This window comes from Nocardiopsis alborubida, from assembly GCF_012396365.1.
In the GTDB taxonomy this organism is placed as follows: Bacteria; Actinomycetota; Actinomycetes; order Streptosporangiales; family Streptosporangiaceae; genus Nocardiopsis; species Nocardiopsis alborubida.
The window spans coordinates 226,867-284,537 of sequence record NZ_JAAXPG010000004.1 but is presented as its reverse complement, the minus strand read 5'-3'; the positions used below and the strand labels follow the sequence as shown (position 1 = coordinate 284,537).

General features: G+C 73.6%; 44 protein-coding genes and 1 CRISPR repeat array (1 of these 45 running past the window's edge). Of the genes, 18 read left to right on the top strand and 26 right to left on the bottom strand.

What is annotated here, in order from left to right:
• Positions 1 to 78 precede the first annotated feature (78 nt).
• Positions 79 to 1,083: a CRISPR direct-repeat array (repeat unit 29 nt; unit sequence GGGACCATCCCCGCGTGCGCGGGGAGCAG).
• A gap of 171 nt (positions 1,084 to 1,254) precedes the next feature.
• Positions 1,255 to 2,796, bottom strand: a complete 1,542-nt coding sequence (locus tag HGB44_RS06385; RefSeq protein ID WP_061082158.1) for a type 1 periplasmic-binding domain-containing protein — start codon at positions 2,794 to 2,796, stop codon at positions 1,255 to 1,257.
• Positions 2,797 to 2,824: 28 nt separating this feature from the next.
• Entirely contained in the window at positions 2,825 to 4,879 is a 2,055-nt protein-coding gene (locus tag HGB44_RS06380; RefSeq protein ID WP_231972545.1) for a hypothetical protein, read from the bottom strand.
• Positions 4,880 to 5,183: 304 nt separating this feature from the next.
• Here HGB44_RS06380 and HGB44_RS06375 point away from each other — a divergent pair, with 304 nt between their 5' ends.
• Together HGB44_RS06375 and HGB44_RS06370 are read left to right on the top strand one after the other, a co-directional pair.
• Positions 5,184 to 6,941 (top strand): ABC transporter ATP-binding protein, encoded by a 1,758-nt coding sequence (locus HGB44_RS06375; protein ID WP_231972544.1) that lies wholly within the window; start codon positions 5,184 to 5,186, stop codon positions 6,939 to 6,941.
• A 167-nt stretch (positions 6,942 to 7,108) separates the two neighbouring features.
• Complete coding sequence (locus HGB44_RS06370; RefSeq protein ID WP_325096939.1) at positions 7,109 to 8,830, top strand: ABC transporter ATP-binding protein; 1,722 nt, start codon at positions 7,109 to 7,111, stop codon at positions 8,828 to 8,830.
• A 61-nt stretch (positions 8,831 to 8,891) separates the two neighbouring features.
• Here the strand turns inward: HGB44_RS06370 and HGB44_RS06365 are convergent, their stop codons facing one another.
• From HGB44_RS06365 to HGB44_RS06345, 5 genes are all read right to left on the bottom strand, one after another.
• Positions 8,892 to 9,290, bottom strand: coding sequence for a type II toxin-antitoxin system VapC family toxin (locus HGB44_RS06365; RefSeq protein WP_061082156.1), 399 nt, complete (start codon positions 9,288 to 9,290; stop codon positions 8,892 to 8,894).
• Complete coding sequence (locus HGB44_RS06360) at positions 9,287 to 9,562, bottom strand: hypothetical protein (RefSeq protein WP_061082166.1); 276 nt, start codon at positions 9,560 to 9,562, stop codon at positions 9,287 to 9,289. The genes HGB44_RS06365 and HGB44_RS06360 overlap by 4 nt, the downstream gene beginning before the upstream one ends.
• A gap of 209 nt (positions 9,563 to 9,771) precedes the next feature.
• Positions 9,772 to 10,563, bottom strand: a complete 792-nt coding sequence (locus HGB44_RS06355) for an ABC transporter permease (RefSeq protein WP_061082155.1) — start codon at positions 10,561 to 10,563, stop codon at positions 9,772 to 9,774.
• A gap of 10 nt (positions 10,564 to 10,573) precedes the next feature.
• Positions 10,574 to 11,353, bottom strand: a complete 780-nt coding sequence (locus HGB44_RS06350; protein WP_082768503.1) for an ABC transporter permease — start codon at positions 11,351 to 11,353, stop codon at positions 10,574 to 10,576.
• Entirely contained in the window at positions 11,350 to 12,300 is a 951-nt protein-coding gene (locus HGB44_RS06345; protein ID WP_061082154.1) for an ABC transporter ATP-binding protein, read from the bottom strand. The genes HGB44_RS06350 and HGB44_RS06345 overlap by 4 nt, the downstream gene beginning before the upstream one ends.
• 239 nt (positions 12,301 to 12,539) lie before the next feature.
• Here HGB44_RS06345 and HGB44_RS06340 point away from each other — a divergent pair, with 239 nt between their 5' ends.
• Complete coding sequence (locus tag HGB44_RS06340; protein WP_061082153.1) at positions 12,540 to 13,103, top strand: DNA-3-methyladenine glycosylase I; 564 nt, start codon at positions 12,540 to 12,542, stop codon at positions 13,101 to 13,103.
• 115 nt (positions 13,104 to 13,218) lie between these two features.
• Here the strand turns inward: HGB44_RS06340 and HGB44_RS06335 are convergent, their stop codons facing one another.
• Positions 13,219 to 14,829 carry an ABC-F family ATP-binding cassette domain-containing protein gene (locus tag HGB44_RS06335; RefSeq protein WP_061082152.1) on the bottom strand — a complete coding sequence of 537 codons (1,611 nt, stop codon included), beginning with the start codon at positions 14,827 to 14,829 and terminating at the stop codon, positions 13,219 to 13,221.
• Between the two features lie 154 nt (positions 14,830 to 14,983).
• On the opposite strand from HGB44_RS06335, the gene HGB44_RS06330 reads away from it, so the two are divergent.
• The 3 genes from HGB44_RS06330 to HGB44_RS06320 all read left to right on the top strand — a co-directional run bounded on the left by HGB44_RS06330 (position 14,984) and on the right by HGB44_RS06320 (position 17,781).
• Complete coding sequence (locus HGB44_RS06330; protein ID WP_061082151.1) at positions 14,984 to 15,601, top strand: TetR/AcrR family transcriptional regulator; 618 nt, start codon at positions 14,984 to 14,986, stop codon at positions 15,599 to 15,601.
• A gap of 268 nt (positions 15,602 to 15,869) precedes the next feature.
• Entirely contained in the window at positions 15,870 to 16,694 is an 825-nt protein-coding gene (locus HGB44_RS06325) for an SDR family oxidoreductase (RefSeq protein ID WP_061082150.1), read from the top strand.
• A gap of 307 nt (positions 16,695 to 17,001) precedes the next feature.
• The gene (locus tag HGB44_RS06320) at positions 17,002 to 17,781 is read left to right on the top strand and encodes a TetR/AcrR family transcriptional regulator (protein WP_061082149.1); all 780 of its coding nucleotides are present in this window, start codon (positions 17,002 to 17,004) and stop codon (positions 17,779 to 17,781) included.
• 97 nt (positions 17,782 to 17,878) lie between these two features.
• Here HGB44_RS06320 and HGB44_RS06315 read toward each other — a convergent pair whose 3' ends face one another.
• The 3 genes from HGB44_RS06315 to HGB44_RS06305 form a co-directional block, all read right to left on the bottom strand.
• Positions 17,879 to 18,685, bottom strand: coding sequence for a LuxR C-terminal-related transcriptional regulator (locus HGB44_RS06315; protein WP_394327819.1), 807 nt, complete (start codon positions 18,683 to 18,685; stop codon positions 17,879 to 17,881).
• 245 nt (positions 18,686 to 18,930) lie between these two features.
• Entirely contained in the window at positions 18,931 to 20,154 is a 1,224-nt protein-coding gene (locus tag HGB44_RS06310; protein WP_061082147.1) for a cytochrome P450, read from the bottom strand.
• 33 nt (positions 20,155 to 20,187) lie between these two features.
• The gene (locus HGB44_RS06305) at positions 20,188 to 21,129 is read right to left on the bottom strand and encodes a DUF6895 family protein (protein WP_061082146.1); all 942 of its coding nucleotides are present in this window, start codon (positions 21,127 to 21,129) and stop codon (positions 20,188 to 20,190) included.
• Between the two features lie 306 nt (positions 21,130 to 21,435).
• Between HGB44_RS06305 and HGB44_RS06300 the strand changes: the two genes are divergently transcribed.
• Complete coding sequence (locus tag HGB44_RS06300; RefSeq protein WP_061082145.1) at positions 21,436 to 22,161, top strand: class I SAM-dependent methyltransferase; 726 nt, start codon at positions 21,436 to 21,438, stop codon at positions 22,159 to 22,161.
• A gap of 92 nt (positions 22,162 to 22,253) precedes the next feature.
• Here the strand turns inward: HGB44_RS06300 and HGB44_RS06295 are convergent, their stop codons facing one another.
• From HGB44_RS06295 to zwf, 8 genes are all read right to left on the bottom strand, one after another.
• Positions 22,254 to 25,907 (bottom strand): ABC transporter ATP-binding protein, encoded by a 3,654-nt coding sequence (locus HGB44_RS06295; RefSeq protein ID WP_061082144.1) that lies wholly within the window; start codon positions 25,905 to 25,907, stop codon positions 22,254 to 22,256.
• Positions 25,907 to 27,064 (bottom strand): lanthionine synthetase C family protein, encoded by a 1,158-nt coding sequence (locus tag HGB44_RS06290; RefSeq protein ID WP_061082143.1) that lies wholly within the window; start codon positions 27,062 to 27,064, stop codon positions 25,907 to 25,909. Before HGB44_RS06290 ends, HGB44_RS06295 begins: the two co-directional genes overlap by 1 nt.
• Entirely contained in the window at positions 27,061 to 30,024 is a 2,964-nt protein-coding gene (locus tag HGB44_RS06285) for a lantibiotic dehydratase (RefSeq protein ID WP_061082142.1), read from the bottom strand. The genes HGB44_RS06290 and HGB44_RS06285 overlap by 4 nt, the downstream gene beginning before the upstream one ends.
• Entirely contained in the window at positions 30,021 to 30,998 is a 978-nt protein-coding gene (locus HGB44_RS06280; RefSeq protein ID WP_061082141.1) for an LLM class flavin-dependent oxidoreductase, read from the bottom strand. Before HGB44_RS06280 ends, HGB44_RS06285 begins: the two co-directional genes overlap by 4 nt.
• 222 nt (positions 30,999 to 31,220) lie before the next feature.
• Positions 31,221 to 31,400 carry a hypothetical protein gene (locus HGB44_RS06275; protein ID WP_061082140.1) on the bottom strand — a complete coding sequence of 60 codons (180 nt, stop codon included), beginning with the start codon at positions 31,398 to 31,400 and terminating at the stop codon, positions 31,221 to 31,223.
• 454 nt (positions 31,401 to 31,854) lie between these two features.
• Positions 31,855 to 32,487, bottom strand: a complete 633-nt coding sequence (eda, locus tag HGB44_RS06270; protein WP_061082139.1) for a bifunctional 4-hydroxy-2-oxoglutarate aldolase/2-dehydro-3-deoxy-phosphogluconate aldolase — start codon at positions 32,485 to 32,487, stop codon at positions 31,855 to 31,857.
• A 124-nt stretch (positions 32,488 to 32,611) separates the two neighbouring features.
• A complete protein-coding gene (gene edd / locus HGB44_RS06265) occupies positions 32,612 to 34,462 on the bottom strand; it encodes a phosphogluconate dehydratase (RefSeq protein WP_061082138.1) in 1,851 nt (616 codons plus the stop codon).
• The gene (zwf, locus tag HGB44_RS06260) at positions 34,459 to 35,937 is read right to left on the bottom strand and encodes a glucose-6-phosphate dehydrogenase (protein ID WP_061082137.1); all 1,479 of its coding nucleotides are present in this window, start codon (positions 35,935 to 35,937) and stop codon (positions 34,459 to 34,461) included. The genes edd and zwf overlap by 4 nt, the downstream gene beginning before the upstream one ends.
• Positions 35,938 to 36,147: 210 nt before the next feature.
• Here zwf and HGB44_RS06255 point away from each other — a divergent pair, with 210 nt between their 5' ends.
• The 3 genes from HGB44_RS06255 (at position 36,148) to HGB44_RS06245 (ending at position 40,464) form a co-directional block, all read left to right on the top strand.
• Positions 36,148 to 37,335 carry an ROK family protein gene (locus tag HGB44_RS06255; protein WP_017562794.1) on the top strand — a complete coding sequence of 396 codons (1,188 nt, stop codon included), beginning with the start codon at positions 36,148 to 36,150 and terminating at the stop codon, positions 37,333 to 37,335.
• Positions 37,336 to 37,744: 409 nt separating this feature from the next.
• Positions 37,745 to 38,419: a hypothetical protein gene (locus HGB44_RS06250; RefSeq protein ID WP_061082136.1), complete on the top strand. Its 675-nt coding sequence runs from the start codon at positions 37,745 to 37,747 to the stop codon at positions 38,417 to 38,419.
• A gap of 461 nt (positions 38,420 to 38,880) precedes the next feature.
• A complete protein-coding gene (locus tag HGB44_RS06245) occupies positions 38,881 to 40,464 on the top strand; it encodes an LCP family protein (protein ID WP_061082135.1) in 1,584 nt (527 codons plus the stop codon).
• 369 nt (positions 40,465 to 40,833) lie between these two features.
• On the opposite strand, the gene HGB44_RS06240 is transcribed toward HGB44_RS06245, so the two are convergent.
• Both HGB44_RS06240 and HGB44_RS06235 read right to left on the bottom strand, forming a co-directional pair.
• Positions 40,834 to 42,147 (bottom strand): hypothetical protein, encoded by a 1,314-nt coding sequence (locus HGB44_RS06240; protein ID WP_168443971.1) that lies wholly within the window; start codon positions 42,145 to 42,147, stop codon positions 40,834 to 40,836.
• A gap of 352 nt (positions 42,148 to 42,499) precedes the next feature.
• Positions 42,500 to 43,495, bottom strand: a complete 996-nt coding sequence (locus HGB44_RS06235) for a hypothetical protein (RefSeq protein WP_061083449.1) — start codon at positions 43,493 to 43,495, stop codon at positions 42,500 to 42,502.
• Positions 43,496 to 43,810: 315 nt separating this feature from the next.
• Between HGB44_RS06235 and HGB44_RS06230 the strand changes: the two genes are divergently transcribed.
• Positions 43,811 to 45,556, top strand: a complete 1,746-nt coding sequence (locus HGB44_RS06230; protein ID WP_061083450.1) for a sensor histidine kinase — start codon at positions 43,811 to 43,813, stop codon at positions 45,554 to 45,556.
• 157 nt (positions 45,557 to 45,713) lie between these two features.
• Here HGB44_RS06230 and HGB44_RS06225 read toward each other — a convergent pair whose 3' ends face one another.
• The 3 genes from HGB44_RS06225 to HGB44_RS06215 all read right to left on the bottom strand — a co-directional run bounded on the left by HGB44_RS06225 (position 45,714) and on the right by HGB44_RS06215 (position 49,157).
• On the bottom strand, positions 45,714 to 46,385 hold the full coding sequence (locus tag HGB44_RS06225; RefSeq protein ID WP_017562800.1) for a response regulator: 672 nt from the start codon (positions 46,383 to 46,385) through the stop codon (positions 45,714 to 45,716).
• A gap of 208 nt (positions 46,386 to 46,593) precedes the next feature.
• Positions 46,594 to 48,108, bottom strand: coding sequence for an amidase (locus tag HGB44_RS06220; protein ID WP_061083451.1), 1,515 nt, complete (start codon positions 48,106 to 48,108; stop codon positions 46,594 to 46,596).
• Positions 48,109 to 48,137: 29 nt separating this feature from the next.
• Positions 48,138 to 49,157 carry a D-2-hydroxyacid dehydrogenase gene (locus HGB44_RS06215; RefSeq protein WP_061083452.1) on the bottom strand — a complete coding sequence of 340 codons (1,020 nt, stop codon included), beginning with the start codon at positions 49,155 to 49,157 and terminating at the stop codon, positions 48,138 to 48,140.
• Positions 49,158 to 49,459: 302 nt separating this feature from the next.
• On the opposite strand from HGB44_RS06215, the gene HGB44_RS06210 reads away from it, so the two are divergent.
• From HGB44_RS06210 to HGB44_RS06195, 4 genes are all read left to right on the top strand, one after another.
• Positions 49,460 to 49,942, top strand: coding sequence for a DUF3830 family protein (locus HGB44_RS06210; RefSeq protein ID WP_061083453.1), 483 nt, complete (start codon positions 49,460 to 49,462; stop codon positions 49,940 to 49,942).
• Positions 49,943 to 50,057: 115 nt separating this feature from the next.
• Positions 50,058 to 50,858: a maleate cis-trans isomerase family protein gene (locus tag HGB44_RS06205; protein ID WP_061083454.1), complete on the top strand. Its 801-nt coding sequence runs from the start codon at positions 50,058 to 50,060 to the stop codon at positions 50,856 to 50,858.
• Between the two features lie 30 nt (positions 50,859 to 50,888).
• Positions 50,889 to 51,641: a maleate cis-trans isomerase family protein gene (locus HGB44_RS06200; RefSeq protein ID WP_061083455.1), complete on the top strand. Its 753-nt coding sequence runs from the start codon at positions 50,889 to 50,891 to the stop codon at positions 51,639 to 51,641.
• 54 nt (positions 51,642 to 51,695) lie between these two features.
• Complete coding sequence (locus tag HGB44_RS06195; protein WP_061083456.1) at positions 51,696 to 52,379, top strand: GntR family transcriptional regulator; 684 nt, start codon at positions 51,696 to 51,698, stop codon at positions 52,377 to 52,379.
• 217 nt (positions 52,380 to 52,596) lie between these two features.
• Here HGB44_RS06195 and HGB44_RS06190 read toward each other — a convergent pair whose 3' ends face one another.
• Complete coding sequence (locus tag HGB44_RS06190; protein WP_168443970.1) at positions 52,597 to 52,773, bottom strand: antitoxin VbhA family protein; 177 nt, start codon at positions 52,771 to 52,773, stop codon at positions 52,597 to 52,599.
• A 65-nt stretch (positions 52,774 to 52,838) separates the two neighbouring features.
• A complete protein-coding gene (locus HGB44_RS06185; RefSeq protein WP_061083457.1) occupies positions 52,839 to 54,302 on the bottom strand; it encodes an NAD-dependent succinate-semialdehyde dehydrogenase in 1,464 nt (487 codons plus the stop codon).
• Positions 54,303 to 54,448: 146 nt separating this feature from the next.
• Here HGB44_RS06185 and HGB44_RS06180 point away from each other — a divergent pair, with 146 nt between their 5' ends.
• The 3 genes from HGB44_RS06180 to HGB44_RS06170 all read left to right on the top strand — a co-directional run.
• On the top strand, positions 54,449 to 55,705 hold the full coding sequence (locus HGB44_RS06180) for an aspartate aminotransferase family protein (protein ID WP_061083458.1): 1,257 nt from the start codon (positions 54,449 to 54,451) through the stop codon (positions 55,703 to 55,705).
• Between the two features lie 152 nt (positions 55,706 to 55,857).
• Positions 55,858 to 57,021 carry a hypothetical protein gene (locus tag HGB44_RS06175; protein WP_061083459.1) on the top strand — a complete coding sequence of 388 codons (1,164 nt, stop codon included), beginning with the start codon at positions 55,858 to 55,860 and terminating at the stop codon, positions 57,019 to 57,021.
• 362 nt (positions 57,022 to 57,383) lie between these two features.
• On the top strand, positions 57,384 to 57,671 hold the 5' portion of the coding sequence (locus tag HGB44_RS06170) for a glycoside hydrolase family 64 protein (RefSeq protein ID WP_061083460.1). It continues 894 nt past the right edge of the window; the window shows 288 of its 1,182 coding nt (coding positions 1-288); it begins with the start codon at positions 57,384 to 57,386; the stop codon falls past the right edge of the window.

Sequence of the window (57,671 nt, the reverse complement as noted above, 5' to 3'; positions counted from 1 at the left end):
GGGTAGCGCTGGCTCTCAGCCGTTCGTGTCTGCCGCCCACCCTGTGGCGACCGCAGCCTGGCCGTCGAAAATCTCCACGGGACCATCCCCGCATACGCGGGGAGCACGGACCTGGTCGTAGGTGGTGCGGGGGATGTCGAGGACCATCCCCGCGTGCGCGGGGAGCAGTCCTGGTGGACAGCGATGGCGCGGAGGCTGCCGGGACCATCCCCGCGTGCGCGGGGAGCAGGGGCACGGTGGGGCGGAGGTCCTCGGGGTGGTGGGACCATCCCCGCGTGCGCGGGGAGCAGCCCGCTGAACGGGTCCGGGGGCAGGGGCGGCTGGGACCATCCCCGCGTGCGCGGGGAGCAGATGGACGTAGTCAGCGCACCCAGCTCGACACCGGGACCATCCCCGCGTGCGCGGGGAGCAGTCAGCCTCGGGGAGGGTCACGGTCGGGTCGTCGGGACCATCCCCGCGTGCGCGGGGAGCAGAGCTTGGGCAACCTGGCTTCGGGTGTGGCTGGGGGACCATCCCCGCGTGCGCGGGGAGCAGTCCGCGACCAGCGTCCCGCCGTCCACCTGGTCGGGACCATCCCCGCGTGCGCGGGGAGCAGCCGTGACCTCTACCGTCAGCTCCTGACCGACCGGGACCATCCCCGCGTGCGCGGGGAGCAGGGGTGATCGGCGCGGTAAAGGCGATCTCGCTCGGGACCATCCCCGCGTGCGCGGGGAGCAGGGCCGCGCTCGTGTCCGGATCGACGATGCTGAGGGACCATCCCCGCGTGCGCGGGGAGCAGGACCTCGGCGACCCACGCGGCCCACACACGGCGGGACCATCCCCGCGTGCGCGGGGAGCAGTGAGCGCAACCCCGATGATCGGCGGGGTCACCGGGACCATCCCCGCGTGCGCGGGGAGCAGGCGGAAGCACCCAGGTATCTACGATCCGGCGTGGGACCATCCCCGCGTGCGCGGGGAGCAGTGCTCCTGGGGGAAGTCGTCGCCCTGGTCCTCGGGACCATCCCCGCGTGCGCGGGGAGCAGCGGTCAGGCGGGTCCGGGACCAGCGGCGCGCCGGGACCATCCCCGCGTGCGCGGGGAGCAGACTCGCTGAACTGGGAACTTACCAGCGGCAAGCAGCCGAATTTCCAACTTCCCGAGAAACAGACATTCCACCCACAAAGCCGAGTCCGATCCAACCGATGATTCCACACAGGCCCACGCGTTCACCGTGCCGAACGGGCACACGATCAGCGAGCCGCCCGGAACCAGGAAGTCACACCCCTGCGACACCACCGATGACGTGCGGGTGGCCCCTGGGCTCCTCCCCCTCCAACGGCAACTCCACCACGGGCACGTACCGGCCGACCGCCTCCCCGCCGTACTCGTCGCTGTAGCCGAGGACCCCGCCGCCCGCCCGGACCTCGTGGGCGCTGTTGAGCAGCATCAGCTGGGAGGCCACCTCCTCCGCGGTGGGCGGGCCGCCGTCCAGGTCCATCCCGTTGGTCATCCGCACGGCGCTGGCCGCCACGGCGAACGCGTCGTGGTTGACCAGGGCGTATCCGTTGTTGAGGGCGTCGGGGTCATCGTCCCCGACGTACTCGTGGAAGGCGTTCACGAAGGACGCGTAGTGCGGCGGCGCGTCCTCGGGGGCCTGTCCCGCGCTCCAGCGCGGGTCGACGGCCGAGGCGTAGACCAGCGTGATGTCCCCGTCGCGCAGGTACCCCATCACCTCCTCGTCGTCCATGGCGGTCAGGCCGACCACGGAGAACAGCACCCGGAAGGGCTGGTCGGAGCAGGCCCGGCTGGCCAGGGAGGCGAGGAACTCCTTGAGGTCCGGGGCGCGGCCCGCGAAGAGCACCGTGTCGGTGCCCGAGGCGCACACGTTGAGGGTCACCGTGTGGAACAGGCCCGCCCGGGGAGGGTCGCCCACGGTCGTGCCGATGTACTCCTGGGGGTGCCCGGTGATGTACACGCCGAGCTGGTTCTCGTAGGCCTCCCTCAGGGAGGAGACGAACAGGTCGGGCTCGTTGGCGTCGTAGACCAGGCTCGCCCGGGGCGTCTCCTCCAGGTCGTCGAGGTAGGCGCGCAGCGCCCGCACGTACTCGGTGTTGCTGGGCGCGGCGCGCATCAGGCCCGGCGTCTCGGGGTGGGCCAGGCCGTCGGCGGTGACCGCGGCGGAGACCATGGGGATACCGTGCGCGTCGAGGCGGGCGGCCACGTCCCGTGTGGAGCTGACGCTCACCCCCATGCCGATGACCGCGACGAGGGGGTTCTCCTCGTCCTCGGCCATGGCGACGAGTTCGTCCACCACCGGATCCCAGCTCTCCTGCTGCCCGCCCATGTTGGCGAGGTGGAGCTGGATCGCCGGGCTCTGGTCACCGAAGTGGGGGGTGTGGTTGGCCCGCATCTGGGCGGTGTGGGCACCCTCCAGGGACCTGACCATGCGGACGGGGTCCATGGGACTGACGTCGCCGAAGGTGAGCGTGCCCAGGAGGGCGATCCGGACGACGTGCCCGTCGGACTCCTCCGCCACCCGGGCGTTCTCCGCGGTGATGGCGGCCTGCACCTCGGCGTACTCCTCGTGGTAGGGGTACGACCCGTCGGTGACGCCCACGCACTGCCCCTCGGACAGGCGCACGCCGCTTCCGGGCCCGCCGCAGGTGAACACGTCCCAGTAGAGGGCGACCGGGACCAGCAGCAGGAGCGCCAGAGCCGGGACGACCAGCTTCCACCACCGCCGCAGCCACCTGCGGACGAGGGAACCCGGGCCGCCGGGCGGGTGCGGCGACAGGTGTGCGTCATGGGGGCCGGTCATGGTCGTCCCTTCGGTGATGGGCGGTCGCTCATGCCTTGGCGCCGAACTTGGCGACCAGCCGCAGGTGCCACGCCGCCTCGTCGAAGATGTGCGCCGCTCCCTTCGGGGCCCGCCCGGCGAGGTCGTTCAGCGCCATGTGGCAGACCGAGTGCAGCGCCCCGGAGCGGAAGAGGTCGGGGTCGTTGAGGATCTGGCGGGCCGCGACGAGTTTGAGGACGGTCTCGGTTTCCTCCGCGCCCTCCGCCCCCTCCTGGGCCGCGTGCCGCTGCCAGGTGTGCGTCCACGCGTCCAGGAGCGGGAACGACGGGCGGACCCGCAGGGGCGCCGCGGTGACGCCCCGCAGCAGGCGGACCCACTCCTCGCCGCCGATGTCGGGGGCCTTGAGCCAGCCCTGGAGGTGCCAGGCAACGCGGGTGAGCTGCCCCGCGCAGAGGCGGTGGTAGATCGCGCACTCGGCGGAGCGCCGGTTGTCGGACTCCCCGCTCTGGTAGTGGTCGGCGAGCCTTCGGTGGACGGCGTCCCAGTTCCCCGGGGCGCCGCTCGGGCGCCGGGCCAGGCTGCGGGACAGGAGGCGGCGCAGCACGGTGGTCGTCTCCGGGGCCGCGCGGTCCCACAGCGGGTGGTCGAGGAGGCGCTCCTCCTCGACGCGTTCGGTGAGTTCGCCCGACCGGTTCAGCCACAGCCCCGCGTCGGGGTCCCTGGCGGCGGAGCAGGTGATCAGCGCCTCCCTCAGGCGCTGGTCGAGGCGGTCCGGTTCGACGCCGAGGGCCGTGGTGAGCATGGCCTCCTCCACGGTCACGGCGGACTCCAGCCTGGTGACCGGGTCGACCGGGCGGTGGGCGAGCGCGGCGTGCAGGCTGGTGCCGCGGACCGCGACCCAGGCGTCGGCGAGCTGGGCGGTGGTCCCGGGGTGCCCCCCGGTGAAGTCCGCGAGGAGGTCGACGATCTCGTTCGAGACGTGGCCGCTGCCCTTGGTCCGGGAGCGTGCGCGCGAGAACAGCTCGCCGACGGCGCGCCGGTCCAGCGGGGCCAGGGCCGAGAAGCGCATGTACTGCCGGATGTCCTCGTAGAACCGTTCGAGGGGCACGCCGTCGACCGTCTCGGACGTGGTGGCGACCACGGTGAGCGGCTCCGGGAAGCCGACACCGCCGAAGAACCCGCTCCGGGCGAAGGGCGCCGGGGCCTCGGCCAGGGACCTCAGGAGCACGGGCCCCACGCCCTGGTCGGCGTTGTCCAGCAGCAGGACCGGGGTGGGCTGGTAACCCACGCGCCTGGCCGCGTGCTGGAGGTCGGTGAACAGGGCCTCGCTCAAGAAACGGCCCACCTTCTCCCGGTTGGAGATGCGGGACACGGCGTCCACCGCGTCGGGCTCGCGCGCCTGGAGCCACAGGTGGTACAGGGAGTCGGCCACCTGCTCCCGGGCCTGTCCGCCCTGGCCCTGGGCTCGCATCCACTCGAAGACCCGGTCCAGGACGCGGGCGCCCACGCCCGACACGGCGGCGGCCCACCGGGCCAGGTCGACGGGCAGCGAGTCGACGCCGACCAGTTCGGCGGGCGGGATGAGGTCGCCCGCCTCGCTCAGGAACCTGCTCAGCCGCCCCATGCCGCTGGGCCACACCTGGTCCACCAGGGCGGTGATCTCCGCGTGCGCCCGGTCGTTGCGGCTCCTGATGTCGCCCTCGTCTCCCGACGCCCCGTCGGGGTCGATCTCCAGGCGGATGGTGATCAGACTGATCCAGAGCCGGGGGAACTGGAGGCGCCCGTAGTAGCGCAGGGCGCGGGCGAGGCCCTTCTCCTGGTGGGAGGAGATCGCGGCGAAGGCGTCGGGGACGCTGGAGTGGTACCTGACGTCGGCGAGGTCGAGGTGGGCGTAGGGGACGCCGAGCCTCTCCAGTTCACGGGCCTTGTGCAGGGCGAAGTGGGACTTGCCGTACCCCCGGGGGCCGTGGACGAGCAGGACGGGGCGCCTGCGGCCCGGCGGCCCCGACCAGCCGGGGTCCACGAGTTCCTTGTAGCAGGCGGCCTGAGCCTCCTGTCCGACCGGCGTCTCATGACCGTCCGGCATCTGCGCGCCACTCGACACGACCCGATGGCCTCCCTTTGTCCGCGCTCGCTCCGGCACACCACCGACATATGATGCGCGCCCTGTTCTGATTTATGGCTTTATCGGTTTTTTGTGACGTACGCGTTATGAGAATCCTCCCCATAAGAGCACTCTGTTCTCTTTTGTGGGATTTGGTATTGGTGTTGCTGCTGTTACTAGTGAGACTTAAGGGCACACGAGAAATGCGTGCTCCGGAGTTGTCCACAGAAGAAGAAGGCGGCTTCCGCCGCGGCGGCGGGCCTGTTCTCATGAGAATGACGGAACGATCCGAACGGAGGACTCCGTGACCGGTACCGAGGCGGCGACCGCTCCCCGCCCGCCTGTCGCCCCCGGCCCGCGCGTGCCCGATCCCGGGACGCCGGACGCCCGCGGGCCCTGGCGCTACCTGTGGTGGCTCATCGCCTCCCAGCCGTGGAGGGTCCTGGCCGGGGCCTTCTGGGGAACCGTCTGGATGATCGGCCTCATGGTGATGCCCTACCTCCTCTCCCGCGCCGTCGACGACGGACTGCGGGCCGGGGACCGGAGCGCACTGCTGCTGTGGGCGGGAGCCCTGGCGGGCACGGGTGTCCTCAACGCGGCCGTGTCGATCATGCGGCACCGGACCATGACGCTCGTGCGCATGGACGCCTCGCTGCGGACCATGCGCGTGGTGGCCGGACACGCGGCCCGGCTGGGCGCGGCACTGCCCCGGCGGCTCTCCTCCGGGGAGCTGTCCACCGTCCAGGTGCTGGACGTGGGCCGGATCGCGCAGACGCTCACCATGACCGGGCCGGGGGTCGGCTCGGTGATCGCCTACGCCTCGGTCGCGGTCCTGCTCCTGACCGTGTCACCCCTGCTGGCGGCGGTCGTGCTGGTCGGCGTGCCGCTGCTCGCCCTGACCGTGGGACCGCTGCTGCGCGGCCTGCGCGGAGGACAGAGCGGCTACCGGGAACGGGAGGGGCTCCTGACCACCCTGGCGGGCGACATCGTGGCCGGGCTGCGCGTGCTGTCCGGCATCGGCGGCCGGGAGCGGTTCGCCGCCCGCTACCGGGAGCGCTCGGCCTCGCTGCTGCGCCAGGGGTACCGGCTCGGCGCGACCAGCAGCTGGTTCGAGGCGGTCAGCTCCTGCCTGCCGGTGGTCTTCCTGGCGGTGGTCACCTGGATCGCCGCCCGGCTCGCGGTGGCCGGGGAGATCACCGTGGGGGAGGTGGTCGCCGTGTACGGCTACGTCGCCGTCCTCATCATGCCGGTGTTCTTCCTCGTGGAGGCGGCCAGCGACCTCACCCACGGCCACGTGTCGCTGGAGCGGGTGGTGCGGCTGCTGCGGTCCGGGCCCGCGCTGTCGGAGGGCGGCGCCGCCGCTCCCCCGGAGGGGCCCGCCGAGCTGGTGGACCCCGAGAGCGGAACCCGGGTGCCGCCGGGGTCGATGACCGCCCTGGTGTCGCTCCGGCCCGGGGACGCGGCGCTGGTGGTGGACCGGCTGGGCCGCTACACCGACTCCGACGCCACCTGGGGCGGCGTGCCGCTGCGCGACATGGACGTGGAGCGGGTGCGCGACCGCGTCCTGGTCGGCGACAACGAGTCGTACCTGTTCGCCGGTCCGCTGCGCGAGGTGGTCGCGGTGCACGGCGACCGCACCGACGAGGAGGTCATGGAAGCACTGCGGACGGCCGGGGCGCTGGACGTGGTCTCGTCCCTGCCCGACGGGCTGGACTCGGCGGTGGAGGAACAGGGCCGCAACCTGTCCGGCGGGCAGCGCCAGCGGGTGCGGCTGGCCCGCGCGGTCCTGGCCCGACCGGAGGTGCTGCTGCTGGTCGAGCCCACATCCGCGGTGGACGCGCACACCGAGGCGCTGGTCGCGGCCCGGCTGCACGAGGCCCGCGGAGGGCTCACCACCGTGGTCGCGGGCACCTCTCCCCTGCTGCTGGCGCGGGCGGACCGGGTGGTGCTGCTGGACGGGGGGCGGGCGGTGGCGGTGGGCACTCACGGGGAACTGGTCGCCACGCGGCCGGACTACCGGGCGCTGGTCCTGCGCGGAGCGGACGAGGAGGGCCGGTCGTGAGCACGGAGGCGGGGAAGAGCACGGGGCCCGGGGCAGCCAGGGAGAGCACAGGCCCCGGGGAGGGGGCGGGGACCGGCGGAAGCGCGGGAGCCGCGGCGGGCGGAGGGAGCGTCGGGGGTGTCGACGGCGGGGGGAGGACGCACGCCGGAGAGGAGGAGCGGCTGCCGGTGGCGGAGCCCGCCCAGGCGCGCCGGGACGCCTGGCGGCTGGTGTCAGCCGACCGCGCGGGGCTGATCGCGACGCTCGCGCTGACCTGCCTGGCCAGTGCGGCCGGACTGGCCGGACCCTACCTGCTGGGACGGATCATCGACCTCCTGGAGGCCGGTCGGGCCACCGTCGCGGCGGTCGACGGGCTGGCCACCGCCGTCCTGGCCTGCGCACTGGCACAGCTGGTGCTGACCCGGTACGCGCGGCTGGGCGCGTTCCGCTTCGGGGAGCGGGCACTGGCGCGGCTGCGCGAGGAGTTCGTGGACCGGGTCCTGGCCCTGCCCGCCCGCGTGGTGGAGCGGTCGGGCACCGGGGACCTCACCAATCGGGCGTCCGGCGACATGGGGGTGGTCGCGACGACCCTGCGCGGTGCCGTCCCCGACGTGTTCCCCTCCCTGCTGCAGATCCTCTTCCTGCTGGCCGCGGTGTTCTGGCTCAGTCCGTCTCTGGGCGTGCTGGTCCTGGTGGGCGTGCCCCCCGTCTGGTGGGCGCTGCGCTGGTACCTGCGCCGGTCGCGCGCCGCCTACCTGGCCGAGGGGGCGGCCGCCTCGACCGCGCTGGCGGGGGTGACCGCCACCGCCGAGGGCGGGCGCACCGTGGAGGCGCTGGGGCTGCGCCGGGAGCGGGTGGCGCGCACCGACCTCGACACCCTGGAGCTGTACGGGGCGCGGCGGCGCACCCTGCGCCTGCGGTCGGTGCTGTTTCCCGTCGCCGACGTCGCGTTCTCCCTGCCCGCCGTGGTGGTACTGCTCGGCGGCGGCCTGCTCCACCTGGAGGGCGGGGTGAGCCTGGGGGTGGTGGTGACCTGCTGCCTCTACATGCGGCAGATGGAGGAGCCCGCCAGCGGGATCCTGTACTGGGTGGAGCAGTTGCAGCGCGGCGGCGCCTCGTTCGCGCGGGTGCGCGGCGTGGGCCGGGTGGCGGCTCCGGTCGGCGCGGCCCCGACACCCGTCGACGACCGGATCGAGGTCCGCGGTGCCCGCTACGCCTACGTGGCGGGAACGGACGTCCTGCGCGGGATCGATCTGACGGTGCGGCCCGGAGAGCGGCTGGCGGTCGTGGGTCCCTCGGGAGCGGGCAAGACCACGCTGGGTCGGCTGCTGGCCGGAGTGGACGCCCCGGATTCGGGGAGCGTGCTGGTGGGCGGGGTGCCCGTGGCCGGCCTCGGCCCCGAGGAGCTGCGCCGCCGCATCGTCCTGGTCAACCAGGAGCACCACGTGTTCGCGGGAACGCTGCGCGAGAACCTGGCCCTGGCCTCGGAGGAGGCCGACGACGCCGACCTGCTGGCCGCACTGGAGGCGGTGGACGCGGACTGGCCGCGGGAGCTGCCGGAGGGGCTGGACACCCCGCTGGGCGCGGGCGGCACGGCGCTGGACGCCGCCGGAGCACAGCAGCTGGCCCTGGCCCGGGTGGTGCTGGCCGACCCGCACACGGTGGTGCTCGACGAGGCCACCTCCCTGCTGGACCCCACCGCCGCCCGGGCGGCGGAGCGCTCCCTCGCGGCGGTGCTGGGGGGCAGGACGGTAATCGCGATCGCGCACCGGCTGCACACCGCGCACGACGCCGACCGGGTGGCGGTGGTGGAGGGCGGCCGGATCACCGAACTGGGCGGCCACGACGAACTGGTGGACGCGGGAGGCGCCTACGCGGCTCTGTGGAGATCCTGGCACGGCACCGCCTGAGATCCCGGACCTGGAACCAGTGGAGACCACGGTGGGGCGAGGCCGTGCGCCCCTCCCCGACTCACAGCTTGAAGACCACCACGCGGTCACCGCACAGTTGGTCCATGTCGTCCTTGTCGGAGGTGAAGACGGTGACGGGCTCCTTCTGGCGCAGGGCGACCGCGGCGAGAACGGCGTCGATCGCGTACTTGTGCCCGTGAAGTCCTGCGGATCTCAACAACTGGATCGCGTCGTTGGCGATCTCCTCGGTCACCGGCTCCACATGGATACGGGACAGAGTCCACTGCCAGGCCGCCTGACGAGCTCTCATGTCGTACGCCTCGATCAGAGTCATGGCCGTGGTCATGACCCTGATGCCCGCCCGGTTCGCGTCCTTGAGCCGAGCGCCCATACGGCGCTCTCCCCCCGCAGCCCGGGACAGCGCCTCACTGTCGAGGAGGTAGATCTGTTGGACGTTCATCCAGCCTTCTGAAGAGGGTCGCGTTTCCGGGCGATTTCGGCATGGCGGCGCTCGATCTCACGGCGCTCCGCCTCGGCCTCGGCAAGTTCCTCATCAGTGATGGCCCCGTACTCGGACTCCCACCACTCGACGTACTCGTGGAGACGGTCGCGCTCGTGCTGACGCTCAACGGCCTGAGTGACGTAGCGGCTGAACCCACCGGGACCCACCTCCGTGCGGATGGCCTCGGCCAGTTCCTCCGGAAGGGTCACCGTGTACTTCTTGGTTGCCATACCACTGACCATACCTCGCACTCCGGAAGTTGCCGGTTACTTTTTCGTGAGCCTAACGAGGGCGAGTTCCTCACCGTTGGGGTTTCCGAGAATTGCCAGATGCGGAGCCCTTCGCGGTCGGGCGGGGCGGATCACCCGCTCGGCAGGCGGGGCGGGCCCCGGTGTCAGCCAGCGGTCGGGACGCCTCGCCCGGAGTCGGAGCGTCCGTGTCAGTCGAGGACGCTCCTCCCGGCGCGGACACGGGCGAACACCAGGCGGAAGGAGAAGAAGGCCGCCGTGAACCAGACCAGGGCCGCCAGCACCATCGCACCCAGCGCCGTCAGGACTTGGACGGCGGTGCCGCCGCCCTCCACCAGCCGGACCGCCTCCAGGCCGTGGGTGGCGGGCACCGCCTGGGCTATCCACCGGACCGGAGCGGGCCAGTACTCCAGCGGCACCATCGCCCCGCAGAACGCGGTGACGTAGAGGGTGGCGATGGTGCTGATGACGTTGCGCGCCTCGGAGAAGACCAGTGCGACCGACCCCAGGAGCAGGGTCATGCAGTAACTGCTCAGCGCGGTCAGCGCCGCGACGCCCACCAGGACCGGCACCTGCCACGGCTCCCAGACCACCCCGAAGAAGGGCGGTACGGCCAGCAGGGCGATCGACGTGGTGACGGTCGCCGAGGCGGGCCACTGGAGGCTGCGGCCGAAGAAGAACAGGCCTGGCTCGACCGGGGAGGCCGCTAGCAGGCCCAGCGTTCCCTGGTGCTTGTCCCAGCAGGTCGAGGCGGTGGCCAGCATCGTCTCGGACACGCAGATGAGCACCGCGGCGCCGAGGACGACGTAGGCGGTGAACTCGGGGTCGCCGACCAGGACCCCGACCAGGCTGTAGAAGACCACCTGGGTCAGCAGCCGGACCAGCCATCCGAAGAGCCAGGTCCGCCAGGTGTAGACGAAGGACATGTCGGCGCGGGCCAGGACGGCGGCCCGGCGGACCGTGGTGGCGGCGTGCGTGATCACGGCTTCTCCCTCAGATCCGGGACAGGGTTCCCTCGGCGCGGGCGCGCCGGAGGAAGCGGACGAGGGTGGCCGACCCGAAGGCCAGGGCCAGGGCGCCCAGGAGCACCACCGCGGCCAGCCGCGGCGCGACCGACTCCACCGGTCCGGGTTCGAGCGCGTCGCGCATCAGGTCCGCTCCCCAGGAGAGGTAGAGCACCCGGCTCAGGCCCTCCAGCCAGCCGGGGAAGAGCGCCACCGGGACCATCACGCCGCTGAGCAGGAACACCGGCATGGACAGGGTGTTCTGCACGATCCGGGCCCCGGGCGCGGCGATGAACAGCGCCGAGAGCGCCGTCGCCGTGGCCGCGGTGGACAGGGCCGTCGCCACGGCCGCGAGCATGAACACCACCGGGTGGTGGACCGTGACCCAGAAGCCGAAGAGCAGCCCGGCCACCCCGACGGACAGCGCGAAGGCGGGAACGGAGACCAGCATCGCGCCGCACAGGCGGCCGAAGACCAGCATCGGGACGGACACCGGCGAGGCCACCAGGGGTTCCAGGCGGCCGTTGTCCCGGTCGTCGCTGATCATCTCCCCCGCGAACATCAGCGCCGCGGTCCACAGGGTCATCAGCGTGGGCGCGACCACCGTGTAGGAGGCCAGGTCCGCACGGCCGGAGTACAGGACCATCGACAGGAAGACGGCGGTGAAGAAGGGCGCTCCGACCAGGGCGAAGTAGCTGTCCACGCTCCCGGCCATCCGCCGGGTCTGGAAGGAGAAGCCCAGGCCGAAGCCGAGCGCGAGGGACCTCACGTGTCCACCGCCATCCCCCGGTCTCCGACCAGGTGCAGGTAGACCTCCTCCAGGCTGGGGCGGCTCCGCGACACGTCACCGATCCCGGCGTCCACCAGGGCGCGCAGCACGGCGAGCGTGGCGTCGGGGTCGTCGGTCTCCACGCGGACCCCGTCGCCGTCCGCCTCCCGGACCGACACCACGCCGGGCAGGACCGCCAGCCGCTCCCGGAGGGGACCGGGCACACCGCGGGCGTCCACCCGCTCGTAGGAGGAGACCAGGCGGCCGACGGTCTCGGGGCTCTCGGTGAGCACGAGGCCGCCCTGGTCGATGAGGGACACCCGGTCGCTGAGCGCCGCCGCCTCGGCCATGTCGTGGGTGGTCATGAGGATGGTGCGTCCGCCGCTGCGCAGTTCCGCGACCAGCGCCCGGAAGTCGCGGGCGGCCACCGGGTCCATGCCGACCGTGGGTTCGTCCAGGATGAGCACGCCGGGGTCGGAGACCAGGCCGCGCGCCAGGTGGAGGCGCTGCTTCATGCCCCGGGAGAAGGCGCCGACGCGCTCGTCCGCCCGGTCGGCCAGGCCCATCCGCTCCAGGAGTTCGTCCACCCGGCCGCGCCGACGGGCGCCCCGGAGGCCGTACACCCCGGCCCAGAAGGTGAGGTTCTGCCGGGCGGTGAGCCGGTCGTAGGCGCCCTTGTCGCCGCCGAACACGATGCCGAGGGAGTTCCGCACCCTCGCGGTGTCGGTGACCACGTCGTGGCCGAGCACCCGGACGGTGCCGGAGGTGGGCAGCAGCACGGTGGAGATGATCTTGCACAGCGTGGTCTTGCCCGCGCCGTTGGGGCCGAGCAGGCCGTGCACCTCGCCCTCGGGGACCTCCAGGCTGACGCCGCGCAGCGCCTCCAGCTCCTCACCTCCCCCGCGCCGGTAGACACGTCTGAGGTTCGTGATCTCCAGAGCACTCACGTGCGCTGACCTCCGGGGGGTCGGGGGGAGGCGCGCGGAGCCGGGTACGGCGCCGACACCAGATATCTCTACGTCGAGATACCTTGCTCATCCTAGGTGACGGACCGATCCTCGCGCGTGTCCGGTTCCGGCCACAAGGGACTTTGCGCCTCCGCACCCCGACCGGAGGCCGCGTCCGGACTGTCTCCGACCTGCGGCACCATGGAGGCGACCACCGCCGCCGACCCCGAGGAGCTGCCATGTCCGACCAGCGCTGTGCCTGGGCACGGGGGTCCTCCGAGCTGATGCGGGACTACCACGACCACGAGTGGGGCAGGCCCTCCCGCGACGACGCGCACCTGTTCGAGATGCTCGTCCTGGAGGGCGCGCAGGCCGGGCTGTCCTGGTCCACCGTGCTCAACAAGCGGGAGAACTACCGGCGGGCCCTGGAGGGCTTCGACCGGGAGCGGATCGCGGAGTACGGCCAGGAGGACACCGACCGGCTCCTCCAGGACGCCGGGATCATCCGCAACCGGCTCAAGGTGGCCTCGCTCCCCCGCAACGCCCGGGCCTTCGGGGACGTGCGCGAGGAGTACGGCACCTTCGCGGCCTACCTGTGGGACTGGGTGGACGGAACGCCCGTGGTCAACCGCTTCACCGAACCCTCCGAGGTCCCGGTGAGCACCCCGCTGTCGGACCGGGTCAGCAAGGACCTGAAGAAGCGCGGCTTCACCTTCGTGGGCACCACCATCGTCTACTCCTACCTCCAGGCCGTGGGCGTGGTCGACGACCACCTGGCCGCCTGCCCGGCCAAGCCCGCCTGACCGCCGACACCGACCGCTCGGGCCTCGACCCGGCGGCGGCTCGATGGTGGGACACCAGTGGCTCAGTGGGACACGGGCGGCCCGGTGGCGGGGCGCCGCCCCGCCACCGCCCCCGTCAGTCGACCCCGGACGCCTCCACCGGGGCGTGCCCGCGCTCGGTCCGCCACCAGCGGCCCACCCCGACCTCGCGCAGGAACGCGTGGTCGTGGCTGGCCACCAGCAGGGCTCCCCGGTAGTCCGCGAGGGCCTCGGCCAGCTGCCGCTGGCTGTCGAGGTCGAGGCTGTTGGTGGGCTCGTCCAGCACCAGCAGCCGGGGAGGTTCGTCCGCCAGCAGCAGCCGGGCCAGCGCCACCCGGAACCGCTCGCCCCCGGAGAGGTCGCCCGCCCTCTGGTCCACCCGGTCCCCGCGGATGAGGAAGCGGGCCAGACCGGCCCGCACCCGGTGCGGCGTGGCGGAGGGCGCCGCCGCGCGCACGTTGTCGAGCACGCTCAGGCCGTCGTCCAGCACGTCCAGCCGCTGCGGCAGGTAGCCGATCCGGTCGGCGGCGTGCACCACCTCGGCCTGCGGGTGGCGCCCCCGGCCGACCACCGCCCGCAGCAGGGTGGTCTTGCCGGACCCGTTGGGCCCGACCAGCGCCACCCGTTCGGGCCCGCGCAGGTACAGCCGCCCACCGTCCGGAGTGCCCAGCTCCAGGACGCCGTGCCCGGTGGGGACCTCGGTGCCGGGCAGGGCGATGCGGATGGTGTCGTCGTCGCGGACGGCGTCCTCCGCCCGGTCCAGCTCCTCCCTGGCCCCGACCAGTCTGGCCTCCTGCATGATGCGGTGCTTGCCCGCCGCCACCTGGGCGTCGCGCTTGCGCTGCTTCATGACCACGCGGGGCTCGCGCTTGGTGTCGTACATCTTCTTGCCGTAACGCACCCGCCGGGCCAGCTTGACCTGGGCGTCGGCGAGCTGGCGCTTCTCGCGGCGCACGTCGGCCTCGGCCACGCGCACCATGCGCTGGGCCGCGTCCTGCTCAGCGGCGAGCTGTTCGGCGTAGGCGGAGTAGTTGCCGCCCCACACGCGCACCCTCCCTTCCCGGAGTTCGGCGATCTGGTCGACGCGTTCCAGGAGTTCGCGGTCGTGGCTGACCACGACGAGCACTCCCTGCCACGACGCGACCGCGTCGTGGAGCCGCTCCCGGGCGCGGCGGTCCAGGTTGTTGGTGGGCTCGTCCAGCAGGGTGACGGCGGGGCGGCGCAGCGCCAGCCCCGCGAGCGCGACCAGCACGGCCTCCCCTCCGGAGAGGGTGCCGACGGGGCGGTCCAGCGGGGCGTCCCCCGCCAGGGCGACGCCGAACCGTTCGAGCTGGGCGAGGGCGCGTTCCTCCACGTCCCAGTCCTCGCCGACGGCGGCGAAGTTCGCCTCGGTGGCCTCACCCGCCTCGATGGCGTGCAGCGCGGCGCGGGCCCGGTCGACGCCCAGCAGTTCGGCGACGGTGCGGCCGGTGTCCAGGGTCAGTCCCTGGTCCAGGCAGCCGACGTCGCCGTCCACGGACACCGTGCCCGACGCGGGGGTCAGCCGCCCCGCGACGAGGCGGAGCAGGGTGGACTTGCCGCTGCCGTTGCGGCCGACCAGCCCGGTCCGCCCGGCGCCGAAGGCGGCGTCCAGGCCGGTCAGGACGGGCGTGCCGTCGGGCCAGGCGAAGGACAGCCCCGTGCAGACGACGGAGAAGGCAGAAGACATGCGGACCTCTCGATGGTGGTGGAGAACTGCCGGGAACCCTGGGTGCGGCGGGAACGGCCCATCGTGATCTCCTCCTTCGAGAGGGCTTGATGCGACTGTTGTCGCGATAAGGAGCATGACACACGAAGACAGCAAATGCAACTAGAGTTGCGTTATGACCTCTGACACGGGAACCCCGGGCGCCGCCAGGCCCGGCGGCCGCACCGCCCGCAACACCGCCGCCGTACTCCAGGCCACCCTCGACGAACTGGGCGAACACGGCTACGCAGGACTCACCGCCGAACGCGTCGCCACCCGCTCCGGCGTGCACAAGGCCACCGTCTACCGCCGCTGGGGAGGGGTGGACGGACTCCTGTCCGCGGCGCTGGAGTGGTCCACCACCCGCGACTGGGCACCCGAGCGCACCGGCTCCCTGCGCACCGACCTGCGGGCCCTCAACGCGACCGTGCTGCACGGCTTCACCGAGGCCCCCGAGGGCGCGATGTCCGCGGCCTCCGTCGCGGCCGCCTTCGCCTCCCCGCGCGTGGCCGGGGCACTGCGCGTGTTCATGGCCGACCGCCACGCGCGCGCCGCCGTCCTGGTGACCGAGGCCGTCGCCCGGGGCGAGGCCCCCGAGGGCACCGACGCCGAGGAGGTGGTGCGCTCGGCGGTCGCGCCGGTCTACTACCGCCTCTTCGTCAGCCGCGAGCCCGTCACGTCCGCCGACCTGGACCTGGCCGCCCTGGTCACCGCCGAGGCCGCCGCCCGGGGCGCCTTCGTCCGCACGTCCTGAACCGGGGCCGCCCAGGCCCCCGCGCCCCGGACCGAACGAGGAAGAGCACGCCGCCGCCCCGGACGCCTTCGCCCATACGCCTTGGTCCTCTCCCGCACGCGGAACCGCCCGGGGCGGGCTCCGCATCCCGGACAGAACGCGAGAGAGCACGCCGCCGCACGGGGTCGCGCGCCCCCTCGGACGCCCCGTCCGCTCTTGTGCGCCACTTCCGTACGGCGTACTGTACGGCTTACGGAAACCAGGACCCCCAGTGGACGGATGGAGAGCCATGACCTTCCTCGTCGCCGGAGCCACCGGCAACGTCGGCCGCCACGTCGTCGGGCAGCTGCTCGGCGCCGGACACCCCGTACGCGCGCTGACCCGCTCCCCCGACCGGGCCCACCTGCCCGGGGGCGCGCAGGTCGTCGGCGGCGACCTCACCGACCCGGACGGCCTCGCCCCGCACCTCGAAGGGGTCACGGGGCTGCACCTGATCACCTTCGGCGGGGACGACCACAGCCCCCTCACCTCGGCGCCGCGTCTGGTCGAACTCGCCGAGAAGGCGGGCGTGCGCAGGGTGTCGGTGCTGTGCGACTTCTACCCGGGCCCGGTGGAGGAGGCCCTGGCCGCGAGCGGCCTGGCCTGGACCCTGCTCCACCCGGTCGAGTTCATGGCCAACACCCTGGACTGGGCCGACTCCGTGCGCGAGGAGGGCGTGGTCCGCGAGGCGCGCACCGCGCCCAGCGCCCTGGTCCACGAGGCCGACATCGCCTCCGTCGCGGTCACCGCCCTCACCGAGGACGGCCACGGCGGCCGCACCTACCCCCTCACCGGTCCCGAGGCGCTGACCCCGGTGGAGCGGGTGGCCGCGCTCTCACGCGGGATCGGCCGTGAGATCGGGCTGGTCCGCCTCAGCCTGGAGGAGGAGGCCGAGCGGCTGCGCACCCTGGGCCACGACGAGGAGTACGTGGGCTTCGGCCTCCAGCTGGCCACCGACCCGCCCGAGGTCGGCACCAGGGTCCAGGACACCGTCGAGCGGGTCACGGGCAGGCCCGCGCGCACCTTCGCCGAGTGGGTCGGGGAGAACGCGGACGCCTTCCACCCGCGGTCCTGACCGCGGGACGACGGTCTCGGTGACATTCCCAGCGGGCACCTTCCGCCCACGGGCTTGACCGGGCGGGGCCCTTGACGGGTCCGGCAGCTCGGGCGGACGCCTTCCGCCCGCGGACCTGATCCGCGGGCCGACGCGTCCGGCGGGGGCGCTCCCTCCGGCCGGACGCGTCCCGGCCTCCCGGCGTCCCCGTGTCCCGGCCTCTCCGCCTCCCGCCCCTCCGACGTCCCCGCGACGCCGCGCAGCGGGGCGTGCGCCCGTGGAACACGCCCTAGACTGGCCGGACACCGGACCGAGAGCAGGACGGCCGATGCCCACGCAGTACACCAAGAGCGGCGACCCCGCGCGCAGTCTCGCCCTGCTGTGGCGGACCCAGGAGCCTGTCAGCCGCCGCAACAAACCGGACCTGAGCGTGGACCGGATCGTTGCCGTGGCCTCGGAGATGGCCGACACCGACGGGCTCGCCGCGCTGTCCATGCGCAAGGTCGCCGAACGCCTGGGTGTGGGGACCATGTCCCTGTACACCTACGTTCCCGGCAAGGGCGAGCTGGTCGACCTCATGCTCGACGCCGCCTACGCCGACATGTACGCGGACGGCGAGCGCCCCGGGCACTGGCGCGAACGGCTGAGCGCGGTCGCGTACGCGAACTGGCGGCTGCTCCTGCGCCACCCCTGGATGCTCCAGACCCCGCGGGGCCGCCTCCTGGGCCCCCACCTCATCGCCAAGTACGAGTACGAGCTGTCCGCCGTGGACGGCCTGGGACTGTCCGACGTCGAGATGGACTCCACGGTCAGCCTGGTCAACAGCTACGCGGAGGGCGCCGCCAGCCAGGCCGCGGCGGTCAGCGAGACCGAACGGGCCACGGGGATGACGGACGGCCAGTGGTGGAGCACCCACGGCCCGCTGCTCGCGGCGTTCACACGGGACAGCGACTACCCGCTCGCCTCACGGGTGGGCAGCACGGTGGGCAGGGAGCACAGGACGGTCTACTCGTCCGACCACGAGTTCGCGTTCGGCCTCGAACGCGTCCTGGACGGCGTCCGGGTCCTGGTGGAGTCGCGCTCCGCCCGGGGCGCCGAGGGGTCCTGAGGACCGGAGCACCCGGGGTCAGGGGGTCGCGCGGCGGCCCTCCGCCGGCACCGCGCGTCTGGACTGCCGTTCTGCCCGCCTCCGGCGGCGGGCGCCGCTAGAGCACCGCGTCCCTGCTCCGGACGGGGACGAGCCCGCTCCGGAAGGCCCAGACCACCAGCTGGACGCGGTTGCGCAGCCCCCGTTTGGCCAGGACGCTGGACACGTGTGACTTGATGGTCGTCTCGGACAGGCCGAGGACTCCGGCGATCTCGGCGTTGCTGGCGCCGGTGGCGACCAGCCCGACCACGTCCTTCTCCCGGTCGGTGAACTGCTCCTTCCAGCACGAGTCCGGGTCGTCGCCCGTCCCGACGCACACCGCCGCCTCGTAGCGGACGAACTCCTCCACGACCGTGCCGACCACGGCCGGGTCGAGCACGGTGTGCCCCTCCCTCAGCGAGCGCACGGCGTCGGTGATGACGGACATGTCGCTGCCGGTGAGGATGTAGCCGCAGGCGCCGGCCCGCAGGCAGCTGACGAGGTTGTCCCTCTCGTTGGGCACCGCCAGGGCGAGGACGCGGACGCGGGGGTCGTCCAGCTCGGCGAGCTCGCGGACCACCCCGTTCCCCCTCTCCCCGAGCGCCACCATGTCGACGACGGCCACGTCGGGACGGAGCTGTCGCGCCCTGGCCACCGCCCCTCGCAGGTCGCCGGTCGTTCCGACCACCTTGATGTCATCCGTCGCTTCGAAGGCCGTGCACAGTCCCAGCCTCACTACGTCCTGGTCACCGATAATCAGTACGCGGGTAATCAGTGGACCTGTCCCCTTTTCGTGCGAAACCTCCGGGGCGTGGGGGAGGGGAGCCCGGGGTTGTTCTGTGGAAAGAAGCCAGCCGTCCTTAAATCCCCGATCCCCTACGGACAAACCCTTCGCCCGTGGCCGCATGTGGCCACCGAAGAATAAATCCGAAAAAAACGGTCACTGCTCGTGTCCGCGAAGCGTAGAGGTTTGAGCATCTCGGGCGAAGCCTCATTTCCCCACCCCGCCGACAATCGCGTCCGCGCAGGTCGCGCCGCACCCGACGACTTCACCTCAGAACCATTCCCTTTTCCATAAGATATCGCCCTGGGTATCGGACAGGGGATTTCCCTCTTTTGGGGACCCCGTCCCTAAAGGCCGGCCCCTTCGCGCCCCCAGGTGACGGGAAGGGAGTGCACTCCGTAGACCGCGGAGGTGTCGCGCATACGAACGCTGTGCGGCGGGACGGCCAGGCGCAGATCCGGTATCCGCCGGAACAGCGTGCCGTACCCCAGCCGCAGCTCCGTCCGGGCCAGCTGGTGGCCCAGGCAGTGGTGCGCGCCCAGACCGAAGGCCAGGTGCATGGGGCGCTCCCGTCCCGGGTCGAGCGCGTCGGGCCCGGGGAAGGCCCGCGGGTCGCGGTTGGCGGCGGACAGGGAGACCACGACCGCCTCCCCCGCGCGGACGCGCTCCCCGCGCACCTCCAGGTCCTCGCGGGCCACCCGCATCGCCCCGAACTGCATGATCGTCAGATAGCGCAGCAGCTCGTCCACCAGCCGCGCCATCCGCCCCGGGTCGGGGTCGGTGAGCGCCCCGCGCCACGGCCCGGGGTGGGTGAGCAGCGCGAACGCGCCCAGAGCGAGCATGCTCGCCGTCGTCTCGTGCCCGGCGACCAGCAGCAGGAAGGCCATGGCGGTGACCTCCTCATCCGTCAGGTCCGGGGCGTCCAGCAACCCGCTGAGCAGGTCCTCCCCAGGTTCGCGGCGCTTGCGGCGCACCAGGTCGGCCAGGAAGGCGTTGAGGTCGGCGAGCGCCGCCGAGACCCGTTCCGCGGGCTGGCCCACGTCGAAGGCGACCGCCGTGTCGCGCTGGAACCGCCCGCGCTCCCCGTAGGGCACGCCGAGCAGCTCACAGATGACCAGCGACGGCACGGGCAGGGCGTAGTCGGCCACCAGGTCGGCGGGCGCGCCGCCCGAGAGCATGCGCTCCACGTGCTCCTCGGCGATCTCCCCGATGCGCGACTCCAGCAGGAGCATGCGCCGCCGGGTGAACTGCCCGGCCAGGTGCCTGCGGTAGCGGGTGTGTTCGGGCGCGTCCATACGCACGAAGAAGCCGGGCGCCGCGGGAGGCGCCGGAGCCTGCCCCCGCGGCGGGACGCGGATGTCCTGGCGGGCGCTGAACCGCTGGTCCACCAGGACGTCGCAGGCCAGCTCGTAGTCGGTCACGAGCCACCCCTCCGTCCCGTCGGGCAGGGCCAGCCGGGTGATCGGCGACCTCTCCCGCAGCTCGGCGAAGCGGGGCGGCGGGTCCAGGGCGTGCTCGCGTGCCGTGGGCAGGCTCACGGGGCACGCCGACGGTGTCGGGGCGTCGGCCATGGACGTGTTCCTCTCGTCGCGGGGGGCTCGCGCTCACGGACGCGCGGACGCCCCGGCGTGGGCGGCGGCCATCGCGGTGACCAGGGTGGTGTGGTAACAGGTGCGGAAGACGTACGCGGTGGCCCGCTCCCCCGTGCGCCCGGCCAGGACCGCGGCGTCGAAGGGCGGCCCGGGCAGGGAGCCGTCGGGGCGCTGGGCCGCGGCCAGCCGGTCCCAGGCCGGCCGTTCCAGCGCGGGAGGACCCCCTCCGGCGATCCGCGCGCACAGGAGCAGTTCGGCGACCAGGTCCAGGTGGCCCTCGTCCAGGTAGGCGCGCAGCAGACCGTCGAGCACGCGCCCCATGCGTGCGGTGTCCCCCGGCAGCGGCCGGGCGCCGAAGTCGGTGGCGTACAGGACGGCGTGGGTGACCCCGTAGGCGTCGTACTCGCCGGCGCCCTCCGCGTGCTCGGCCACGCAGGCGTCGTAGAGCGGCGCGGTGCCGGGCAGGTCCGCGGGGGCGGCGATCCCGGCCAGGTCGAGGATGTGGCGCAGTTCCAGGGCGAGGACCGGCGAGGCGCCCGCGCCGGGGGGCCTCGGGGGGCGCCGCTCGGCCAGGTCGCGCGCGGCGGAGAGGGGACCGCGCGCCGGATGGCCCAGGTCGGCGAGCAGGGCCGCCGTCCACAGCCGGTAGGGCAGGTGCTCGGCGTCCCCGCCGGGTCCGGTCTCGACGACCGCCTCCCGGGCCAGGTCCGCGGCGGCGCGCTCCAGTCCGGCCGCCCCGGCCGGGGCCGGGTCCGACCGGCGCAGGAGGCGGCAGAGCATGAGCAGTTCCATGACGGTGGCCCCGGCGAAGTCGCGCGGCGGGAAGTGGTCGTCCCAGCGCGGCCCGAACCACTCCGCGTGGTCGGTGAGCCAGGCGAGGGCCGCGTCCAGGACGCCTGCGGCGGTGCTCCCGTCCGTCCGGGCCGTCGTGCCCGTCCCGCCGGTGGCGGCCATCGGTCCTCCCCCCGTCGTGTGCCGGGCGGGCCCCGGCGACCTCCTCTTCCCTGCCGACGCTCCCGACCCTAGGTCGGCCCTGCTCACGGCGCTTCGGTCCGGAGGAGGAAATACGCGCCCCTCCTGCGGACCAGCCGGAGCCGTCCGGGCGACGGAGCCTCCTACCTGGGAAGGAGAATGCGCGAGAATGTCCGGGAATCGCGCTGGGAAGGGCGTCGCGAAGCGGTGTGGGGCCCCGGGTCACGGGTAGGTTGAAGCCCGCGTTCACGGAGAGCGACCATCGAGCGACACTGGAGTGGGGACGGTATGGGAGACATCGACCTGGCACTGATCGGGGACCTGTACCGCAGGTACCGGGACCCCCTGGCGAAGGTGCGGGACGCGCAGCGCGAGTTCCTCCGCCGCACGCGCGGGCGGATGACGCCGCAGCTGGACGACCTGGAGGCGGAGATCACCTACCTGCTGCTGCGCGAGACGCAGCCGGACACGGTGATGGAGCTGGGGACCTTCCACGGCTGGTCCACCACGTGGATCCTGTCGGCGCTGCGCGACAACGGCGGGGGGACGCTGCACTCCTTCGACATCGTGGACAACGTGGTGTCCAACGTGCCCTCCGAGCTGTCCCTGGGCCGGTGGGAGTTCCACAAGGGCGACGTCCGCGAGAACATGTCCCAGGTCCCCGAGGGGATCGGGTACCTGTTCGTGGACGCCGCGCACAACGGCCGGTTCGCCAGGTGGTACCTGGAGGCGCTGTTCCCGCGCGTGGCCCCGGGGACTCCGGTCAGCGTCCACGACGTCTTCCACGGCAAGCGGGCCCTGCCCTTCACCGAGGGCGCCGTGGTGCTGGCGTGGCTGCGCGAGAACGGCACGGACTTCTTCACCCCCTCCCGCAAGAAGGCCCCCGCGCCCCACACCGCCCTCCTGGAGCTGCGGGAGGACCTGGGGCTGGGCGAGCCGGTGCGCACCAGCACCGACAACCCGATGATCTACTTCCGGATGCCGGAGCACCGGGGCGCCCCGACCGGGGACTGAGGCGCCCGCCCCGGGGCACGGGTCGTCCCGCGACGGACCGGGCCCGGGGCCGCGCCCCGAGCGGCACCACGGGGCGACCGGGACCCCCGGTCTCAGACCGGTACGGGCCCCCCGCTGCTCTGCCACAGGCGGGCGTAGGCGCCGCCCGAGGCCGACAGCTCCCCGTGCGTGCCCGTCTCGACCACCCGCCCGCCGTCGAGCACCGCGATCCGGTCCGCGCGGGCGGCCGTCGCCAGGCTGTGGGTGACCACGAAGGTCGTCCTCCCCCGGGACAGGCGGTCCATCGCCGCCAGCACGGCGCGCTCGGTGCCCGGGTCCAGGGCCGCGGAGGGCTCGTCCAGCAGCAGCACGTCGGGGGCCACCAGCTGAGCCCGCGCCAGCGCGACGAGCTGGCGCTGCCCGGTGGACAGGCCGCGACCGCGCTCGCCGACCGGATGGCGCATCCCCCGGGGCAGGGCGGCCACGGCGTCGAGGGCGCCGACCGCGCGCACGGCCTCCTCCACCTCGCGGTCGCTGGCTCCGGGACGTCCGTAGCGCACGTTGTCGGCGACGGTCCCGGTGAACAGGTGGGGCTCCTGCGGGACCACGCCGAGCCTGCGCCGGTGCTCGGCCGGGTCGAGGTCGCGCACGTCCGTCCCGTCCACCAGGACCGCGCCCCGGTCGGGATCGTGGAAACGGGCGATGAGCCTGACCACGGTGGACTTTCCGGCGCCGGTCTCGCCGACCAGCGCCACGGTCTCGCCCGGGTCGGCGGACAGGGTGACGTCGGCCAGGGCGGGCCCGCCCGCACCGGGATAGGTGAAGCCGACCCCCTCCAGGCGCACCCGGCCGCCGCCCCGCCGGACCGGTTCGGGGACCGGCCGCCGGGAGGCCGCGGCGGTGGGCGGCGTGCTCAGCAGGCCGCCTATGCGGTCCACGCCCACGCGCGCCTGCTGGTAGCTGTCGAAGACCACCGACAGCTGCTGGAACGGGGCGTAGAACATCCCCAGGTACAGCAGGAACGCGGTCAGGACGCCGACCGACAGGGTTCCCTCCGCCACCCGGTGGGCGCCCGCTCCGAGGACGGCGGCGGTGGACACGTCCCCGAGCAGGGTGACGAACGGGAAGTACAGCGCGATGTGGCGCTGGGCGGTCAGCCGGGTCCTGCGGTAGCGGTCCGACAGGGCGGCGAAGCGCTCGCTCGCGCCGTCCTCGGCCCCGGCCGCCTGGGACTCGCGCGCCCCCGCCACCTGTTCCTGGAGGTCGGCGTTGACCTCCCCGATCCGTTCCCGGGACAGGTGGTAGGCCAGCGACACGCACCGGCGGAAGTACAGGGTCGCGGCGAGCAGCACCGGCAGGACCGCCAGGGCGACCAGGGCCAGCCCCGGGTCCAGCACCAGCATCGCCACGACCATCCCCAGCACGGTGGCGCCGTTGACCACGACGATGGTCAGCCCGCTCTCCACGAACGTGGACAGCGCGGTGACGTCGGTGGTCATGCGGGTCATGGTCCCGCCGCCGCGCTCGCGCTCGTGGAAGTCCACGCCGAGCCGGTGCAGGTGCCGGAAGACGCGCAGGCGCAGGGCGTACAGGGCGCTCTCCCCGGTCCGGGTGACCACGCGGGGCTGGAGGGCCAGGACCCACCAGTTGACCGCCACCAGCGCCAGGGCCGCCGCGCCCACGGCCGCGACCGCGCCCGCGTCGCCGGGGGCGACGCCGTGGTCCAGGCCCCAGCGCAGCACGACGGGCAGGGCGGTGGCGGCCAGGGCGTCGGCCAGGACCAGCAGGACGGCGAGCGCCAGCAGGGCCCGGACGGGCGCCAGCACCCGGCGGACGCCGAAGCGCGCTCCGGGGTCCTCCGGCTGCGTGCGTCCCAGGCGCTCGGCGGGGCGGTCGTCGGCGGCGGGCAGCGCGGCCTCGTCGGGGTCGGTCGCCTCCGGCACCGGCTCGGGCCACAGGGAGGAACCGCCGTCGTCGGAGTCCGCGGCCGGTTCCTCGACGTCGCCCCCGTCCCCGGCGCACAGTTCCGCGAAGAGCGGGCAGCGCCGGGCCAGTTCCGCCTCGGTGCCCACGTCCACCACCCGGCCGCCGTCGAGCACGGCGACGCGGTCCGCCAGGGCGAGGGTGGACCTGCGGTGGGCCACGAGTAGGACGGTGCGGTCGGCGGTGACGTCGGCGAGCGTGGCGACCATGGCGGCCTCGGTGGCGGCGTCCACGGCCGAGGTGGCGTCGTCCAGCACCAGGACGCGGGGGTCCCCCAGGAGCGTGCGGGCCAGGGCCACGCGCTGGCGCTGACCGCCGGACAGGGTCAGGCCGCGCTCGCCCACGGGGGTGTCGTAGCCGTCGGGGAGCGCGCGGACGAAGCCGTCGGCCCCGGCGGCGCGGGCCGCCGCGCGTACCTGCTCGCGGGTGGCGTGCGGGCGTCCGTGGGCGATGTTGTCGGCGACCGAGCCGGAGAACAGGAACGGCTCCTCGAAGGCCACGCCGACCGTGGAGCGCAGTGAGCGCAGGCGCAGCGAGCGCACGTCCACCGCGCCACCGGGAGGGCCGATCCGCACGGCGCCGCCGGTGGTGTCGTAGAAGCGCGGCAGCAGCAGCGAGACCGTGGACTTGCCCGAACCGGAGGGGCCGACCAGCGCCAGGGTCTCGCCGGGGCGCACCCGCAGGGACAGCCCGTCGAGCACGGTGGAGTCGCGGGTGTAGCCGAACCGCACGTCGTCCAGCTCCACGCCGACCGGCCCCTCGGGCACGTCGGCGGCGTCGGGAGCGTCGGTGACGTCGGGGCGGGAGTCGGCGAGGTCGAACACGCGCAGGGCCGCGGGCCGCACCAGCTGGGCGCTCATGACCAGGTTGGACAGGGACGCCGACGGCGCGGTGAGGGTGACCATGTACCCGGAGAAGGCGACGAGGGCGCCCAGGGACACCTCCCCGCGCGCGACCAGCCACGCGCCCGCCACCAGTACGGCGGCCTGGCCGAGGTAGGGCAGCACGCCGAGGGTGGCGCTGGGGGCCGCCTGCATGCGGGCCACGCGCATGCGTTCGCCGAACAGGCGGGCGGCGAGGTCGGCCAGGCGCCTGGTCTCGCGTTCCTCCTGTCCGAAGGCCTTGACGACGCGGACGCCGGTCACGGTCTCCTCGACGTGCTGGGCGATCTCGGCGGCGCGGCGCTGCACGGCCATGGTCGCGGGCGGCATGCGCCTGCTGACGCGCACCGTCACCACGACGAAGGAGACCACGACGGCCGCGGCCACGACGGTGAGCACGGGGGAGAGCCACAGCATCGCGGAGAAGGCGAACACGATGAGCACGAGGCCGCCCAGGGCCTGCGGCGCGGTGGCCAGCAGCCCCTGGACCAGTTGCAGGTCGGTGTTGGCGCGCGACATCACCTGGCCGGTGCGCAGGGTGTCCTGTTTGCCGCCGTCGAGCCGCTGGACCGAGTCGAACACGGCCGTGCGCAGGTCGTGTTGGACGCCCAGGGCGAGTTTGCCGGACAGGAACTGGCGGGCGAACGCCCCGGTGAACTGGAGCGCGGCGGCTCCCAGCAGGATGAGGGCGAGCACGCCGATCCGGTCCGTGCGCCCCTGGACCGCGTCGTCCACGGCGATCTGGGCGGCCAGCGGCGCCAGCGCGGCCAGCCCGGTCCCCAGGACGGCCGCCGCGGCCACCCCCGCGGCCAGCGCCGGATGGCGGCGGCAGGCGGACAGCAGCCGCAGGACCCAGTGGCGGCCCCGGGCGGCGGGCGCTTCGGTCGGCGGGGAGCCGGGCATCAGACCTCCGGTGTGACGGGGCGTGCCAGGACGAGCTGCTCCCACGCGGGCCGCGTCCCGGTGGCCGCGTACAGCAGTGCCAGGGCCACGCCCGCGTCCCCTTCGAGGAAGGAGGCGTCCCGGATCATCCCGGCGGGGTTGAAGTAGGTCAGCGGTCCCTCGCCGCGCCGCTCGGCGAGCCAGCCGGTCCAGCGCCGGACGCACTCCAGCCCCTCGGGCAGGCCGTGGTCGTCGTGGGCGCGGCGGCCGAACCAGACCAGTCCGGCGGCGCCGTGGCAGACGCACCCGTCCGTGATCCCGCAGTCCTGCTCGGGGCGGGTGGTGACCGCCAGGGCGGTGGCGCGGGCCAGGTCGGCGTCGCGCGGGTCGCCGGTGACCCCGGCGGCCGCGGTCAGGGCCAGGGCGACGCCCGGATCCCCCGAGCACCAGGTGGCGCGGGCGGGCGTGTAGCGCGTCTCGACGCGGTGCGGGAAGACGGCGTGGGAGAAGTCGCCGCGCTGGGCGCGCAGCCAGCGCACGGAGTCGTCGAGCAGCGGGCGTGCGCGCGGGGCGGCGGCCGTCCCGGAGGCCGAGGCGAGGTAGGACACCAGGCCCGCGGTGCCGTGGGCGGCGCCGAGCACCCGGCAGCGCGCGGACTGGTCGGCGCGGCGCGCCGGGGAGTCGCCCAGGCGCAGGAAGAGGCCGTCGCCGTCGCGTTCGGCGCGGTCCTCGACCACGTCCAGGACTCCGGAGGTGGCCTTGTCGCGGAACCCGGTGTCGGGGTGGGACAGGGCGTACGCGCCCAGGCCCAGCACGCCCATGGGCAGGTCGACCTCGCCCTCGGCGGGGTAGTCGGCGATCCACCGCAGGACGGCGTCGTCCACGGCGCCGAGTCCGGAGGGCTCGGTGCCGCGCGCCCGGGCGAGCCGGAGAGCGGTCCACCCGGCCTGGGCGGCGCCCCGGTAGAGCCAGGGGCCGGTGCCGCCGCCGGAGCGCAGCAGGCCCATCGCCTCGTGGAAGGAGTCCTCCGCGCCGTGGTCCTCGCCGAGGGCGCGGGCGAACTCCATCCGGGCCACGGCCTGGTCCAGCAGCAGCGGGAAGGTGGGGGCCTCGCGCACCTGGTCGTCCATGTCGGCCAGGAACCGCCGCGCCAGGTCCAGCGTGTCGGCGTCGTTCATCGCTTCTTGCCCTCCAGTGCGTGCAGGCGGCGCAGGTGGCGCCGGGCGAGTTCGTGCGCCAGGTACTCCATGCGCACCGCGTCGAAGGCGAAGGTCCGGTTCAGGTGCAGGTGCAGCGCCGACCCGAACACCGACCACCGGCCGCGGGCCCCGGTTCCGGGAGCCAGCGCGGCGGCCAGCGCGCCCAGGGCCTTGGCCACGTCCTCGTCGGGGCGGACACCCTCCAGGTGGGCGCGCAGGGCGGCCTCGTGCGCGCGGGCGAACTTGCCGAGGCGGTTGCCCTCGCGGGTGGGGGCCACGTCCAGGCCGCCCTGGCACACGCGCAGGAACTCCTCGCGCTCGTCGAAGGCGTCGAACAGCTCGGTGCACCAGTGGGTGACGTCGGCGACCGCCTGGTAGAGGCGGGCGGACTCGTCGGCCAGGGCCGGCAGCGCGGCGGCGACGCGGTCGCTGGAGGCGGTGAACAGCCCCTCGGCCGCCCGCAGGCCCTCGGTGCCGCCGTAGCGCGCCACCTCGGGCACGTACTCGTCCAGGACGACCCTGCTGACCAGGCCCCCGGCGGCCAGCCGGGCTCCGAGGGCGTCCACGGCGGTGAGCACGCCGGGCCGCGCGGCGGGTTCGGCCGGGCGGACGCGCACCCGCACGTGGTAGCCGTCCCCGTCCTGGTAGCGGAGGAAGAACCACTGGTCGGCCTCCCCCGCGGCGCGCAGGTCCGAGGCCAGACGGTGGGCGCGCGACACCACCTGGTCGGCGGCGGCGTGCCCGCAGTACAGGCGCGCGTAGACCCAGGCCCGGCCGTGGCCGCGGTCCAGGACGGCCGTCCCCGCGCCGGGGCCGGGCGGCTCGCGCAGGACGGGGCCGGTGGGCACGACCACCTCGGCGACGTGGCCCCCGCCGGGGCCGCGCACCGCGGGCGCCTCGGCCTGGGGCATCTCCACGAAGGCGGTGTCGCGGTCGCCGGCGCGCGCCAGGGCGGCGCGCACCGAGGCGTCCTCGCGCAGGTCCACGGGGAGCACGTGGTCGTACTCGCCGGTGCCCACCCAGGTGCGCCCGCCCAGGCCGGGCAGACGGTCGCGCAGTTCGGCGGCCGGGGAGGGCGCGGACAGGACCGCGGCGACGTCCCCGGGGCGCAGCAGCCAGCGCTCGGGGGTGACCACGACCCGGCCGCAGGTGACGCGCGGCAGGTGGGGCAGACGGGCCAGCGGCCCCCACGACCATCCCGCTCCCCCGGACGTGGCCAGGTGGCCCAGCACCGCGTAGACCGGGTCCAGGCCGTGGAAGTCGACGTTGTGGGCGGTGTTGAGCTCCACGAGGACGGGTCGGCCGGTGCGGGCGTCGCGCAGCCGGAAGCCGTCCGGGCACAGCCGCAGGAGCAGGCGGTCCAGGTGCAGGGTGCCCGCGTGGGCGCCGGTCAGGGCGATGGTCTCGTCCAGCACGCGGGGGCGCACCAGGACGTTGCCGATGCGCCCGCCCGGGTGGTAGACGAGTTCGGCGTGCAGGGGGGAATCCTCCTGGTCCGCGGTGCCGTGCCGCTCACGGGCGCGGTCGACCTGCTCCCGGATGCGGTCGGCGACGGCGGGGCGGTGGAGGCCGAACCGGGCCGCCAGGGCGTGGGGGGCGCGGCCCACCCCGCCGACGAGCATGCTGTGCGGTCCGTCGTGGGACGCGGGGTCGGCGTCGCCGAGCAGGACGGCCAGCAGCGCGCGGGAGCCGTCGGTGTCGGCCTCGGGCAGGTGGGCGATGTCCACGGAGCCGCCGTCGAGGTGGCCGCCGTCGGCGGTCCAGCGCCCGAGCAGGTCGAGCAGCTCGGGGTTGACGGTGGGTTCGGTGGGGCGGGAACCGGTGCGCAGGCCCGCCTTGGCGGCGAGTGCGGAGGCGCCGCGCTGGGCGGGCCGGAGCACGCCCGACTCCAGGTCCAGCGCGCTCAGCAGCGGCACCTCGGCGTCCTCGAAGCGCTGGGCGAAGGCGGCGCGGAAGGCCGCCATGTCGAAGCCGGGTCCGCCGCCGGGGGAGGCGAGGGCGGCGAGGCGGCGCACGGCGGCGCCCAGGTCGGCGACGGTGCGCCGGTCCAGGTGCGCGGCGCGCATGGCGAGTTCGGGGTGCAGGTCGAAGCGTTCGGCGTACCTGGCCCGGGCCAGGGCCGGCGCGTGGCCGGCGGCGCGGTCCCAGGCGGTGTCGAGCCGGTCGCGCAGTCCCGGCTCGAAGGCGCGCTCTCCGGCGGCGTCGGCCAGCAGGACGCGCACGGCGGCGGCCCGGTCGCGGTCGCCGACGGCGTCCAGGAGGCGCACGGCCCGGTCGGCGGGCTCGGTGCCGGGGGCGACCAGGCCGTCGGAGGGCTGGAGCAGGCCCTTGCCGCGCAGTCCGCGCACGAAGGCGCGCAGGCGCTCGGGTTCCACACCGGGCAGCCGCTCGGCGAGCGCGTCGGCGAGTTCGGCGGCGCTCATCTCGGCGCCGCCGAGGACCTCCACGGCGGTGTCGATGGCCTCGGTGCGCCGGACGCTCACCACGTCCGCGGTGGCGTCGCCCGGAGCGGCGAAGCGCACGGCGGAGGGTCCGACGCCGGCCAGGGGGTTGAGCCGCAGGGGGACATCGTCGGGGTCGGCGGCGGCGAGGGCGTCGGCGACCGTCTCCTCCAGGGCGCGCACGTCCACGCGCACCCGCACGCGGTGCCGCTCGCGCCGGTCGACCTCCAGGTCGCGGCGGTCCCCGACGGACAGGGGCGCGGTTCCGGCGAACAGCCCGTAGGGAGTGGCGCGCCCGCCCATACGCGCGAGGTAGCGCAGCAGGGTGGCGCGGGCGCGTTCCTCGGACGCGGACGCGGCGCGCAGGTGGGGGTCGGCGGCCAGGTCGACGGCCATGGCGGCGACGGGGTCGTGGACGTCGCCCGCGGCGACCATGCGGGCGGACTCCTCGACGCTGAGCAGCGGAACGCGGACGAGCCCGAAGTCTGTCCCGCTCACCGGGCACCGCTCCCCGTGGCCGCGGCGGTCCCGGCGGGGATGGCGCCGCCGGGGGAGGCCACGGCTTCGACGGGCGAGGCGGCGCGGCGGCGCACGGCGGCGAAGACCTCCTCCACGGCGCGCAGGTGGTCCTCGGGGTCGCTGGACAGCTCGGTGACGACCGCCTCGTCGGCGCCGGTGATGGCCAGGACGCGGTGCACGGCGTCGGCGCACTGGTCGGCCGTGCCCGCGCAGTTGACCCGCACGCCCTGGCGCAGGCTGTCGGCGCGTGCCGTGGCGGCGTCGTCGTTGGCGACCAGGGCCAGGGCCACGGCCGTGCGTCCGCCGGGGTGTGCCGCGCGGTAGGTCCTGAGCGTGCTGACGCAGGCGTCCACGTCGGTGTTGAAGAACAGGGCGTGGCAGTAGTGGGTGCCGGTCCTGGCCGCGATCTCGGCGGAGCGGTTCCCGGCGCCGTGCGACCAGAGCTGGAATCCGGTGTCCACCGGGTCGACCCACTCCGCGCCCCCGCGCAGGAGGGCGACGGTCGTGTCGATGACGGCGCCGACGTCCTCGCCCCGCTCTCGCAGGTGGGCGAGGTCGTCGGCCGCGCCCCCGCTCACGTCGCCGCGGCCGAACCCGACGTCGAGGCGGTCGGGGCAAAAGTGCGCGGCGGCGGCGACGTCCTCGGCGGTCAGGTGGGGGTCGCGGATCCTGGACAGCGTGACGGCGGTACCCACGCGCACGCGCCGGGTGTGGCTGCCCAGGACGGCGGCCAGCAGCAGCGGGTTGGTGCTGGGCACGCCGGAGGCGTGGTGCTCGGGCAGCCAGACGCGGCTGTAGCCCAACCGCTCGGCGAGCAGGGCCGAGGCGAAGGCGGTGTCGCGCTTGTCCCGGACGGGACGGCCCTCGGTCAGGTCGAGGTACTCCAGCAGGCCCAGCGGCGGCGCGGCTTCCGGCGGCGTCTCCTCGCGGTCCTGCGCTGTGTCGTCGTGCATGGGGGACTGCCTCCTCGGCCGGGTCCGCGCCCGCGGCACCGCGCTCGCGGAAGGGGAAGGGTACGGAGAACACCCGCGGGTGTGCCGCGGGGCGGCGGCCGCCGGGCGGCCGCCGCCCCGGGTCTGGTCGTGCCGGGCCGCGGTGGATCAGGGACGGGGTTCCACCGTTACGGGCGGCCGGGTGCCGCCCGCGGCCTCTGTGGGGACTACGGGTCCGATCCCCTAGCAGGAGATGGTGTTGGCGCTCGGGCAGGGGGTGCCCCAGCAGGTGGTGCCGAAGGTGATCGGGCCGGGGACCTCGGCGCCGCTGTTCTCCACGGACTGGCCCGAACCCGGGGTCTCGAAGGTCTCGGCGTCGACGTCGAGGTTGATCTCGGGGCGGTTGCTGGCGGAAACGGCCATGGGGAATGCCTTTCTCGAAACACGGCGACCGTTTTGTCGGTAACGCCTGTTGTGAAATACACATTAGGCCCCGGCCGCGTCGCGGTCTTCATTCACGCGGACCATTTTCCCCTCCTCCTTATGGACGGAACCGCGTCCTTCCGGGGGGAGGGCCCCGCCCCCCGGGGACGGGGGGTCGCACACAGGAGGGGCCCGTCCGAAGGGTGGTGGCGAATACCCGCGATCCGGGAAACGGGCCCGCTTCCACCTGCGTTTCCTCCTGGCCCACCCGACACGGCGACCGCGGCGCGGTCACCCGTGACCAGGACCGGTCCACTCCGTGTCTCCGCCCTGGGGAGGGGGAGCCCCGACCCGAGACGGAATTTCCGAATAACAGCAGAAAGCCGGGAAAACACCCCGGAAAAGGAAAAAACCCCGGCAGCCGAGACGGCGGCCGGGGCAGGGGAGAAAAGCGCTAGAAAGCCGCGGCCTCCCGGGCCAGCCCGGTGATCCGCTCCCATTCGCCCGCCGCCACCAGGTCGGCCGGGGTCAGCCAGCTGCCGCCCACGCAGCCCACGTTCGGCAGGGCGAGGTAGGCGGGGGCCGACGCGACGGTGATGCCGCCGGTCGGGCAGAACCGCACCTGGGGCAGGGGACCCGCCAGCGACTTCAGGAACGCCGCGCCGCCCGAGGCCTCGGCCGGGAAGAACTTCATCTCCGACACCCCCCGCTCCAGCAGCGCCAGGGCCTCGGAGACGGTGCCCACGCCGGGCAGGAAGGGCAGGCCCGTGTCGGCCATGGCCGACGCCAGCCCGTCGGTGCACCCCGGGCTGACCAGGAAGCGCGCTCCCGCCTTGGCGGCCGCGGCCGCCTGCTCGGGGGTGACCACGGTGCCCGCGCCGACCACGGCCTCGGGCACCTCGGCGGCGATCCGCGCGATGGCCTCCAGCGCGGCCGGGGTCCGCAGGGTCACCTCGATGCCCGGCAGGCCGCCCGCCACCAGTGCGCGTGCCAGCGGCACGGCGGACTCGGCCTCCGAGACGACCACCACCGGCATCACCGGGGCCAGGTCGAGGATGTCGGCGCCCGAACGGGGGTTCGTCGTCATGTCGTGTCTCTCCAGGGTCGGTCGAAGGTCTGGGGTGGGCGCGCCGCGGCCGCGGGGGCGCGTGGGGCGGACGTCCGCCGCACGCGCCCCGGGGCCGGTCCCCCGGCGCGCCCGGGTCGGCGGGTCAGGATCCGAAGACCCCGGCGCCCTTCTCGGCGGGGCCGACCGCGCCGCGCAGGGCGGCGAAGAGCTCACGGCCGGTACCGGTGGCGGAGTCCGCGCTGGGACGGGCGGGCTCACGGCCGCTCAGGTCGGCCAGCACCTCCAGTGTGCCCGTGGTGGCGTCGAGGCGGATGGGGTCGCCGTCGCGGACGTAGGCCAGCGCGCCGCCGGCCTCCGCCTCGGGGGACACGTGGATGGCGGCGGGCACCTTGCCCGAGGCGCCGGACATGCGGCCGTCGGTCACCAGCGCCACCTTCTGGCCCCGGTCCTGGAGCACCGCCAGCGGCGGCGTGAGCTTGTGCAGCTCGGGCATGCCGTTGGCGCGCGGCCCCTGGAAGCGGACCACCGCGACGAAGTCGCCGGTCAGCTCCCCTGCGGCGAACGCCTGTTGGAGCTCGGCCTGGTCGCCGAAGACGCGGGCGGGGGCCTCCACCACGTGCCGCTCCGGCGCGACCGCGGAGACCTTGATGACGGCGCGGCCCAGGTTGCCCGACAGCATGCGCAGGCCGCCGTCGGGGGCGAAGGGGTCGTCCGTACCGCGCAGGACGGAGGTGTCGCCGCTCTCCTTGGGGCCGTCGACCCAGGTCAGCTCGCCCCCGTCCAGGTTCGGGACCTGGCGGTAGCGACCCAGGCCCTCGCCCATCAGGGTGCGCACGTCCTCGTGGAGCAGTCCGGCGTCCAGCAGGGAGCCGATCAGGTGGGCCATGCCGCCCGCCTCGTGGAACTGGTTCACGTCGGCGGCGCCGTTGGGGTACATGCGGGTGAGCAGCGGCACCACCTCGGACAGATCGGCGAAGTCGTCCCAGGTCAGCTCGATACCGGCGGCGCGGGCGATGGCGACCAGGTGCAGGGTGTGGTTGCTGGAGCCGCCGGTGGCCAGCAGGGCGACCACGGCGTTGACGACGGCCCGCTCGTCGACCTGGCGGCCGACGGGGTTGTAGGAGTCGCCCAGGGCGGTGCGGGCGAGCACGCTGCGCCCGGCCTCGGCGGTCAGGGCCTCGCGCAGCGGGGTGCCCGGCTGCTCGAAGCTGGCCCCGGCCAGGTGCAGGCCCATGACCTCCATGAGCATCTGGTTGGAGTTGGCGGTGCCGTAGAAGGTGCAGGTGCCGGGCGAGTGGTAGGCGGCGGACTCGGCCTGGAGCAGCTCGCGGCGGCCCACCTGGCCCTCGGCGAAGCGCTGGCGCACGCGGGCCTTGTCCTTGTTGGGCAGGCCCGAGGGCATGGGCCCGGCGGGCACGAACGCCACCGGCAGGTGGCCGAAGGACAGGGCGCCGATCAGCAGGCCCGGCACGATCTTGTCGCACACGCCGAGCATCAGCGCGCCGTCGAACATGTCGTGGGAGAGGGCCACCGCGGTGGCCATCGCGATGACGTCCCGGCTGAACAGGGACAGCTCCATGCCCGCGCGGCCCTGCGTGATGCCGTCGCACATGGCGGGCACGCCCCCGGCGAACTGGGCGACGCCGCCCGCCTCGGCCACGGCGGCCTTGATCACGGCCGGGTAGGACTCCAGCGGCTGGTGCGCGGAGAGCATGTCGTTGTAGGCGGAGACGATCGCCAGGTTGGGCGTGACGTCGCCGGACAGCTTGAGCTTGTCCGAGACGCCGCAGGCCGCGAACCCGTGGGCGAGGTTGGCGCAGCCCAGGGCGGAGCGGGCGGGGCCCTCGGCCGCCGCCTCGTCGATCCGCGCCAGGTAGGCGGACCGGGTGTCGGCGCTGCGCTCGGCGAGGCGCCGGGTGACGTCTGCGACGACGGGGTGGACGGCGGGTCCGTGCCCTGTGGTGTCGGCGTCGTCGTTCGTGTGCGCGGTCATCGGGGTCGCTCCTCTTCGTACCACGTACGGCCTGTCCGGCCGATGAGCCGGTGCGCGCCCGCGGGGCCGGCGCTTCCGGCTGGATAGGTCTCGGGGGTGGTGCTCAGGCCGTTCCAGGCCTCGATGACGGGATCCACCCAGCGCCAGGCGGCCTCGACCTCGTCGCGGCGCATGAAGAGGGTGGAGTCACCGGCCAGGACGTCCGTCAGCAGCCGCTCGTAGGCCTCGGGCGAGCGGGTGGCGAACGTGTCGGCGAAACTGAGCTCCAGGGGGGCGGGCCGCAGCCGCAGCGCTCCGGCGCCGGGCGTCTTGGCCAGCATGGTCAGGTGTATGCCCTCGTCCGGCTGGAGCCGGATGACCAGGCTGCCCGCTCCGGGGAGGTTGGTGCCGGGGAAGATCGTGTGCGGCACCTCGCGGAAGCGGATGACGATCTCCGAGCGGTCGTGCGACATGCGCTTGCCGGTGCGCAGGTAGAAGGGCACCCCCGCCCAGCGCCAGTTGGCGACCTCCGCCCGCAGGGCCACGAAGGTCTCGGTGTCGCTGAAAGCGGGCCCGCCGGGCTCGTCGAGGTAGCCGAGCACCTCCGAGCCCCGGACGGAGCCGCGCCCGTACTGGCCGCGCACGGTGTCCTCGGCGACGCGGTCCCCGGTGAGGGGGCGCAGCGACTGGAGGACCTTGAGCTTCTCGTCTCGGACGGAGTCGCGGTCGTAGCTGGCCGGGGGCTCCATGGCGGTCAGGCACAGCAGCTGGAGCAGGTGGTTCTGGACCATGTCGCGCATGGCGCCGGAGGTGTCGTAGTAGCCCCGGCGCCCGCCGACGCCGACGGTCTCGGCGGCGGTGATCTGGACGTGGTCGATCCAGCGGGAGTTCCACAGGGGTTCGAGGAAGACGTTGGCGAACCTCAGCACCAGCAGGTTCTGCACCGTCTCCTTGCCCAGGTAGTGGTCGATGCGGTAGATCCGCGACTCGTCGAAGACCGATCCCACCGCGTCGTTGACGGCGCGGGAGGAGGCCAGGTCGCGGCCCAGGGGCTTCTCCATGACCACGCGGGAGTCGGGGGTGACGAGCCCCGCGCCGCTCAGGCCGCGGCAGATCGCGCCGGAGATCATCGGCGGGACGGCGAGGTAGAAGACGCGGTCGCGGTCGGGGGCGAGGGCGGCGGTGAGGGCGTCCCAGCCCGAGGGGTCGCCGCCGACGTCCACGGTGACGTGGGAGAGGCGTTCCAGGAACCGGTGGAGCACGTCGGGCTCGGCGACCTGGACGGCGTGGTGGCCGCGGACCGCGGAGGCGGCCTTGTCCCTGAGGTCGGCGTCGGTGAGGCCGTCGCGCGAGACGGCGACGACGCGGGTCCCCCCGTCCAGGTGGCCGTCGCGGTCCAGCAGGTACAGGGAGGGGAGGAGTTTGCGCATGGACAGGTCGCCGGTACCCCCGAAGACCACCAGGTCGGTGGCACGGGACGCGGACTGCTGCGGCATCTTCGGTCTGCTCCAGCGGGGAGGGAAGGGGATGGGGAGCGGGGGGCGGAGTGTGGCGCAGGCGGGGGGTGCGGGGAGGCGGCGCGGACGCGCGGGACGTCCGGCTCTTTGAGCCTAAGCCCGACTATGGTAAAAAACCAAGCACACTTGAGAACAATTATTTACATAACCTCCCAGCCTTGCAGTCGTAACCTCGTGGTTGAATGAGCTATGGCCAGAACCCCCGGACGCCTGTCCTCTGCTGCCACCAGCGGCCACATCCTGGACCTCATCCGCTCCGGAACCGCGACCAGCCGCTCCGAGATCGGCCGGGTCACGGGCCTGTCCCGTCCCTCCGTCGCCCTGCGGGTCACCGAGCTGATCGGCGGCGGGCTCGTCACCGAGGGCTCGGGCGCGGTCTCCAGCGGTGGGCGGCCGCCCACCCTGCTGGAGTTCAACGCCGCCAGCGGCCTCATCCTCACCAGCGCCCTGGGCATGGTCCGCAGCCAGGCCGCCGTGTGCGACCTCGACGGCGAGGTGCTCGTGCGGACGCCGGGCTCGCCCGCGATGGAACAGGGCCCCGACGCCACCCTGCCCTGGCTGCTGGACACCTGGTCGGAGCAGATCGCCTCGCTCGGCCGCGACCCCGGTGACGTGCGCGGCGTGGGCATCGGCCTGCCCGGCACCGTCGAGTTCCACGCGGGCCGCGCCGACGACCGCCCCTTCCTCGGCAAGTGGGCGGGCGTGGCACTGGCCCCGCTGGTCGCCGAGCGCTTCCCGGTGCCGGTGATGGTCGACAACGACGTGAACGTGATGGCGCTCGGCGAGCACATCGCGGGCGGGCACGGGCACCCCGACGACATGGTGTTCGTGAAGGCCTCCACCGGGATCGGCGCGGGCCTGCTGTCCGGCGGACGGCTGCTGCGCGGTTCGCTGGGCGCCGCCGGGGAGATCGGGCACATCCCGGTGCGCGGCGCCGGGGGGCTCCCGTGCCGCTGCGGCAACACCGACTGCCTGGAGGCGGTCGCCGGGGGGCGGCGGCTGCTGGAGAGCGCCGCCGAGCAGGGGCGCGAGGCGGAGACGCTCAAGGACCTGGTGGCGCTGGCCTCGGGGGGCGACCCGGTGGCCGTCACCCTGGTCCGGGAGGCCGGTAGGAAACTGGGTGAGGCGCTCGCGGGGGCGGTGAACCTGCTCAACCCCGAGGTGATCGTGCTGGGCGGCGACCTGGCCGAGGCCTACGACCACCTGGTGGCTGGCGTGCGCGAGGTGGTGTTCCAGCAGTGCACCGCCCTGGCCACCCGGCAACTGCGCGTCGTGGCCAGCTCCCTGTGGGACGACGCGGGCGTTCGCGGCTGCGCGGCCATGGTGACGGAGGAGATCCTGTCGCCGGAAGCGGTGAACAAGCTCCTGGCGGGCTGAGAGGGCCGGCGGGAGGCCGAGGAGGGCGCGTAAGGGCCCGGCGGGGCCCGTGCGCCCCGCCCCCGGGGCCGGCCCCGGGGGCGGGACCGGTCCCGGCGCACGTCCGGGCACCCCTTCTGCGTCCCCAGGCCGTGGACGGGAAGTTACCTCTTCGCCTGACCGGGAATCCTCGCACGGGAGGGGCTTCGGCCCCCTCCGACGACCGCTCCGCCACCGACCCGGGCCGTGCCCCCGCGCCCACCCGAACGACCTGCGACGACGCGTTCGTCAGCGCGCACGCGCCCCGTATCCGCACTTGACAACCGCCCTCGGTGTGACGAATAGTCACCGAGCACCGCCCCCGCCCCGCACATCTCCGTCACCCCCGTGGCCGCGCCCGTGCGGACCCCCGCCCGGAAAGGTCCCCGCCGTGCTTCTAGAGAACCCCCTCGCGCTGATCCTGTTGGGTGCCGGAATCAGCCTGGTCACCAGCGTCGTCGTCACCGCCGTCCAGGCCCGCCTGGTCAGGCGCGACGGCATCCGCACCTCCTCCCGCGCCTCCGCGCGCACCCTCACCAGCGCCTTCATCGCCGAACGCGACTCGGTCGACGGCGGCGACAGCTTCCTCGCCGAGGCGGAGCTGACCGTCATGTCCATGACCGACCGCAAGACGCGGGACCGGCTGCGCGACGTCATCCGCCTGCTGCGCGAGCGGTCCCTGCCGGAGGTCGAGGAGCTCAGCGGGGTCAGGGCCGAGCGCTCCCGCCAGCTGTTGTGCGACCACGCCCTGGAGGTGCTCGGCGCGCACCTGCGTTCCGAGAAGCTGCCCGAGGTGCCCGCCCAGATCCGCAGGATGCTGTCCGTGGAGGAGGAGGCGCTGAGCATCCACTCCGGCGAGACGCCGCGTCCCGCCGAGCCCATCGCCAAGAGCGCGGTCACCCCGCGCCCCCGGCACACCGGTGCCAAGCCCGCGGCCGCGGCCCCGGCCCGCAAGTCCGCCAAGAGCGCGGCCAAGACCCCCGCCAAGCCCGCGGCGAAGGGCGGGCGCTCCTCCTCCGCGGCCGCGGAGGAGCCCGCCAAGGAGAGCGCCTTCTGGGACGACTGACCTGGATCCGCAGCCCCCACCGCCCGCCGTCCCCGCTCCGAGGGACGCGGGCGGTCCGCGTCCGGTCCCCGCGGGGACCGGACAGAGGTGTTTCGAGCGGACACTCCGGGGAAAGTCAGGCGGACGGGCTCCAGGAGACGACCACGGGAGCCGAGGAATCGTGCGGCGCAATTGCGGTCAGGCTCCCCGTCCAAGGACAACCCGCGCGCGCGGGCGGGAGGAACTTGACCTAGGATCTCTGCCACGCACGCGTTTTCCGTGCCGTCGGCCGCACCCGCTTCCCGGTGCTGCCTGTGCCCCGTGGGCCGCCCCCGAATCCCCAGGAGGCCCCGGATCCGGTGACCGCCCGCCGCTGACGTTCCGCGCGCTCCCCGCCCTCCCCCGAACGCGGACGCGTGTCCCTCCGGCCCGGCGTCCGACCGTTGGCACCTCCCGCCGTCCGAACTCACCGAGATTGCACTATGCCCGCTGACGAGAAGCCCTCTGCCTCCGGCAAGGACCACACACCAGACGACACCGAGGCCGACTCAACGCCCCGCTCCGGGTCCGGGAACACCGGCGACGACGCGGCCGGCGGGGACACCGCCGCGCCCGAGACCGGAGCTGACGGGACCGACCGGGCACACGAGCCGGACGGGACCGAGGGGACGGAGAAAACCGGAAAGGCCGAGGAGGCCGAGGAGACCGGAAAGGCCGAAGAGGCCAACGAGACCGCTGAAATCGGTGTGACCTCTGACACCGGTGAGGCCCAGAAGAACCCAGAGACCCCAGAGGCCCAGGAGCCCACCGGGGCCGCCGAAACCGCCCCAGGCGCGGACACCGGGGCCGCCGAAACCGCCCCGGACGCGGGCACCGCGGCCGCCGCCCCTCCCGTCCGCACGAAACGGCGTCGGACCGGCCGGATCCTGGTGTGGGTCGCCGCGAGCCTGGTCCTCGTCCTGACCGCCGGGGTCGCCACCGCCTACGGCTACTACCGCTCGCTGCGCTCGGACATGGTCCAGTACGACATCGACGAACTGCTCACGGAGGAGGACCGGCCCGAGAGGATCAACGACTCCGTCAACATCCTCTTCATGGGCACCGACGGCTATGAGGAGGGCAGCACCGCCTACTCGACCGAGTTCGAGGGCGAGCGTTCGGACTCGATCATGCTGGCCCACATCTCGCCCGAGAGCCGGGTGTCGGTGATCAGCTTCCCCCGCGACTCCCTGGTGGCCCTGCCCGAGTGCGACCCCTACGGCGACACCGAGGGCACGTCCGGCTACTTCGGCATGATCAACGCCGCGATGTACCACGGCGGCCCGCCCTGCGTGGTCCGCACCATCGAGTCGCTCAGCGACGTCCGCATCGACCACTTCGTGCACCTCAGCTTCATGAGCTTCCGGGACGTGGTGGACGCCATCGGCGGCGTGGACATGTGCATCCCCGAGCCGATGGAGGACAGCCGCTCCAAGCTCGACCTCGACGCGGGCCAGCAGACGCTCGACGGCGACGAGGCCCTGTCGTTCGTCCGGGCCCGCTACGAGATCGGCGACGGCGGCGACATCGGCCGCATCGACCGCCAGCAGATGTTCCTCGCGGCCCTGGCCGAGCAGGTGACCAGCAACGACGTGATCACCGACCCGGGCAGGCTCAACGCCGTCCTGCGCGCGGTGGCCGAGCACAGCGCCACCGACAGCGCCCTCACGTTCGACCGGATGCTGTCGATCGCCGTGACCCTGGCGGACGTGGAGCTGACCGACATCGAGTTCCACACCGTGCCCTGGTACCAGGCGCCCTCCAACCCCAACCGGGTCCTGTGGTACGAGGACCAGGCCGAGGAGCTGTTCACCGCCGTGCGCGAGGACCGGCCCCTGCCCCTCACGATGGCCGACGAGGCCGCCGCTCCCCAGGACCCGCCCGGCGCCTCGCCCTCACCGGTGGACGAGGACGTCGCGGACGCCTCCCCGGAGGACGACCCGGCCCGTCCGGGCGTGGGACGCGACGCCACCTCCAACCCGTGCTCCGACGGCCTGGGGTACGGCACCGGGGACGAGATGGAGTAGGCCCCGGAGGAAGCCTCCGAGGTCCCTGAAGCCTTCTGGGGCTTCCGGGCTTTCTGGGGCCCTCTGTGGCTTTCTGGGACCTTTCCGTGTCTCCCGGAGCACCGAGGGGCCCCGGGGCCGGTACGACCTTTCCGTACCGGCTCCGGGGCCCTTTCCGTGTTCCCGGGGACTCCGGGCACGAAGAACCGCGGTTCCGGTCCCCCCGGTCCGGAACCGCGGTCGGGCCTCGGGCGGCGGAGACTCCTCCCTCCGCCGGTACGCGCCTGGAACCCCCACAGTTCCGTTCGGCGCCCCTCAGCGGAGGTGGTCCCGCTCACCGCCCGAGGCTCGTGCGCCCGCCACGACCGGCGGGCGCACGTTCCAGGGAGGTCAGGCGATGCTGTCGGGCAGCAGGTTCAGCTGGCTGGTGTCCAACCCGGGCTGGCCCAGGTCGGGCATGCCGTCCACGCCCACCAGGTCGTTGCCCACGAAGTCACCGGAGGGGTCGAGCTGCGTCGTGCGGACGGCGTCGACGGCGAGGTCGGTGACGTCCGAGACCTCGGGAGCGGCGGCCATGGGCAGGGTGCCCTCGGGCAAGGGCAGCAAGTCGGCCGAGGCGTCGGTGACGGTCTCGGGCAGCGAGGAGGTGCTCGCGGACATGGGCAGCGTCACGTCGTCGGACAGCACCAGGTCGGAGACCAGGTCGGCGGTGCCGCCGGTCAGGTCGGTGTTCTGGCCGTTGATGGGGCCGGTGGGGGTGTCAGCGGCGGCCAGGGGCAGGGTGTCCCCGGACGCGGGCAGGGTGGCGTCGAGGCCGTTCAGGTCGCTGCCGACCTCGTGCGTGCCCCGCTCGACCGACGAGCCCAGCTGGTTGATGCCGGTGCCGACCGTCTCCCTGGTGTCCTGGAGGGACAGGGACGACTCCGGGTGCGACAGCGGCAGCGTGCCGCCGCCCACGCCGCCGAGCAGACCGCCCAGCCCGGAGGAACCGCCCAGCAGACCGGACAGCGGATCACCCGACACCGGACCCGAGGCCAGCGACTCCGTGGAGGCGTGCGACAGCGGCAGCGTGCCACCACCCGCGCCGCCAGTCGCACCGCCGAGCAGGCCACCCAGGATGTTCGAACCGCCCAGCCCGGAGGAACCGCCCAGCAGACCGGACAGCGGATCACCCGACACCGGACCCGAGGCCAGCGACTCCGTGGAGGCGTGCGACAGCGGCAGCGTGCCGCCGCCCGCGCCACCGAGCAGACCGCCCAGCCCGGAGGAACCGCCCAGCAGACCGGACAGCGGGTCACCCGACAGCGGGCTCTCGGCACCCGACAGGGGCAGCGTCTCGCTGACGGTGTTCAGGTCCAGCGGTCCGACGTTGGTGGCGTTCTCCTCCCCCGCCCGGATCGGTGTGTCGGTGGAGACGGCGTTCCCGGCGACCGGGCCGAGGGGCTGCTCCGGGGCGGACTGGCGCCGCACGTCGGGCTGGGCGGAGATCTGGCCGGGCTCGACCTTGACCAGCTCGCCCAGGGGCGTGGAGAGGCCCTCCGTCAGCGGCGCCGGAACCTGGCTGCCCAGGTCGTTCAGCGCGAGCCCGTCCGTGGCGCCGCCGAGGGCGTCAGCCCCGGCGATCCCGGCGCCGAGGGCGACGAAACCCGCGGTGCTGGCGGCCACCAGCAGGGTCTTGGCAGAGGTGCGGGCGGTGTTGAACATGTCGTGTGTCCTTCCGGAGTGTGGTCTCTGGTTCTCGCGTGGACGGCGTTCGGGTGCGCTTCCCGCCGTCCGACGGCTCCGCTCCCCTGGCCGGGAGGAGGGTTCCGTTCGGGTCCGGGCTTTCCGGTGGGAGAGCCCGCCGCGCCTGGAGGGAGCGGTGCGGCTCTACCGGTCATCAGTCGTGGATCTGGCTGGCCACTGACTGACGTGAACCTCGCCGTCGAGGTGCGCGGCTCACGTCAACCCCCAGAGGAATCCGGTTCCTCACCGAACGTGATCGTCCGCGGGCGTTCCGGGTCTGGGAAGGGGCGTGCCAGGAAGGGTCGCTGGGCGACCGGATGGAGGAAGGCCCCTAGTCGGGCGAGAAGGTCGGCTCGTCCGCGGACTCGGCGGGAACCGCGAGCAGGACGTGCCGGGCGGCCTGGAGCCGGCCGGGTGCCGGTGCCGGGGCGCCGGTGGTGGTCAGGTAGCCCGCGACGGCGGGGACGCCGCCGGGGGCGCCCTGGGCGGAACCCGAACCGGAGCCGTTCAGCCCGGAGGGCGTGGCGACGGGGTCGGAGACCAACCGGGCGGGGGCGTTCTCCGCGGCCGGGTCGGCGTGGCGCTGAACGGCGCCCGCGGTGACCCCGGCGACGGTCGGCACGAAGTGCGTGACGGCGCCGACCGGCGCGGACGGCACCGCCGCCCCGCTCTCGGCCCCGGTCCGCACGTCCGTGTCGTCCGGGGTCCGGGCCGAGTCCTCTGTCTGGGGTTTCGCGCCGGAGGCGTCGTCCTCGTCGAGGTACTCCTCGACGGGCTCGGTCACCCCGTGCACGGTGTCGCGGAGCTGCCGGGCCACCTCGGGGGCCTCGGGCACGTTGCCGCGGGAGACCCCGGCGGACCCGTCGAGGACCATCCGCGTGGTGTTCTCCCCGACCGCGGACACGGCGCCGACCAGCGGGTCGTTGATCCTGCCGGCCACCGGAACGGAGACCCCGGCGTCCGCGGGCGCGGCGTCCGGGCGGTCCCCGGAGTCGGGGCGGCCCGTGTCCGTCCGCGCGGCGTCGGCCCGCCCCGAACCGCTCTGGCCCGAGCCGCCGTGCCCCTGAGCGGCCTGCGCCGCCTCCGGCCGGTTCGCGACCGCCTGCGTCGCGGGAGCACGCACGGTTCCGGTGACGGACGCGGCCTGGTGTGTCAGGGGAGCGGCCTCCCCCTCCTCCTGCGCCCGCACGGGGTCGGAGGCCGTCAGCCACGCGGTGACCAGGAGGCCGGAGACGAGGGCGGCGAGCAGCAGCGCCCGCCGCACCGGCGCGGGGACCACGGCGAAACGGGCGCCGGGGGCGCTCGTGAGACCGTGGACTCCAGACACCGGGGGTTCCTCTCCACCGTGGGGCGCGGATCGACACGCGGGGGGCGGTCGGGGCCGGTGGCTCCGCACTGGGCGGCGCGTTCCAGCCGTGGGACGGGAGGTCACAAGGACCTCCTCGCGTCCGCTGATCGCGACGTTAGCATGAATTAGACGACCGGAACCCCGAATCCACAGGAATTCCCGCCCATCCGGAACCGGCCCCTGAACAGCAAGATGTGGCAAACCGGGGAAAAACCAACGACAATTCAACTATTACGCCCGAGGGAAACGCGCATTGCCACAACGCCGACCGGCTCTGCGGAGGTTGACAGACACATGACTGAGATCCCCCAGAGCTCCTCCCTGTCCCCCGACAGCGTGGACGAACTGCTGAACGAGGTGCACTCACTGGACTCGCGCATGTCCGCGCACGGCCGGGTGCAGTCGCTGCTCCAGGCCGTCCTGGCCATCGGCGGCGACCTCGACCTGGCGACCGTGCTGCGCAGACTGACCGAGGCGGCGGCGCAGCTGACCGGCGCCCGGTACGCGGGCCTGGGCGTGATGGACGAGGACGGGGGCTTCAGCGAGTTCATCCCCGTGGGCATGAGCGAGGAGCAGGCCCGGCGCATCAGCGGCTTCCCCCACGGCAAGGGCGTTCTGGGCGTGCCCCTGAACGAGCGCGCGTCGCTGCGCCTGGCCGACCTGCGCGAGCACCCCGACTTCGAGGGCTTCCCCGAGGGCCACCCGCACATGGGCAGTTTCCTCGGCGTCCCCATCCAGGTACGCGACGAGGTCTTCGGCAACCTCTACCTCACCGAGAAGGCCAGGGGCGCGGAGTTCGACGAGGACGACGAGGCGGTGGTGGCCGCGCTGGCCACCGCCGCGGGCCTGGCCATCGAGAACGCGCGCCTGTACGAGGAGGCGCGGCTGCGCGAGCGGTGGCTGGCCGCGTCCACCGAGGTCACCACCCGCCTGTTGTCTGGCGCCGACACCTCCGAGGTGCTCGCCCACATGGCCGCGCAGGCCCGGGAGATCGGCGGCGCGGACACGGCCGTGATCATGCTCCCCGACTCCCGCGCCCGGGGACACCTGTTCGCGGAGATCGCGGACGGGCCCATCGCCCAGGAGATCCTGGGGACGCCGGTGGAGATCCACGACTCCGCGTGCGGATGGGTGTACGAGTCGGGAGAGGCCCTGAGCGTTCCCGACCTGAGCCGGGCGAACTGCCCCATGCTCGCCCACCGCGGCTACGGTTCGGGTCTGGTGGTGCCCCTGGGCACCCCGGGGAACACGCGCGGGGTGCTGCTCCTGGGCAAGCTGTCCGACCGCGCCCCGTTCACCGCGGCGGTACGCCGCATGCTGCACGGGTTCTCGGTGCAGGCCGCGGTGGCCCTCGAACTGGCCGAGGCGCGGCGCGACACCGAGCGCCTGGCGGTGCTGGAGGAACGCGACCGGATCGCCAAGGACCTGCACGACGTGGTGATCCAGCGCCTGTTCGCCTCGGCGATGACGCTGATGAGCACGATGCGGCTGATCACCTCGCCCGAGGCCGAGGAGCGGGTGCAGCGGACCATCGACGAGCTCGACGGCACCATCCGTGAGATCCGCTCGACGATCTTCGCGCTCCAGAACCCGCCGAGCCGCAGGGACACGTCGCTGCGCGGGCGCATCCTGGGACTGGCCGAGAACACCGCGCACAGCCTGGGGTGCCATCCCGGGGTGAGCCTGGACGGGCCGATCGACGCGTCCGTGCCCGACGACATCGGCGAGCAGCTGCTCGCGGTGCTCGGCGAGGGACTGACCAACGTGGCGCGGCACGCGCGCGCGACGGAGGTGCACGTGTCGGTGGCGGTGGAGGAGACCTCGGTCACCGGGCGTCCGACCACCCTGGCCCTGACGGTGACCGACAACGGCGTGGGCCTGCCCGAGCAGGGGCGGCGCAGCGGTCTGCGCAACCTGGAGCAGCGGGCCCGGGCGCTGGGCGGCGGCTTCACCGCGCGCGGGAGCGAGGGCGGGGGCACGGTGCTGGTGTGGCGGGTACCCCTGCGCGACGACGCCGTGCCGCCTCCGGACAGCTTCTGAGCGAACCGGGAACGCGGCCCCGGAGGCCTCTCCGGGGCCCGGGAAGCCTCCACGCGACCCGGAAGTCCCCTGGGCGGCCTCGCGTCCGCCGGGGCTCGCGGGACCGCCGTGACCGGCCCGGCTGCCCGATCCGCTGAGGCGGGCCGGGCAGCCGGGGTCAGTAGCGGCGGCCGCGCAGTTCGGCGACGAGCACGGCGGCCTGTGTGCGGCGCTTGAGGTCCAGCTTGGACAGCAGGGCGGACACGTAGTTCTTGACGGTCTTCTCCGCCAGGTACAGGCGCTCGCCGATCTGCCTGTTGGTCATCCCCTCACCGATGAGGTCGAGGATCTGCCGTTCCTGCGGGGTCAGCTCGGCCAGCGGGTCCGGCTCGGCCTGGGCGCCGCGCAGCCGCTCCAGCATCGCGCCGGTGCTTCCCGAGTCCAGCAGCGAGCCGCCCGAGGCCACCGTGCGCACCGCCCCGACCAGGTCGGCGCCGTGGATCTGCTTGAGCACGTACCCGGCCGCTCCGGCCATGACGGCGTCGTACAGGGCGTCCTCGTCGGCGAACGAGGTCAGCATCAGGCAGGCGATCTCGGGGTGGTCCGAGCGGATCTCCCGGCACACCTGCACGCCCGACCCGCCCGGCAGCCGCACGTCCAGGACCGCGACGTCGGGCAGCACCACGGGGATGCGCGACAACGCCTGTTCGGCCGTCCCGGCCTCGCCGACGACGGTCATGTCGTCCTCGGTCTCCAGCAGGGCGGCCACGCCCCGGCGGACCACCTCGTGGTCGTCCACCAGGAACACCCTGATCTGCTTGCGAACGCCCTCGGCTCCACCACCCGGCATCGGCCCATCCTCATCCCTGCGTCACCGCGATCAGACACCGCTCCGATGAAGACGGTAATACGTGCGGAGGCCCGCGCGCGGGCCCTTAGGCACCGAACTCCTCGGACGAAGGTCCTACAAACGGACAATTCTCCTCATCCGTAAAGCAAAGCGCCTGATAGCAGCGGGTGTGCACGTGACTCCCACAAGCCACGAAACACATCAGAATTCACGGCCTCCGGTCCGCCCAGGGACGGGCGAGCTCGAACGCGCGGCAGGCCGCCAACACCCGGGCGTCGGCGTGCCGGGGACCGACCACCTGGAGGCCCACCGGCAGCCCCGCCGCCGTGAACCCGCACGGCACGCTCGCCGCGGGCTGCTGGGTCATGTTGAACGGGTAGCTGAACCCCGCCCAGGAGGTCCACCGCTCCCCCGCCAGCCGCGGCGGCGACTCCAGCCCCGCCTCGAACGCCGCGATCGGCATCGACGGGGTGAGCAGCAGGTCGTAGGCGCCGTGGAAGCGGCCCATCCGCGCGCCCATCTCCATCCGCAGCGCCATCGCGGTCAGGTAGTCCTGCGCCGAGTAGGTCAGCCCCTCCTCCACGATCTCCCGCAGGCCGGGGTCGAGCAGGTCCCGCTGGCGGTCCGTGAGCCGGTCCGTGGCCTTGGCCGCACCGGAGTACCACAGCACGTGGAACTCCTCCCGGGAGTCGGGCAGGCCGGGGTCGGCCTCCTCCACCCGGGCGCCCAGCGCCTCGAACACGGCCACCGCGTCGGCGACCGCCGCCGCCACCTCCGGGTCCACGTCCAGACCGCCCAGGGTGGGGCTGTAGGCGATCCGCATGCCCCGCACCAGCCGTTCGGCGTCGGCGCGCAGACGCACGTCGCCGAGACCGGGCGCGGGCGGTGCCAACGCCGCCCAGTCGCGCGCGTCGGGTTGGGCCATGACCTCCAGCATCAGCGCCATGTCGCCCACCGTGCGGGCCAGCGGCCCGGTGTGCGCGAGCGACCCGAAGGGACTGGCCGGGTAGTGCGGCACCAGGCCCCACGTGGGCTTGATCCCGCAGACACCGGTGAAGCTGGCCGGGATGCGGATCGAGCCGCCCCCGTCAGTACCGGTGGACAGCGGGGCCATCCCGGCCGCGACGGCCGCCGCGGACCCGCCGCTGGAGCCGCCCGGCGTGGTGGACAGGTCCCACGGGTTGCGGGTGACGCCGGTGAGCGGGCCGTCGGTGACGCCCTTCCAGGCCAGCTCGGGCGTGGTCGTCTTGCCGACGAACACCGCGCCGCTCTCCCGCAGCCGGGCCACCGCCGGGGAGTCCTCCTCCCACGTCCCCTCCTGGGAGCTGGTGACCGACCCCTTCAGGGTGGGCCATCCCCGGGTGAGGTGGACGTCCTTGACCGAGACCGGCACCCCGTCCAGGGCCCCGGAGGGCTCGCCGCGCCGCCACCGCTCGGCGGAGGCGCGGGCGGCCTCGCGGGCCTCGTCCGGGCGCACCAGGCAGAACGCGTTGAGCGCCGGGTTGTCCCGCTCGATGCGCTCTAGGACGGAGTCGACGGCCTCCACCGGGGAAAGCTCCCCGGCGGCGTAGGCCGCGAGCAGCCGCTCGGCGGACAGGTCGGCCGGTACGGAGGGCCCGCCGGAGCGCGCCTGCGGAACCGCGGTCGCCCCCGGGGCGCCCTCGGCCGCGCCGACGTCCGCGCTCGCGTCCTCGGTCCCGGCCCGGTCGGAACGGATCGTCACTTCAGCCTCCCGTGTCACGCCATCAGGGGTCAGCCGGGCACGTAGCCGCGGCTCTTGTCGACCACGTTGAGCAGTTCACGCCCGTCCAGGTAACGGGCGAGGTTGTCGAGGAACAGGTCCATGAGGTCACCGCGCCAGCCGACGACGTCGCCGGACATGTGCGGCGAGACCACCGACCCGGGCAGTCCCCACAGCGGGGAGACCGCCTTGAGGGGCTCGTCCTCGAACACGTCCAGTGCGGCGCCCGCGATGAGGCGGTGCTCCAGGGCCGCGGCCAGGTCGGCCTCGACCACGATGGGGCCGCGCGCCACGTTGACCAGCCGCGCGGTGGGTTTCATCAGTCCCAGGAACCGGCGGTCGACCAGCCCACGGGTGGCGTCGGTGAGCGGGGCGGCGATCACCACGTAGTCCGCCTCGGGGAGCTCGCCGGCCAGGGTCGGGGCGCCGTCGGCGCCGCGTTCGGCCAGGCTGGACTCGACCACGGTGCCGAAGTCGGGGTCGCCGCCGCGCGCGCGGCTGCCGGAGGCGCGCACGCGCATGCCCACGGCCGTCAGCTTGCGGGCGATGTGGCGGCCGATCGGCCCGGTCCCGACCACGAGGACCCGCCTGCCGGAGACCCGCTCGGTCTCCCGGTGCTCCCAGCGGCGTTCGCGCTGGTGCTCCCAGGTCTGCTGGAAGCCCTTGGCGAAGGCGACGACCTGGCCGAGCACGTACTCGGCGATGGGCTCGTCGAAGACCCCGCGCGAGTTGGTGACCACGGCGGGGCTCTCCACCAGGCCGGGGAACATGAGGTTGTCCACCCCGGCGGTGGCGGCGTGCACCCAGGCCAGGGAGTCGGCCTTGGGCCAGGCGGAGGCCAGCGCCTCGGTGAACAGGTCCCACACCAGCAGCGCGTGCGTCCCGGGCAGCCTGGCGGGGAGTTCGTCGGCGGTGGCGTAGACGACCTCGCCGAGCCGGGGATGGTCGTCCATCCGCTCGCGGCCGGGCGGGAGTTCGTCGCCGTGGAGGACGAGGAGTCTCGGGCGGTCGGGCGGGGTGAGGCTGTTCACGGGCGTGCACTCTCCGGTTGGCGACGGTGGTTCAGAGAGGTCGTCGGGGACGGATCGCCCTGCACGGGAAACGCTAGGGAGCCGACATAGGATTGTCAACAATCCACAAACCGACTGTTTCCGCCGGAACCCGCACCTCTCACACCACCTCTGACCTGCCCGGGATACCCACTCGCATCGGGGTTATTGCCGCATCCAGGTTGTGGACCCTAGGATTGTCAACAATCAACAGCCCCGACGCCGGGGGTGTTCCCGCAGGTCCCGCTACCCGACGTCGAAGGGACTACCCATTGCCCCGGTACATGACCATCACCCTGCCCAGGCGCGGGGTCTCCTGCGTCGCCGAACTCCTGGACAAGGACGCGCCCCGCACCTGTGAGGCGGTCTGGAACGCCCTGCCGCAGGGCGACGCGGTCCAGCACGCCAAGTACGCGCGCAACGAGGTCTACACGATGGTGCCTCGGTTCGCCGAGGTCGAGCCCGGCCAGGAGAACCCCACCGTCACCCCGATCCCCGGCGACGTCGTCTACTTCTCCTTCGACGGGGGCATGCTCGACCGCGCCTTCAAGGAGGACAAGGGAATCGGCCACCTGCCCGGCGTCATCGACCTCGCCCTCTTCTACGGGCGCAACAACCTGCTCCTCAACGGCGACGTCGGCTGGGTCCCCGGCAACGTGTTCGCCGCCGTCGTCGAGAACCTGCCCGCCATGGCCGAGGCCTGCGACGACGTCTGGCGCTCGGGCAGCGTCGGAGAGCGCCTGGTGTACGAGCGCCTGGAGCGCTGACCGGCTCACGGGCCCCGGCGTCCGCGACCACGGGCGGCCCTCGGGTCCCGGCGCGGAGCGACCGCGTCCCCGCGGGGACGGCAACGACAACACATACCCGGGAGGTGAGTGACCGATGCGGACCGACGGAGAGCACACGAACGGCACCGACGCGCAGCGGCAGGTCGTCGAACTGGCCGCGAGCACGCGGACGCCGTGGCAGGCGGGAGTCGGCGTCATCGCGCCCTACGACTTCGCGCTCGACCGCGAACTCTGGCGCTGGACGCCCGACGACGTCTCGCTGCACGTCACGCGGTTGCCGTACGTACACGTACCGGTGACGGTCGACCAGGCCGCCGCCCTGTGCCGGGAGGAGCACGTGGACCCGGCGGTCCGCGCGCTGCTCGCCCCCGAGCCCCTGGCCATCGGGTACGCGTGCGCCTCGGGCAGCTTCGTGCACGGCGCCCGGGGTGAGCGGCGCCTGCACCAGGCCATGGTGGACGCCGGGGCGCCCGCCGCCGTCACCACGTCCGGGGCGCTGGTCCAGGCCCTGGACGCGCTCGGCGCCGACCGGATCGCCGTCGTCACGCCCTACGTGGACAGCGTGACCGACCGGCTCCTGGCCTACCTCGCCGAGCACCGCGTCGCCGTGACCTCCAGCGTGGGGCTGGGCCTGCTCAGCCACATCTGGCGGGTGACCTACGCCGAGGTGTCCGAGGCGGTGCACTCGGTGGACCGCCCCGACGCCCAGGCCGTGTTCATCAGCTGCACCAACGTGCTCACCTACGACATCATCGCGCCCCTGGAACGCGAGCTGGGCAAACCGGTGATCGCGGCCAACCAGGTGACCATGTGGGCCGTGATGAGGGCCGCGGGCCGCCAGGCCGTGGCCCACGGACAGAGCCTGATCGACGTCGCCGCACCGAGTGCCGCGTGATGCGCGGGACGTGACGCAAAGGAGAGCCACTTGACCCGAGTCGGATTCCTCTACCCCGGATTCAGTGCCGAGGACGACTACAAGGCCTTCGAGGGCCTGCTCGGAGGGGGCGTCGAGCTCCCCGTGGTGCACACGCTCATGCGCGAGGACGCCCACCGGGTGGACGCCCTGCTCGACGTCGGCGGCGAGGACGTGCTCGCCAAGGGCGCCCAGGAGCTGGCCATGATGGAGGTGGAGGCCGCGGTGTGGGCCTGCACCAGCGGCAGCTTCGTGTTCGGCTGGGAGGGCGCCCGCAGGCAGGTCGAGGGGGTGCGCCAGCACGCGGGGGCGCCGTCGTCGAGCACCTCGTTCGCCTTCGTGCACGCGCTGAGCCAGCTGCGCGTCTCGCGGGTGGCGATCGCCGCCACCTACCCCGACGACATCGCCCAGCGGTTCGTGGAGTTCCTCACCGAGGCGGGGGTGACCGTGCTGTCGCTGGCCAGCCACGGCATCGCCACCGCCGCCGAGGTCGGCGCCCTGGACCCGGACGACGCCCTGGACTTCGTCATCTCCAACGACCACCAGCGCGCCGAGGCCGTCCTGGTGCCGGACACCGCCCTGCACAGCGCCCACCTCATCGACCCGCTGGAGGCGCTGCTGGGCAAGACCGTGCTCACCGCCAACCAGGTGAGCGTGTGGGAGGGCCTGCGCCTGGCGGGGGCGACCGCGGGCCGGGGCTCCGGGCCGGGCACGCTGTTCCGTTCGGGTTCGGCCGCGGTCAACAGCGTCCTGGCGCCCCGTTAACCTCGACGACGCGCCCGCTTCGCGTCCCGTCCCCGATCCGAGAGGAGGGCGGCCATGCCCGTCCCAGGCCAGCTCAGACCCGTGCCCCGCCGGTCCACCGCCGAGCTGATCGCCGACCAGCTGCGGTCCGCGATCATGTACGGCTCACTCTCGCCGGGGGACCAGCTCGGCGAGTCCGAACTGGCCGGCCAGCTCGGGGTGAGCCGCGGCCCCCTGCGGGAGGCGATGCAGCGTCTGGTGCAGGAGGGGCTGCTGCGCAGCGAACGGCACAGGGGCCTGTTCGTGCGCGAGCTCACCCCGGCGGACGTGCGCGACGTCTACGTGGCCCGGCTCGCCGTCGAGCGGGCCGCGTGCGAGCTCATCATGCGCGGCAACCGGGGCGAGGCGGTCGCCCGCCTCACCCCGGCCGTGGAGCGGCTCGCCGCCGCGGCGGCGGGCCGCGACCGCAACGCCATGAGCGACGCCGACCAGGCCTTCCACCAGACCCTCGTCAGCTGCGCGGGCAACAGCCGCCTGGAGCGCATGGCGCAGACGCTGCTGGTGGAGACCCGGATGTGCCTCACGGTGATGCAGGACGTGTACCCGGAGCCGGAGGAGCTCCTGGACGAGCACCGCCGCCTCCTCGACGCGATCGTGGACGGGGCTGAGGAGGAGCTGCTGCGCCTGATCGAGGCGCACATGGTGGACACGGTCGAGCGCATCAACGGCGGGGGCGGGGAGTCCGCCCCCGAGGCCTAGGCCGCGGGGGCGGACTCGCCCGTCCGGTGCCCGGCACCGACGCCTGGAGCGTCCCTCGGGGCACGGTCGCGCCCGTGCCGACTCCCGAACCGCACCGGCCGGAAGCGTCACCGGTGTGACGCAAGGGCCCTGGCCCGCGTCCTAGACGATGTCGGCGCTCGAACCCCGCTACGAGTACAAGACCACGGCGAACAGGGGCGCGAGCGCACCTGTTCCCTCACCCCCGCAACTGGTACCTGGCCAGGATGCGCTCCCTGGCCTCCTCGAAGCTCATCTCACCGCGTGCGACCCGCTCCAGGTCCGCCCGTGCCTCCGGCGACGGTTCACCGCCCGCCGCCCTGACGGAGGCCAGAGCGGCGGCGGTGTCGCCGTCGTCGGGAATCCGTGTGCCCATGGAGCGAGCGTAGGCGGTGCCGCGCCCGGGGCACAGGCGAACCCCCGGATTACCCGGATGTCCGGTCAGATTCCGCCGATCCCGACGTACTTGGTTTCGAGGAATTCATCGATGCCGACCCGGCCGCCCTCGCGGCCCAGACCGGAGTGCTTGACCCCGCCGAAGGGCGCGGCCGGGTTGGAGACCACGCCCTGGTTGAGGCCGACCATGCCGGTCTCCAGGTTCTCGCTGACCCGCAGCGCCCGGTTGAGGTCGCGGGTGTAGACGTAGCTGACCAGGCCGTACTCGGTGTCGTTGGCGGCCCTCAGGACCTCGTCCTCGGTCTCGAAGGGCAGCACCGGGGCCACCGGGCCGAAGATCTCGGTGGTGGACAGCTCGGCCTCGAAGGGCACGTCGGCGAGCACGGTGGGCTGGTAGAAGTGGCCCGGACCGTCACCGGGTCCGCCGCCGACCAGCACGCGGGCCCCCTTGCCGACGGCGTCGTCCACCAGGCCCTGCACCTTGTCGCGGGCCTTGTCGTCGATGAGCGGGCCCACGTCGACGCCCTCGTCCACGCCGCGGCCCAGGCGCAGCGCGCCCATGCGGCGGCTGAGTCGCTCGGCGAACTCCTCGGCGACGCCCGCCTGGGCGTAGATGCGGTTGGCGGCCGTGCAGGCCTCGCCGATGTTGCGCATCTTGGCGAGCATCGCGCCGTCCACGGCGGCGTCCATGTCGGCGTCGTCGAAGACCAGGAAGGGCGCGTTGCCGCCCAGTTCCATGGAGGTGCGCAGGACCTGCCCGGCGCTCTGTTCGAGGAGTTTGCGGCCCACGGCGGTGGAGCCCGTGAAGGAGACCTTGCGGATGCGCCCGTCGCTGAGCAGGGGCTCGGTGACCGAGCCCGGGTCCGTGGTGGGGATGACGCTGAGGACGCCCTCGGGGAGCCCGGCCTCGGAGAGGATCCCCGCCAGGGCGAGGGCGGACAGGGGCGTCTGGTGGGCGGGCTTGAGGACCATGGTGCACCCCGCGGCGATGGCGGGGCCGATCTTGCGGGTGCCCATCGCCATGGGGAAGTTCCAGGGGGTGATGAGCATGCAGGGGCCGACCGCCTGCCGCATGACCAGGAAGCGGGACTTGCCGTCGGGAGAGGTGGAGAACCTCCCCTCGATGCGCACGGCCTCCTCGGAGAACCAGCGCAGGAACTCGGCGGCGTAGGCGATCTCCCCCTTCGCCTCGGCGAGGGGCTTGCCCATCTCCAGGGTCATCAGGACCGCCAGGTCCTCCCTGCGCTCCATCAGCAGCTCGTAGCCCCGGTACAGGATCTCGCCGCGGTCCCTGGGCGCCGTGCGCATCCAGTCGGCCTGTGCCCGGTGCGCCGCGTCCAGGGCGTCGAGCGCGTCCTCCTTCCCCGCGTCCGCGACCTCGCAGAGCACCTCGCGGGTGGAGGGGTCCTCCACCTCGAAGGAGCCCCCGGAGGCGGCGTCGCGCCACGTCCCGCCGATGAACAGCCTCTTGTCCACCTGCGCGACGACCCGTGCTTCCTGATCCGACATGTTCGCTACTCCCCGGTCGAGAATCGGCCTGTGGTCAGAACTGCCCAACGTGCGTCCACTGGACACCGTCGCCGCACGGATGTTTCCATAGCAGCGTCGATTGTCAACAATCCTACGGAACACGCGACACGGAATCGAGGCCACGCATGGCGGAGCTCTCCCCGATCCTCAAGCAGGCGACACCGGTCGTCGCCGCCCGAGGCGAGGGCGCCTACATCTACGACGAGGACGACCGCCGCTATCTCGACTTCACCGCCGGCATCGGCGTCACCAGCACCGGCCACTGCCACCCCCGCGTCGTGGCCGCCGCGCGGGAGCAGGTGGGGACCCTGGTCCACGGCCAGTACACCACCGTGATGCACCGGCCGCTGCTGCGGCTCACCGAGCGGCTGGGCGAGGTGCTGCCCGCCGGGCTCGACCGGCTGTTCTACGTGAACTCGGGCAGCGAGGCCGTCGAGGCCGCCCTGCGGCTGGCCCGGCAGGCGACCGGCCGGCAGAACGTCATCGTGTTCCAGGGGTCCTTCCACGGACGCACCATGGGCGCCGCGTCGCTGACCACGTCCGGGGTCAAGATCCGCGCGGGCATCGGCCCGCTGATGCCCGGTGTGGTGGTCTCGCCGTTCCCGTACGCCTACCGGCTGGGCGTGTCCGAGGCCGACGCGGTCGCGTACGCGCTGCGCGAGCTGGACTACCTGTTCTCCACGGTGACCTCGCCCAGGGACACGGCCGCCGTGTTCATCGAGCCGGTGCTGGGCGAGGGCGGGTACGTGCCGGTGCCCGCGGCCTTCCTCCAGGGGCTGCGCGAGCGCGCCGACCGGCACGGGTTCCTGCTGGTCGCGGACGAGGTGCAGACCGGCTTCGGGCGCACGGGCACGTTCTGGGGCCACGAGCCCTCGGGCATCCGGCCGGACGTGGTCATCACCGCCAAGGGACTGGCCAGCGGCTTCCCGCTGTCGGCGATCGCCGCGCCCTCCGCGATCATGGAGAAGGCCTGGCCGGGCTCCCAGGGCGGGACCTACGGCGGCAACGCGGTGTCCTGCGCCGCCGCCCTGGCCACCCTGGACGTGATCCAGGAGGAGGGCCTGGTGGAGAACTCCGCGCGCATGGGCGAGCGGCTGCGCCTGGGCCTGGAGAAGGTGGCGGAGGCCAACCCGGTCATCGGCGACGTGCGCGGCCGGGGGCTGATGCTCGGCAACGAGTTCACCGCCGCCGACGGGACGCCGGACGGCGCCACCGCACTGCGCGCCCAGCAGGCCGCGGCCAGGCACGGGCTCCTGCTGCTCACCTGCGCCCCCGAGGGGAACGTGGTGCGGATGATCCCGCCGCTCATCGTCGACGGCGACCAGGTCGACAGCGCGGTGTCGCTGTGGGCGGCCGCCGTGGAGGAGGCCGTCTCGGGTTGAGGCGCGACTCGTGACCACCGCCCCGGTACGGATTCCGTGCCGGGGCGGTAACGTGCGGTGCGGACCCTCCCGAGAAACCGCGCGTCCGAAACGCGTGTCCGAAACGGAAGGGGCCGAGCGCGGCGCAACCGCACGCGAGAGGAGCCGAACCAGTGTCGGACAGCCGGTGGAAGGTCGCGGACAGCACGCGTGACGGCGCACGCCCCGTCCTGGACCCCTCACTCCCTCCCCGCCTCGCCGGAAGGCTCCGAAAGCACCTGCCCTTCCTGCGTTCGAAGCGGGCCTGGGCCAAGCAGCCCCGGTTCCCGAACCGGACGCGCATGGCGGCGGGCGGGACCGCGGTGGCCGCGCTGAGCCTCCTCTGGACGCTCGTCAGCGGCCCCCTCCTGGTGTGGTCGGTCCCTCTGTACTTCCTGGGCCTGCTCGCGCAGGCCGGGGTCGTGGGCGCCGCCGGGCTCGCCGTCACCCGCGTGCGCCCGCGGTCCCTGCTGCCGCGGTGGCTGTCGCGGACCTCGCGGCGCCGGTCCTGGCAGGCGTTCTCCCTGGCCTTCGTGCCCGCCACCCTGACGAGCTGGTTCCTCGCCCTGGCGGGACCGGAGTGGGCCTTCAACCTCTACTGGTTCGTGCCGGGCGCGGTGTACGGGGCCGCCGCCCTGTGGGCGGGGTGGTGGTGGCCCCGGGGCGACCGGCTGGCGGCGGCGCACGCGGACCGCTACCTGGTGCCCGCGAACCTCGGTCGGCACGGCGCCGACCTGCTGCTGGACGTGCAGAGGACGATCGGGACCGTCGAGGAGGCGGACCTGCGGCTGGGCGACTCCTTCGACGCGGCCCAGCCCCTGTCGGTCCTGCGCGCCGAGGAGTGGCGGATCGCCTCGCTGCTGCACCGGCACGAGCGGATCAGGGAGGAGTACGTGGCGGACTCCCTCGACGCCGTATCCGACCGGGTGCGCGCCGTGCTGGACCAGCAGCACGAGCGGCACGAGGACGTGTACCGGGAGCTGGCGGCACGGGTGGACGCGATCCGGGACTACGGTGCCGCCGTCGAGGAGGCCCTGTCCGCGCACACCGAGTGGGAGCAGGTCCAGAGGGTCGAGGAGCGCCAGCGCGAACTCGACCTGCTGCTCGTCCAGGTGGACTCCGACGGCGGCAACGCCGACCAGCTGCACGGCGAGGCCCTGAACGCGCGCGCCGTCAGGGAGGCCAGGGACGAGCTGATCGGCCGGATGCTGGAGGCGGGCCGGTCCCTGGAGGTCGGAGCGGCCGAGCCGGTGGGGACCGCCCTGCCTGTCGAGGCCGCCGAGGGCGCGAGGACGTAGGCCGGGGCCGTGGAGGCGCGGACCGGAGCCGTGTCGGCGGCTCGACCGGACGCCTTCCGCCATTCACCCGAAAAAGGAAAAAGTTCATAAGACCGCCATCTTTTGTGGCGGAGCGGAACCCCGTGAGCCCCCATCGGCACTTCCACCACAGGGGGAACTTCTACGGACGCCCATCCGCCGAAAACGTTCACCCACAGATCCGAAAATGGTTCGGCTTTGGTGTGACATGGGTCACATATCAACTTTGTTACCAGTAAGAACACGCAGACGCCTCGGACGGACCGTGACCCCGGGTTGACGCGGCGCTTGGACGATCGACAGATTGGGCGCGTCTTACCAGCCCCTCCAGTGAGGCGACCCCCATGATCGACCGAAGACTGTTCCTCGGCGGCGCGTCACTCGCCACCGTCAGCACCCTGATCGTCACGACCGGTTGCTCCCGCGAGGAGAGCAGCGGCGAGCTCACCTCGGGCGTCAGCCAGGCCGGCGCCCTTCCGGTGAGGGTCACCAACGAGACCGGGACCTTCCCCGACAGCGAGATCCGCGTCTACATCGTGGGCACCGACCTGACCACGGACACGCAGGCCTGGGTCGACGCCGACGGCGTCGCGCACCCGGTCGCGGAGTCCGACAACACCGACGACGGGTTC

Bases quoted from the DNA above. Each gene is read 5' to 3' on its own strand.
- HGB44_RS06240 (WP_168443971.1), bottom strand. From the start codon at position 42,147: ATGTTCAACACCGCCCGCACCTCTGCCAAGACCCTGCTGGTGGCCGCC.
- HGB44_RS06290 (WP_061082143.1), bottom strand. From the start codon at position 27,064: ATGAACGACGCCGACACGCTGGACCTGGCGCGGCGGTTCCTGGCCGAC.
- HGB44_RS06185 (WP_061083457.1), bottom strand. From the start codon at position 54,302: ATGTCGGATCAGGAAGCACGGGTCGTCGCGCAGGTGGACAAGAGGCTG.
- HGB44_RS06225 (WP_017562800.1), bottom strand. From the start codon at position 46,385: ATGCCGGGTGGTGGAGCCGAGGGCGTTCGCAAGCAGATCAGGGTGTTC.
- eda (WP_061082139.1), bottom strand. From the start codon at position 32,487: ATGACGACGAACCCCCGTTCGGGCGCCGACATCCTCGACCTGGCCCCG.
- HGB44_RS06360 (WP_061082166.1), bottom strand. From the start codon at position 9,562: ATGGCAACCAAGAAGTACACGGTGACCCTTCCGGAGGAACTGGCCGAG.
- HGB44_RS06340 (WP_061082153.1), top strand. From the start codon at position 12,540: ATGTCCGACCAGCGCTGTGCCTGGGCACGGGGGTCCTCCGAGCTGATG.
- HGB44_RS06330 (WP_061082151.1), top strand. From the start codon at position 14,984: ATGACCTCTGACACGGGAACCCCGGGCGCCGCCAGGCCCGGCGGCCGC.
- edd (WP_061082138.1), bottom strand. From the start codon at position 34,462: ATGACCGCGCACACGAACGACGACGCCGACACCACAGGGCACGGACCC.
- HGB44_RS06365 (WP_061082156.1), bottom strand. From the start codon at position 9,290: ATGAACGTCCAACAGATCTACCTCCTCGACAGTGAGGCGCTGTCCCGG.
- HGB44_RS06385 (WP_061082158.1), bottom strand. From the start codon at position 2,796: ATGACCGGCCCCCATGACGCACACCTGTCGCCGCACCCGCCCGGCGGC.
- HGB44_RS06205 (WP_061083454.1), top strand. From the start codon at position 50,058: ATGCGGACCGACGGAGAGCACACGAACGGCACCGACGCGCAGCGGCAG.
- HGB44_RS06255 (WP_017562794.1), top strand. From the start codon at position 36,148: ATGGCCAGAACCCCCGGACGCCTGTCCTCTGCTGCCACCAGCGGCCAC.
- HGB44_RS06190 (WP_168443970.1), bottom strand. From the start codon at position 52,773: ATGGGCACACGGATTCCCGACGACGGCGACACCGCCGCCGCTCTGGCC.
- HGB44_RS06195 (WP_061083456.1), top strand. From the start codon at position 51,696: ATGCCCGTCCCAGGCCAGCTCAGACCCGTGCCCCGCCGGTCCACCGCC.
- HGB44_RS06280 (WP_061082141.1), bottom strand. From the start codon at position 30,998: ATGCACGACGACACAGCGCAGGACCGCGAGGAGACGCCGCCGGAAGCC.
- HGB44_RS06275 (WP_061082140.1), bottom strand. From the start codon at position 31,400: ATGGCCGTTTCCGCCAGCAACCGCCCCGAGATCAACCTCGACGTCGAC.
- HGB44_RS06245 (WP_061082135.1), top strand. From the start codon at position 38,881: ATGCCCGCTGACGAGAAGCCCTCTGCCTCCGGCAAGGACCACACACCA.
- HGB44_RS06325 (WP_061082150.1), top strand. From the start codon at position 15,870: ATGACCTTCCTCGTCGCCGGAGCCACCGGCAACGTCGGCCGCCACGTC.
- HGB44_RS06210 (WP_061083453.1), top strand. From the start codon at position 49,460: ATGACCATCACCCTGCCCAGGCGCGGGGTCTCCTGCGTCGCCGAACTC.
- HGB44_RS06300 (WP_061082145.1), top strand. From the start codon at position 21,436: ATGGGAGACATCGACCTGGCACTGATCGGGGACCTGTACCGCAGGTAC.
- HGB44_RS06305 (WP_061082146.1), bottom strand. From the start codon at position 21,129: ATGGCCGCCACCGGCGGGACGGGCACGACGGCCCGGACGGACGGGAGC.
- HGB44_RS06310 (WP_061082147.1), bottom strand. From the start codon at position 20,154: ATGGCCGACGCCCCGACACCGTCGGCGTGCCCCGTGAGCCTGCCCACG.
- HGB44_RS06295 (WP_061082144.1), bottom strand. From the start codon at position 25,907: ATGCCCGGCTCCCCGCCGACCGAAGCGCCCGCCGCCCGGGGCCGCCAC.
- HGB44_RS06320 (WP_061082149.1), top strand. From the start codon at position 17,002: ATGCCCACGCAGTACACCAAGAGCGGCGACCCCGCGCGCAGTCTCGCC.
- HGB44_RS06230 (WP_061083450.1), top strand. From the start codon at position 43,811: ATGACTGAGATCCCCCAGAGCTCCTCCCTGTCCCCCGACAGCGTGGAC.
- HGB44_RS06180 (WP_061083458.1), top strand. From the start codon at position 54,449: ATGGCGGAGCTCTCCCCGATCCTCAAGCAGGCGACACCGGTCGTCGCC.
- HGB44_RS06335 (WP_061082152.1), bottom strand. From the start codon at position 14,829: ATGTCTTCTGCCTTCTCCGTCGTCTGCACGGGGCTGTCCTTCGCCTGG.
- zwf (WP_061082137.1), bottom strand. From the start codon at position 35,937: ATGCCGCAGCAGTCCGCGTCCCGTGCCACCGACCTGGTGGTCTTCGGG.